We start from the raw sequence: 55,230 nt of genomic DNA, 5'->3' as shown, positions 1-55,230 counted from the left end.
ATATATTGATTGTATTTGAATTGTTGCGTTTAAAATAAAATTGCTATATTTAGTTGTTAATTAGAGCTAAAGATGTCAAATATCCATTTGAAAAAAGGTCATTTATTAATTGCAGAACCCTCTATTATTGGTGATCTGTCATTCAATAGGTCTATTATTATTATCGCAGACCATAATACCGAAGGCTCTATTGGATTTATTCTAAATAAGCCGCTGAGTTTCACGCTTCAAGACTTGATTCCTGAAATAGAAATTCCGTTCAAAGTTTACAATGGTGGCCCAGTTGAACAAGACAATCTTTATTACATCCATAAAATTCCAACGCTTATTCCGGACAGTATTGAAATTTCACAAGGATTGTACTGGGGTGGAAATTTTGAAAAAGTCACCGAATTGATTCAACAGAACAAATTAGATTCTAATGACATTCGATTTTTTCTTGGCTATTCGGGATGGGAAACCAATCAATTGACCTCTGAATTATTAGCACACACATGGATACTATCTGAAAACAAACACCCTAAAACAATTATTGAAAAGGTAAATACGAGTTTTTGGAAAGAGAAAATGCTGGAACTCGGTGGCGATTATAGCATCTGGTCCAATGCACCCGAAAACCCCTCGTATAACTAAGACAGTCTTACGGTCATGTTTAGCTTCGCTAAAATACTTTGACTCACTGCTGTGGTAAAATTCTTTTTTCTAAACGCTGTAATTGGCTGAATCCCTTGGATCACATTGGTCACAAACAACTCGTCTGCTTTTTGCAATTCAAATGGAGATATAGAGGCTTCAACACATTCAAAATCAGGAATTTTTTTGATAATTTCTAAAACTTGCTTTCGCATGATGCCTTTCAAACAGCCATCTTCTAAAGGCGGTGTTTTAATAACATTGTCTTTTACTAAAAATAGATTCCCATTGAGGGCTTCCACAATACTTTTATTGGTGTTCAGCAGTAAGCAATTATCATATTGATTCTCTTTTGCATACACACTCCCTAAAACATTCAATACCTTATTATTGGTTTTTAGGGTAGATAAAAGCCCTGGTGCGACATAAAAATCCTTGAACAACTCTACTCTATAATCCGAAGTGTTTAGCAAGTATAAATCCGCCTCTAACGATTCTGCCGTTATAAAATAGGAAACGTCGTTGGTATGAGGGGTGTAAAATCCACCTTGGTTTCTAAAAACCGTGAATTTAACTCTAAAAGAATTTGAATTTGAATTGTAATGCGTTAACAATTCTAGAATTTGAGATTCTAAAGATTCTGGGGTAAATGCCATCGGAATTTCCATTCTAAGAATTCGCATGGAGGCCATCAATCGAAAGTAATGATCTTCCCAAAACAGGATTTTTCCATTTAAGGTTTTAATCGTTTCAAAAAGGGCATCTCCATATGCCAATCCTCGATTGAATACCGAAAGTTTTGCTTGCTGCTCCGAAAGTAATTCGCCGTTACTATTTATCATAAAAAAAGTCCTGATTTAATCAGGACAAATATAGTTTAAAAATAAAAAAATGTCTAGGAAGAACCTAAGATTTGCTTCAAATCCGATATTTGGTTGTCCCAAAGCATCTTTGTTTCTTCTACTTCGTCGTCTTCGGCAAAATCGGTGACCATTAACGACACATCTTTTGTGATTCCATCAACTTGAATTCTGATTTCAAAATAAGACTGATCTTCATTGCCGTCGAGCCATTTGAATTTGGCACGCTCGCCATTTTTTTTCGTTAACAATTTGGCTTCTTCTTCTGAATCATCCCATATAAAGGTAAACAATTCACCTCTTGAGTTCACATTGTCTGCAAACCATTCTGACAATCCAGAAGGCGTTGAGATGTATTGATACAACAATTGAGGGGACGCTTGTATTGGGTATTCTAACTCGAATTTAATTTTATTACTCATTGGGTGATTTGAAATTTAAAAAAATCCAATATATACAATAATTGGTTAGTTCTGTTAGGAATTTTAATTTTTTTTTAAAGGGGTATTTATTTGTGAGGCGATATATTGTTTTTATATTTGCAGCCATCTAAATTATGGCGAGGTAGCTCAGCTGGTTAGAGCGTCGGATTCATAACCCGGAGGTCGCGGGATCGTGCCCCGCTCTCGCTACTAGATAATCAAAGGACTTTCAAGAAATTGAGAGTCTTTTTTTTATGGCTAAAAACAAGTTTTCTTTTGTGCTGTTTATTCTGAAGTTTCACTGATGATCAGAGATTTCAGTAACAACAAAAACATCATCGATAAAGTGACCTATAGCCTAGTATTTTCGGGTGATTCGAAAATAATAAATTCCATCTGATTTTGGTTGTCTCAATTTAAAATCGACCATTTTGAATTGGTCTTTAGATAAATATGATTTTGCTTTAAAGTACGATGTTTCGAGTTGTCTTTTCTTTAAATAATCAATGGCTTTCTGTCTTTCTCTTACTTTCATCCCTAAAAATCATGCAAATCTTTTTTTCCCTTTTTCTTGGATTCTTCAATCAACTTTTGAGAGGCTGCTGGCAAGTCTTCTAGATCAATTTGATGTAATAACACAACTCCTTTGGAAGCGTAGTACTCCTCAATGAGATCTTCAAATGTTCAAAATACAGAACGGGATAAAGCGTTGCCTTCTTTTATGGTAATTGTGGTCATTTTTTTTATTATTTACAGTCCAAATATACGGAAAAGAGGTTTTTTGGGCAAATTTTTGTTTTACTGATGGTCGAAGATTTCAAAAACAAATAAAGTTTGTTCTTTTTTGATAGCAAAGGCACGGTATTTTTTATAAATTCTAAACTGGTAAATACCTTTTGATTTCGGTTTCCGCAGTTTTAATTGAACCTTATAATATTGGTCATCACGAATATAATCACAAGCTTTTTTGTATTGCTTGGTTAATTGAAATTTTTGTAAATCTTTTCGAGCATTTTCATTATCAAACACGAGCATTATAATGCCGGTTTAAAAGTTGAGTTTGGCGATGAAATTTCTTTCTTGGCTTTTGCTGCTTTCTTGATAGTTTTTTCTGACAAAGGTATTTCTTCTTGAAAATGATCAACAGCCCATTCTAGAAAATCTTTGATTGTTCCAAACTCAGTTTTTGGTAATTTTTGTCCGTCTTTGATAGTAATTGTCGTCATTTTTTTTATTATTAACAGTTAAATATATGGAAAAGAGGGTTTTTGTGCAAATTTTTGTTTGGGTGGGGGAATATCTCTTGAAGTTTTACTGATGGTCGGATATTTCAGTGACCAAAAAACCGTTTTCTTTGTAAAAACCACGAGCACGATATTTATCGTTTATCCTAAATTGGTATTCTTTATTTTTCTTAGGTTGTAATAGTTTTAGCTTAACCATTCGAGTATGTCCTTGCTCAAAGTATTGTTTGGCTTTGAGATACGGTTTAATGAGTTCTCTCTTTTTTAAATAGGCAACTGCTGTGTCAGTTTCATAAACTTTCATCAGTCAGGTAGTTGAAAGCTGATAATGGTTTCTCTTTTAGATTTTCGGGTATGGTAGAAGATTCTTTAGTTTGCTTAAACTGAAGCGCCATAAAATTCAATATATTTCGCAGTTCTTCCCAATTGCTAAATGTTTTTTGGGGAAGATCTTTGCCGTTTTCAATCGTAATTGTGGTCATTTTTTTAATGTTTATAATCCAAATATAAGAAAAGGAGGTGTTTTTTGCAAAAATATTAAGAAACGATTTTCATAAGTTCCTCTAAAGCAACCAATTGCTGCTCCCCAGAATTCATGTCTTTTAACAAGTATTTATTCTGTTCTATTTCCGATTCTCCAACCATAACTACATAAGGTATTTCGCGCTTGTTGCAGTACATCATTTGCTTTTTTAGCTTCGCAGCATCCGGATATAATTCAGTGGCAATGGATTTTGATCTCAAGGCTGTAATCGCTTTTAAGCTGTACAAACTTTCTGAAGTTCCAAAATTGATAAAAAGTACTTTGGTGGATAGTGTTTTATCTGTTGGAAATAAGTTTAATTCTTCCAAGACCAAATAAATTCGGTCCAATCCAAAACTAATCCCTACCCCACTCACATCTTTGAGTCCAAATATGCCGGTCAAATCATCGTAACGACCACCGCCGCCAATGGAACCCATTTGTACAGATTCTGGTGCAGCCACTTCAAAAATAGCACCTGTGTAGTAATTAAGACCCCGTGCTAGGGTGACATCCATTTGTAGTTTGGCAGTTTTAAGCCCTAATGCAGCCACAGAAGACGCAATAAACTCTAGTTCTTCTACGCCTTTTATGCCTTCCGTAGAAGTGCTTAAAATTGATTTTAAAGATTGTAATTGATCTGAGAAATCACCTGTCAAATTAAAAAGAGGTTCGAGTTTAGAAATGCCTTCAGAAGTGATGCCTTTTTTAAGCATTTCTTCTTTAACTTTTTCCGCTCCTATTTTATCAAGCTTATCCAAAGCGACCGTAAAATCGATGAGCTTGTCTTGAGCACCAATCAATTCGGCGATGCCTGCTAATATTTTTCTGTTGTTTATTTTTATGGTAACGCCCTTTAGGTTTAAATCTGAAAAAACGGCGTCATACAATTGAATGAATTCAATTTCTTGCCATAAGGATTTGGAGCCGACCACATCCGCATCACACTGATAAAATTCTTGAAACCGTCCTTTTTGAGGACGATCGGCCCGCCAAACGGGTTGAATTTGATAGCGTTTGAATGGGAATACAATATCGTTTTGGTATTGTGCTACATAACGTGCAAAAGGCACAGTCAGATCGTAGCGCAAAGCTTTCTCTGTGAGTGAATTTGAAAAGCGTGCTAAGTTGCCATCTTCAAGGGCTTGCAAATCTGCTTTTTTGACTTTATCGCCAGAGTTTAAAATCTTAAAAATGAGGCGATCTCCTTCTTCTCCATATTTCCCCAATAAGGTTTCCGCCAATTCAAAACTCGGTGTTTCAATGGGCTGGAATCCAAATTTTTTAAAATTTGATTTTATGGTACTAAAAATGTAGTCGCGATTTGCCAACTGCTTTGGAGAAAAATCTCGCGTTCCTTTAGATATGCGTGGTTTAGATACCATGGTTTTGCTTTAATTAACAAATATCTCTCTTTTTATGAACCTATCCAATTAGATCTTCTAAATACTTATAAAGATCGCCTTTTGTGATGTTAGACCCTTGCACGATAAGTTCAAATATTTTTGTGTTTTTATCGGCTTCAAGCGTTTTATCGGCATTGAACAATTCGACCTCGTCGGACATCAAATTTTCTCTTAACCACCCAAACCCTTCTTTGGTGGTCAAATCAATGTCCTCTTTTTTTATTTTGAGTCCAATCAATCGCAACTGCGATGCATCCACTTTAAACAGATACATGTGCTGCGGCGCTATATTTTCTAGATACTCCACTTTTGACAACACGCCTTCCCAAACCAAGTCGCTAAAAATATCCAATTCCTCTTCTGCCACTTCGGGCTTCTGTTCCTTGATCTCTTTCCATTCATCTGCCGTGATGGATTGCGTTGCTAAAAAATTAATAAACTCTTGGTTTAATTCCTCCAACTGTTCTTTGGTAAGTCTTGTGTATTTCATCCTTGATTATAGTTAAAAAAAATGTGTCCTATTTGCAGTGTGCAAATTTATAAAATAAGATTGAATTAATGCTAGAAGATAGACCGTAATCCAAATTGCAAAAATTCAAGTTTTAAGTGAACCATGCGACTGTAAATTAATAAAATTGATTTATTTACAGCTGTTTACATAAATTAATGGATACTTTTTTTTAAAGTTTATAAACTATTTCATAAGTTTGATAGATTTTAGACCCCAAATCTAAATCTTCATAAGCAGCTTAACCCGTTGTAAGCGATTGTTTTATTTGAATTATAGATGCGGGGGCAAGCAAGATGCTTGTACATTTGATTTTGGATAAAGAAACCAAAAGTTCCTATTATCCGGAAATAGAGACGTATAAACAGGAGGTTTGTTCTCCATATAACCAGTTGGCAATAATATCAACGGAACGTAAAAAAATGAACAATTTGATTAATGAAATATAGCATTCCAGATAAAAGAGCATTGACAAAATCCGAAATTGAATTTCTGACTTATCTGTTTGGAAAAGAAAAATCGGAGTGGACTAATTTAATCGGAAATCTGAAAGTTATTGCGAGATGTGGTTGCGGAAAATGTCCGACTATAATATTTGGAAAAACATTTGACTCGGAAATTCAAAAAGGGAATTTAATAATAGATTACGATGGAAAAGGTAAAAACGGAGAATTAATTGGAATATCTGTATTCGGAACTGACCAAATGCCGACTGAATTGGAATTTTACTCAATAGATGGAGAATCTGAAATTACAGAAATGCCGAAAATTGAAACTCTGAAATCTATAACGGAAAATCTAACTGAATAAAAAATACTATTGCCAACACTGGTAACCGTTGCACAAGCCCTCTAAAAAAGTAAAAAACCTTCCTTTTTAAGCCGATTTACAGGATGTATTATTAAAAAATGAGTGTGCTATTTTGTTTTTTTGAGGGGCTTACACAAGACCAAAACACCTTTATAAAGAGGGTTATTTCTAAAAAAACAACCCCAAGTGATTTCGCCTCACTTCTTGCCAGTTTCTGAGTGAATTTTAGATACTTTTTCAGGTTGTAAGCCATCGCAGATAAGTGCATGACTTTGTTGGCTTGTTGTATGCCAAGGGTGTTGATCTTTCTCAGGCCCATAAACTGAGTGAGTGTTCCAAAAACAGGTTCTACGGTGCTTTGACGTTTGCGTTTCATAAAGCGTCCTTGTTTGCTGTGCACTCGGGCATTGTTTCGCTCATATTCCTCTCGGTAATAGGTCACTGAAAACTTCTTTTCTTTGGCTGTTTTCCCCAAGCATTGGAGTGCTATTGGACAGCCTTTGCATTGTTTGGTCGAACCGCGGTATTCTTTCTTTCTCGTGTGGGTTCTATAATCGTTAAATACTTTTTTGAAGGGAATCACTTCCCCTTGTGGACATACGTAATGATCCTCTTTTTTATGGTAAACAAATCCCTCGGGACCACCTTTGTAGGTGCCATGCGGAGGAATGAAACTTTGTTTGTTGACGCCTTCTAAAAAGGCATAGTTCTCGCCACTGCTATATCCTGTGTCGGCGACACAGTTTTGCCATAGTAATCCTTGTTTCCATAAACGCTTGTCTAATCGTTTTACGATATCTTGCAAGTATTGATTGTCTTTCTTATCGGCATGGTAGGCTTGGATGTCGGTGATGACATGATGGGCGGTGTCCACACTAAGTTGACTCATATAATTGAGCTTTCTGGCTTTGCCTGGTTTTACACTGATTCGGGCATCGGGGTCGGTGGGACTGTAATGGGTCTTATTACTGGTGTATTTACTGCCTTTGTTCCCTGCACCGGGTCGCTGGTCTTGGTCGTTTGACCATTTCTTGTTGCGACTCTTTATTGCGCCTAGTTCTTGCTTATTGGCACTAAGGGTTTGTTGGGTTTTAGGGGCTTTATTGTCTTTGGCTTGACGATGGGGCTTATCCATTCGGCTGATATGACGGAGCTGATGCAAGTGTGTTTCTAAGTCTTCTTTGGGAACTTTGAGCTCTAAACTGTCCATGGATGCATTGGCTTTTACTGGGGCTGAGTCGATGGTTTGGGTGTGACCGCTGACCATGCCTTTGGAAATACATAATTCTAACACTTTGGTAAAGGCCTCTTCAAACAGGCTTTCGGGAAACAACTGACGTGTACGACTGATCGTTGAATGCCATGGAAGTTCATCATCGATGTCATAGCCGAGGAAATACAAAATATCCATACGCATACTGCAATGGGATATCAATTTGCGATCGCTAATGATGTTTTCTAAATATCCGACCAAACACAGTTTGAAAAAAACTACGGGATCTACGCTTTTTTGTCCACTTGTCCCATAATAAGAACGCGTCAAGCGATACAAATATTCTAATTCTAAAACGTTTCCTAACTGGCGATAAAAATTATCTTTTGGTATCCGTTCGCTCAAACTAAAGCAAGCAAACAGCTTTTCTTGGTAGGTCTTTTTTCCTTGCATCCATAAATTTAAGAATTTTTATGAAAATTTAAAACTTATTTTGTAGTTTTATCATAAATAGTTGTGCAACAGGCACACTGTATATAAAAAATTGCTGGTTTTGGCTTAAACAAAGGTCGTTGCACGTTTGCTACGTCTGATTTTCCTACGGAAAATCCTCGCACGCAAACACGCAACTTTCCATATACAAACACGTTGTGTTTCATACCGAAAAAAGCCAGCCGCACATTAAGCACATTTGGTTTTTGCCTACACAAAAGCCAACACATAAAAACCAAAAGAGCTTAATCTTCCCCACGCTAACAGAATTCTAATAATTGGCAGTAAATTAATTTTGTTGCCGATTTATAGTTTTGTACATTTGCTGAGTTAAAAAGAAATACTATCGCTAAAGACAAGTTACATATTGAAAAATTAACAATGTTTTTCAAAAATCGAAAAAGCTTTGAAACAACTGACATTGCTAATTTCTTTAAAGGGTTTGAACCCAATATTAGTCAAACGACTATCAATTGGCGAGTATTTACTTTGATAAAACAAGGTGTTCTTAAACGAATTGGAAAAGGAATATTTACTCTTGGAGCAATGAATTATTTTATTCCTGAGATTTCTTCAAAAGAAAAAATTCTAAGTAAAAAAATAAAAAAACATTTTCCATATTTAGAATCTTGCATCTGGAATTCTTCTATTCTTAATGAATTTACCCTGCATCAAGCCAATCAATTCTATTTATTAATTGAAGTTGAGAAAGAAGCAACACAAGCCATATTTCTTTATTTAAAAGAAAACAAATACTCAGTCTTTTTAGAACCTTCAAAAGATGTTTTTGAAAAATACATAACAGAGAACAATAATTTAATAATTGTTAAAACACTAATAACTGAAGCTCCTACACAAAACATAGATGGAATAAACACTTCTTCTTTAGAAAAAATATTAGTAGATGTTTTTTGTGATGAAATCATCTTTTCGGCATATCAAGGTAATGAAATGAGAACTATTTATAATGAAGCTTTTTCAAAATACTCAATCAATAAAAGTAAGTTGTTACGTTATGCCAACAGGAGAGGAAAAAAAGAAGAACTTAAAACATATATTAATTCTAATTTACGGCAACAAAATTAATTTACTGCCAATTTATAGTTTATGATAAATCAAAAAGAAATATCAATAAAATGGATTAATCAGGTTTCAAAAGCAAATAAAAATGCTGATAAAATTCTTGTCGAAAAGGTTATTCGAGCATTGATTCTATTAGAAGGTCTTGTGAAACAAAAATTGGACTTTGTATTCAAAGGAGGAACTGCTTTAATGTTACATTTCAATTCTACTAAAAGACTTTCTATTGACATTGATATTATTTTGCCTAAAGAGGATATTGGGCTAAACGACATATTAGATTCTTTGGCAACCGAGCAAGGTTTTTTACGAAAAGAATTACAACACCGAAACACAAATTCAAAAATCACAAAAGCACATTTTAAATTCTACTACACTCCATTTCATAAATCAAACAAAACAGAAGATTATATTTTACTTGATATATTATTTGAAAAGGCGGATTACAAAAAAATAATCCAACTGCCTATAGAATCTAATTTTGTACCGATTATTAACAAACCATTACTTGTAAACCTTCCCTGTTTGGAAGATATTTTGGGAGACAAGCTCACTGCCTTTGCTCCCAATACCACAGGAATACCATACTTTAAAAGTGAAAACAGTATGAGTATGGAAATCATAAAGCAATTATATGATGTAGGGAATTTATTTGATAAAGTAATTGACTTAAATATTATAAAAAACACATTTTACCAATTTGCAAAAACTGAATTGTCATACAGAAATATTAATGATTGTAATGAACAAGATGTAATTGAAGATATTTACCAAACTTCCCTTTGTATTGCAAGTAGAGGAATAGATGGAATAGGGAATTTCGAAGAATTACAGTTGGGAATACAAAGAATACGAGCTTATATTTTTTCTGAAAGTTATCATATTGAAAAAGCAATTACTCAAGCATCTAAAACAGCTTATCTCATCACATTAATAAAATATGAGAAAACAGAAATTGAAAAGTATGACACCCAAATACAAATGAAAGAATGGCAAATAAACGAACCAATGAACAACAAACTAAACAAACTTAAAAAATCTAATCCTGAAGCATTTTTTTATTGGTTCAAGATTTACGAAATAAAAACAGCATAAATGGCAAAGAATAAATACGATAATTATAGTAAAGAACAACTCATTGCCAAATTACAGCAATTAGAGAAAAAACGGTACGGTTTAGTTTGGGAAGACAAACCTGAAGAAATTGCTGAGCAATGCGAAAGAGAATTACCAGTGTTGGTTGAAGATAAAAGTAAAGAAATAATAAGCGATCCCCGCTACCGCACGAATCCTTTCGTGTGGTGGTAACAAAGAACTGAGCTAAAAAAGACACTTTTACAAAACTAGTTTTAGTTTAAAACTTAGTTTGTATTTACTAAATTAGGTGCTTATACAACATAACAAATCACTACACAATGCAAAAAAAATGCGCCCTAATTAGGACGCATTTATATAAAATAAGATTGAATTAATGCTAGAAGATAGACCGTAATCCAAATTGCAAAAATTCAAGTTTTAAGTGAACCATGCGACTGTAAATTAATAAAATTGATTTATTTACAGCTGTTTACATAAATTAATGGATACTTTTTTTTAAAGTTTATAAACTATTTCATAAGTTTGATAGATTTTAGACCCCAAATCTAAATCTTCATAAGCAGCTTGACCCGTTGTAAGCGATTGTTTTATTTGAATTATAGATGCGGGGGCAAGCAAGATGCTTGTACTAAAATCAGTTACGAATAATAACAACTAAAACATTGTGTTATCCCGGAATATATAACCGTTAACACACCCTTTTGTTGACATATAACGAGTTAGTGGTAATAAAAACAAACTATGAAAATATTTTTAGCATTCAGGTATAATTCAAGCTATCAAGACGTTTTAAGCAAAGTAAACAATGTCGTTGTAGCAGCGGGTCATACACTGAGCACCCATGAAGACCTTTTAAACGCAGGTGAAACTGAAGAATTAGTCAGAGAAGAAATAAAAAATTCAGACTTAGTGATAGTTGATGTGTCTGAGAATGAAGGAAATTTAACTAGCGAATTTGCAATTGCAAGAGCTTTTGAAAAACCAATTATTCTTATAACATCAGAAAGCAGTTCATTTCTAGAAAAATATTTCTCCATTTATTACGATAGACTTAGGTTAGATGAAACATTAATTATTCCATTAGATAATTATCTGAAGAAAAATAAAACTTCAGCAGCTGTAAAAAAATTCATTAAGAAAGAAAAGAATATAACTAAAAGTGTTTTTATAAGTTACAGTCATAAGGACTCAAACACAATTGATAGACTAACCGTACATCTTAAACCTTTTATTAAAAGTGGTCAAATTGATCTTTGGATTGATACCAAAATAAATGCTGGAGATCAATGGAAAATGGAGATAGACAAGGCTTTAGATAAAGCATCTATAGCTATTCTGCTTATAAGCGCAGATTTTCTGGCTTCGGACTTTATTGTTGACAATGAATTACCTCCTTTATTAAAAGCAGCAGAGGAGAAAGGAAAAAGAATTATTCCAATTATTGTTAAACCTTGTAGATTTACTTCTACTCCAACTTTAAGCAAATTTCAATCCCTAAATGACCCAAAGAACCCGTTAAGCAAGTTAAATGAAAATGATCGAGAAGAAATATACGTTAAACTTGCAGACCTGGTTGATGATAATTTAAAATAAAAACATAATTAAAATTTTAAGGAATTTATTAACATTGAACATACGAATTGAAGAAAGTTTTAATGAAGCAACCCGAAATTAATACTACCACTAACAACGTGTATAATTAATTGCTGATTCTGTGTGTACTCGGAAAATCCTAGCGGATTTCCCTCTGGTTCGTTTTCTTTTACTAATTTAGTTGCTAGCCAACGCAACTAACCATACACGAACACGTTGGCATTTATTAAAAAACTGAAACCTGAATTCAAGAACTAAAAGAAATATTTATGAAAAAATATGAAATAATTAAAATTAGTGAGATGTGGTCAACAAATACATTAAGGAGAAATGTTGAAATTTTAATTAACAAAAAATCAAATGACGGATATGAAATAATAACTGTTGCGTTTGGTGTAAATCTATGGTGGATGCCAACAGCATATATTACAATTTGTAAATAATCGCGTTTTTAAGAAAGAAAAACTGATGTTTAAATTCTCGCACAGTTGTGCGAGAATTTGTATTTATGATTTCTCTCACAAGTGTGCGAGAGATAATAAACAAACTGAATGAGTGAATTAACAGCATATAATAATTTTTTTAAAGCAGTAATTGATACAATCAATTCTGCAAAATATAATGCATATAAATCACTCAACAAATACCATATTGGACAAAATTTCGAACTTGGTAAATTAATTGATGCTTTTTTTTAAAGTTTATAAACTATTTCATAAATCTGATAGATTTTAGACCCTAAATCTTCATAAGCGGCTTGACCCGTTGTAAGCGATTGTTTTATTTGAATTATAGATGCGGGGGCAAGCAAGATGCTTGTACTAAAATCAGTTACCCCGCTACCGCACGAATCCTTTCCCCCGCTACCGCACGAATCCTTTCGTGTGGTGGTAACAAAGAACTGAGCTAAAAAAGACACTTTTACAAAACTAGTTTTAGTTTAAAACTTAGTTTGTATTTACTAAATTAGTTGCTTATACAACATAACAAATCACTACACTATGCAAAAAAAATGCGCCCTAATTAGGACGCATTTATATAAAATAAGATTGAATTAATACTAGAAGATATAGCGCAATCCAAATTGCATTTGCCATCTTGATGCTAAACTAGAATCGTATCCAAATGTTTCGGTTTGGTTCGGATTGAATGTATAAGTTGGTACCAAAGTTGCTGGATCAACACTCACTCCTACTGGAGACGTGTTGTTTGGCTGTTGTACTAAGCCCCATTCTGATCTAATTAAGTTTCCAAAGTTTAAAACATCGACACTGAACTGGATGGTGTTGGTTTTGTTTTCAGAAATTTTGATTTTATAATCTTGTAAAAATTTCACATCCCAACGGCCTCTCCATGGTGCTTGTGCGCCGTAACGCTCTGCATATTGCCCTCTACGACCACTTAAATAATCGTCTTGTGCGATGTAATTGTCAAAAGCTGCTGCTTGCCCAGGATCTCCCGTAGGGTCAAACTGCATTTGCTGAATCTCTGCAGATGTTGGCACATATAAAAGGTCATTATTTTGAAACGATGTATCGCCGTTAATGTTTCCTGCATAGGTATAGCTAAAACGACCTCCACGAGAATATTCAAAGAAAGTAGAAAGCGTAGTTCCCCATTTTTTGTTGGTACCGTAGTTCCATTTTTTACTAACAACACCAATCAAACGGTGCGTATCTCCATATCTAGAGTACGATAATTCATCTGAATTTACATCTCCAACAACGGGGTTGAAATCAAATGCATCTCCTGTAATTTCAGCTTCAATGGAGTTGACATCTTTTGAATCTAAATAGCTATAAGCTAACATGGTATATAAACCATTGTCAAACGTTTTTTGTGCTTTGAATGATGCATTCCAAATACGTCCTTTATCAGAATTTGTAAATACATAAGCGTTGTTAATTTTGTCAGCGTCTGTGTAATAAGGTCTGTTATCCACACCTGCTAAAGTCCCTGATGGCGTTGTAAGTCCCCAGTTTTGTACTTGTGCACCATTCATATCTTTCGTGTAAGATACATCTGCCGTAAGAATCAATCCATTGTCATATTTGTGATCCAATCCTAAATTCGTTCTCCAAACTTGTGGGAACTTATAATCAGGATCTACCATTTGGTAGAAATATGAATTAGGGTTTCCGATTTGGTTTCCTAACCATACAAAAGGAAAACGTCCTGTAAATAAACCAGACCCTCCTCTTAATTGGATCGTACTATCTCCTTTTACATCATAGTTAAATCCAACACGTGGAGAGACTAACCAATCGTTTGATGGCATTTGTGTGCTGTCCAATAATTGAACTTCTCCTGTATTAGGATTTACGTAAGGAATTTCTGGTTGGTAAAAAGAGACATCAATCACTTCTTGTGCTTTTTGAGCAGAATCAAAAAACAAAGGCTTATCAAAACGCAAGCCGTAAGTTAATTTGAAGTTGTCATTTACATCCCATTCATCTTGAAGGTAAAATGCCAATTGTCCAACATTTGTTTCAGCTAAAGCCCATGAATCAGCATTTTTAACAGTTTGTGCATTTGCTAAAGCTTCAGATAACAATCCGTTTGTAGAAGCTGCTAAGAAATCTCCCATAGATCCAAAAGCACCAAAAGCACCTACATATCCATCATCATTTCCATAGCCATAAGCTCCTAGGTTAAATGAGTTGTCAAATTCAAATTTCTCAAAAGAGAACCCAACTGTATAGGTATGGTTTGCTTTAGAAATTGTCATATTATTAGAAAACTGAAACACTTTTTGATTCAATACGTTGTTGACTGAAAATGGCTCATGACCAGCAATAATGTAATTTTGTCCAGCACCATTTTGAATTGTAATTGCAGGCGCTGCAGAAGACATTGGGTTTCTGAAATCATCAAAATTTGTATAGCCAACTTGAAGTTTGTTAGACACTTCATCCGATAATCTAGAATTCAATTCCAATTGAACCGATTGCAATTTATTGTTAATCTGGTATCCTGAGTTTTGAAACTGAAGCGTTGTCGCGCTCGGCCCTCTTACTCCAAGTGCAGATGGATGTGCAGGTTTTTCTTGTGAAGCATCTAACCAGTTGTATATGATTGCTAATTGGTTGTTGTCATTCACATTCCAATCTAGTTTAAAAATTCCTTTGCTAGATGCAGATTCGTGCGTAAAGCCTTGGTAAGTGCCTGTATCATACCCTAAAGTTGATAACGCATTTTGTACAGCTATCAAGTCAGATTCTAAAACAACAGATTCGTTGACCGCTCCAGATCCAGTGTTTGGTAACCATGCCTGTCCTAAATCTGATCGTTCATCTTGCTCGTAATTGGCAAAGAAAAATAATTTGTTTTTCACGATCGGTCCACCAATACTAAAGCCTGTTTGCTGTTGCGTAAGACTTGGAACAAAAATTTCTTGTCCTTTGATCTTAGAACCCGTCATGTCTTCATTTCTATAGAAGCCATAAACAGTTCCTTTAAATTCATTCGATCCACTCTTCGTCACTGCATTTACTGCAGCTCCAGTAAATCCAGATTGCGTTACATCGTAAGGTGCAGTTGATACTTGTATTTGATCGATGGCATCTAAAGATACGGGTTGTGAATTTGTTTGCCCTCCAGGAGTTGCTGCATCCAATCCAAAAGGATTGTTGAAAATTGCACCATCTAAAGAGAAGTTATTAAACTGATCGTTACGTCCTCCAAAAGAACCGTTACTTGCCGTTGGCTCTAAACGTGTAAAATCAGATGCAGATCTAGAAATTGTAGGAAGTGTTGTCAATTCTCTACGGCCTACATTGGTTTCAGCACCTGTACGGTCGCTTCCAAAAACACCTTTAGAAGTGTTTGCGGTAATCACCACAGCATCCAATTGTCCAGCATCAAGTGTTAATGCTAATGTTAAATTTTCTGTTTTTCCTAAGGTCAAGAATACATCTGTAAACGATTGGTCTTTGTAACCTACATAACTAACCGTAATTGTGTACGGTCCGCCAACTCTAAGGTTGACAAGGTTAAATCGCCCGTCAATGTTGGTGGCGGCTCCGTAAGTGGTCCCTGTTGGCGTGTGCACTGCAACAACGTTTGCACCTGGCAAACCGGTATTGGTCTCATCGGAAATAGCTCCCTTAATACTTGAAGTTGTCACCTGAGAAAAGGACAGTGAACAAGTGAAAATGAACATTAAAAGTGTAGAAATTTGTTTCATTTTATTAAAGTTTGTTTATGATTAAGCTGCTAAATTACAACAAAAAAAGCCTACACTTACGTGTAGGCTTTAAATAAAAATTCAATTTATTAACTTTTTATTAACAATATATAATTGTTATTTAGCTGCAATAATTTCAAAAGGAAAATCAACTGCTACATCTCTGTGAAGACGAATGATTGCATTGTATTTACCAAGACGTTTTACATTACCACCGGTAACATTGATAAATTTTTTGTCAATTGAATGGCCTGCTTTTTCAATAGCTGCTGCTAAATCAATATTGTTAACAGATCCAAATAATTTATCTCCACTACCAACTTTCGCTGCTATTTTGATTTCTAAAGCTTTTAAAGCTTCAGCAATTGCTTCGGCTTCATCTACTATTTTCTTTTCTTTGAATGCGCGTTGTTTTAAGTTTTCTGCTAATACTTTTCTAGCAGATACCGTAGCAAGAATGGCTTTACCACCCGGAATTAAAGAATTTCTACCATAACCGTTTTTCACTGTTACAACATCGTCTTTAAACCCCAATCCTTCTACGTCATGTTTTAATATAAGTTCCATAGTTATAATAGTTTTATTTCATTAAATCGGCTACATAAGGCATCAAGGCTAAATGTCTTGCTCTTTTGACAGCAACAGACACTTTTCTTTGAAACTTTAAAGAGGTTCCAGTTAAACGTCTTGGTAATAACTTACCTTGTTCGTTTACAAATTTTATTAAAAAATCTGGATCTTTATAATCGATATACTTGATACCTGATTTTTTGAAACGACAGTATTTTTTAGCTTTGTTGGTGTCAATATTTAAAGGCGTTAAATATCTGATTTCACCATCTTTTTTTCCTTTGGCTTGTTGTTCTATAGACATAATTACGCTTTTTCTTTAAGTTTAACTCTTCTTCTTTCAGCCCATGAGATTGCATGTTTATCTAAACTAACAGTTAGATAACGCATAAAACGCTCGTCACGTCTAAATTCTACTTCTAAAGGGCCAATAGCCTCTCCAGGTGCTGTAAATTCAAATAAGTGGTAAAAGCCACTTTTTTTGTTTTGGATTGGATACGCTAATTTCTTTAGCCCCCAATCTTCTTTCGATACCATCTTTGCTCCTTTAGAAACGAGTAAGTCCTCGTATTTCTTTACTGTTTCCTTTATCTGTGTGTCAGATAAAACGGGATTCAAGATGAAAACAGTTTCGTAATGATTCATAAATTTTATTATTATTTGATTTTTAATGGCTGCAAAAGTAAGTATTAATTGTTGTCTGAACAACATTATATAACATTATTTAAACGAAATTAATTTTACTCGTTAATCGGTATTTTAAGAGTTTAATCGATTTATTTTTTGTATAATTGTAATTGATAACGACTGATAACACAACCCCGATGACTTTAAACTGTATAATTGTTGACGATAATTCTACACAACGATTAGCCACATTAAGACTAATTAACAACCACCCTTCTCTTAATTTGATGGGGAAATTCACATCTGTAGTTGAAGCTAAAAAATTCCTTCTCACAACCCCTATAGACCTTATTATAATGGAGGTCAACCTTTCTGTTTCTGATGGATTTGATCTCTTAGACAGTTACATCGACACTCCCGAACTCAAGACTCCTTACGTTATCATAATAAGTGAAGATGCATCTCATGCCTTTAAAGCATTCGAATACAATGCAATCGATTACTTAGCAAAACCAGCCTCTAAAAAACGTTTTAACGAAGCCATTGCTAAAACTGTATTGCAAGCAAAAATGAAAGAAAATTTCCAAGATTATGATGGAGAGCATATTTTTGTAAAGAGCAATCTTAAAAAACGTAAAATATACATCAACGAGATCAAATGGATTGAAGCTCTCGGTGACTACGTGAAATTAATAACTAATAACAAAAGCTTCGTTATTCTTTCGACCATGAAAGCCTTTGAAAACGAACTCCCAAAAGGACTGTTCTTAAGAATCCATAAATCCTATATTGTCAATTTGAAAAAAGTGGAACGTTACGATAGCAGACATGTAGAGATTGAAAAAATGAAACTTCCCTTAAGCAGAACTCGAAAGGCACAATTGACACAAGCTTTGGATGTGATTGTGGATTAGTAATTATCTACATTAATAAGCAAGCGAACCGCTCTGAAATCTCTCGTACTAGAAAAACTCATTTTAATTTTCTGAAGCACTGACTTCGTTTTTACCAGCGATTGATTTTGAGGTATTTTAAGTAAAATGTTTTTATGATATTGATTCCGTATTCTTGAAACTACAGGGAATTCAGGTCCTAAGACATTGTCTTTAAACACATGCCTTAAACTGATTGCCAACCATTCAGCACCCTCGTTTACTTTATTATAGTCCTTATGTTTAAGAGTCAATTTAATGATGCGGCAATAAGGAGGATACTTATAAATACGACGGTCTTCTAGCTGCTCTACAAACATGGAATCATAATCGTTTATAGATACTTGTTGCAAGATGGTATGATGCGGATTGTAGGTTTGAATGATCACTTTGCCCCTTTCATCGGTTCTGCCTGCACGCCCTGCAACTTGTTGCAACAGCTGAAAACTCCGTTCATGCGCTCTAAAGTCAGGAAAATTAATCAATTGATCGGCATTCAAAACACCTACTAATTTTACATGTCTAAAATCAAGCCCTTTGGTAACCATTTGCGTTCCCACTAAAATATCAACCTCTTTATTTTCAAAGCTGGCTATAATGCGATCGTAACTGTATTTTCCTCGGGTGGTATCCAAATCCATCCGAGCCACTTTAGCCTCTGGAAATAACACCTCTATTTCTTCTTGAATTTGTTCCGTCCCAAAGCCTTTACTGTCAATTTCAACCCCTCCACAGGCGCCACAAAATTGTTGCATTGCCATGGTATGGCTGCAATAATGGCATCGGAGTTGATTTCTATATTGATGAAAGGTCAAACTCACATCACAATTTGGACATTCTGGGGTGTGTCCGCAAGTATTACAGGATACTACGGGAGAATATCCACGCCTGTTTTGAAACAAAATGACTTGAGATTCCGCCTCTAAAGTCTCTTTTATCTCTGCAATCAATCGGTCACTAAAATGACCTTTCATGCGTTTTCGCTTGTATTTATCTGTCAAATCTACCAGTTCAATTTCTGGCATTAAGACATTGTTAAAACGTTTAGTGATCGCTACGTACCCAAATTTATGTTCTTTGGTGGCATTGTAAAAACTTTCAAGACTCGGCGTGGCGGATCCCAAAAGTGTTTTTGCCTTAAATAGAGCCGCTAACACAATCGCTGTGTCTCTTGCATGGTAACGTGGCGAAGGATCAAATTGCTTATAGGATTGCTCGTGTTCTTCATCGACAATGACGAGTCCTAAATTACTAAAGGGAAGAAAAACAGAGGAGCGTGCACCAATGACAACACGTGCATTCTCGGACTGATTTAAGACATGATTCCAAACTTCAACACGTTCATTTTGTGAATAGCGCGAGTGATAAACCGCAATTTGATTCCCAAAGTATTTTTGCAAACGCTGCACCAACTGCGACGTCAACGCAATTTCAGGCACTAAATAGAGAGCCTGCTTTCCTTCGGCTAAAATCGATTCTATCATTTTGACATAAATCTCGGTTTTCCCCGAAGACGTTACCCCATGAAGTAATACAATATTTTGTGTTTCAAAAAGACCATCAATTTCTTCTAAAGCGGTTTCTTGATAGGTATTTAGTTCTGTTGAAGCACCATACTCTGAATCTTGAAACTGAATGCGATCGGTTTGGTAATGATACTCTTCAAAAACGCCTTTATCTATTAATGTTTTAATTTGAGTAGAAGTCGCTTTGCTTTTGGTCTTAAGATCCGCTACTTTGATTTGTTTGGTAGCGTTCGCTAAATTAAAATAACTTAAAACAATCTCCCGTTGTTTGGACGCACTTTTCAGCGTCTCCACAAGTTCTTGCAAGGCGTTTTCATGCTGATAATTGGGATGTAAACGTACGCAACGAATTAATTTAGGCTTGTATTTTTCAGATAATTCCTGTTCTAAAGCAATCACTTTTTGATCGAGAAGACGTTTTAAAACTGGGAACGAATTTTTTCTGTCAATAATCGCATTGATTTCATCGACCTTTAAACTGGATTGTTGTTGCAGTGCTTCACACACCAAATACTCATCGTCCTTTAAGCTGTTTACTTCAAACTCTGTGGATGGGTTTAATGAGATAATCGTTTCACTTTCCAACAAAAAAGCATTGGGCATTGCGGCACGCATGATTTCTCCCATGCTACACAAATAATAACTTGACATCCACTCCCACAATTTAAATTGAAACTGGTTGACCACAGGACTTTCATCTAATATACTGTGAATCGACTTCGCTTCATAAGCTGTAGGCGCAATGTGATGTATGTTATAGACGATGCCTGTATAGACTTTGTTTTTTCCAAAAGGGACCGCAACTCTGACCCCTCTTTTAATAAAGTCTGCTTCCGCTTTGGTGATGGCGTAGGTGAAATTCCGCTCTAAGGAAAGCGGTAAAATAACATCGATAAAAAAGACTTCTATGGCGTGCATTTTTTCTTTAGAAGTTGAAGAGACGAATTCAATTCATGACCTAGAAGGATAATGTTTGCATTCAACCAAAAGTAGAATAGGAGAATTAATAAACCCCCAATGGAACCATATAATTCATTATAGGTAGAGAAATTATTAATATAAAGACCAAATAAATAAGAGCTCACAAGTATTAAAAAGGTGGTAAACAGGGCTCCTACAGATAAGAAACTAGACAACTTTCCGTCTTTAGTTCCGAAGTAATATAAGCTGGCCATACTGAGATAAATCATAATTACAAAAAAGAAATACTTTGCTTTTGTAATCCAAAAAAGCTCGTTGCTCGCATCGCCAGAACCGAACCTTTCGACTATGGGATGAATTAAATAAATTTGAGCATATCCAAATCCAATAACCGTCAGGATTAAAAGAATGACAAGAATGATGGCAACTCCAAAAGCATAAAAATATTGTTTAATAAAATTGCGATTGAGTTGTTGGTGGTAGGAATTTTCGAATCCTGAAAACACGGCATTTACGCCGTTAGCCATCAAAAACATAGAGACAAGAAAGACGGTTGAAAGCAAACCTCCTGTACTCCTATCATTGATGTTTTCAAAAATATTTTGATTGAAAAAATCGGATGTTTGAGGCGGTAAAATAGAATCTAAAAACTCTAAAAAATCCACTTTAAAATTATCAAAAGGAATGTAGGGTATCAGAATAATAATGAACAACAAAAAAGGAAATATGGCTGTAAAAAAACTAAATGCAATGGCACTCGCGCGTGTTGTAAGTGCTCCTTTAAAAATACCAATCACATACATTTCTAACAAATCATAGAAAGAAAAACCTTGAGATCCAGGAAGCTGAATTCGCTTTAGGAGTTTTGCGATCCAATTTAGAATTGGAATTTTATCTAGTTTATCTTCTGTAGTTTTACTCATTAAATTGCTTTGAGGCTTAAATCCATATTTGAAACAGAGTGGGTCAAAGAACCACAGGAAATGTAATTCACGCCACATTCTGCATAAAACCGAAGGGTGACTTCATCAATGCCTCCTGAGGATTCCGTCTGGCATTTGTCTCCAATCAGTTTGATTGCTTTTTGTGTATCGGTATAATTGAAGTTGTCAATTAAAATTCGATGAACGCCTTTATTCTCTAAAATCTCTTCGATTTCTTCTAAATCACGGGCTTCCACCACAATTTGAAGGTCCAATTGGTGTTTCTTTAAATACTCTTTGGTTGTTGAAATTGCTTTGGTAATTCCGCCTGCAAAATCAATATGGTTGTCTTTCAGCATAATCATGTCATACAATGCAAACCGATGGTTGACACCTCCACCAATGGCGACAGCCCATTTTTCTAAGGCTCTAAATCCTGGAGTTGTTTTACGTGTATCTAAAATTTTGGTGTTGGTTCCTTTTAGAATTTCAACATAGGAATGTGTTTTTGTAGCTACCGCACTCATGCGCTGCATTGCATTGAGAACAATACGTTCGGCTTTGAGGATGGATTGTTTAGATCCTTCCACATAAAAAGCGATATCCCCAAACTTAACTTGTTCCCCATCGTTGATAAGCGTTTCTACACGCAGGTTCGGATCGACATACTGAAAGACTTGCTTGGCAAAATTGACGCCCGCAATCACGCCATTATCTTTTATTAAAAGCTTTGCTTTGCCAACAGCATCCGAAGGAATACATGCTAGAGAACTGTAATCTCCATCCCCTACATCTTCTCGGACTGCATTGGCTATTATTAATTGTACTTCGTTTTTAAATTGTTCGTTGGTGATCATGTTTGTAACTTTGAAGCTAAAATATGAATTGTAACGCAAATACATTCATAATTCTAAAACCTTATTTAAAAAAAAATTAACTTTGGGACATGCAAATTAAACTCATTGCCATAGGGAAAACAGATTTAACTGAACTGAACCACCTTATTTCCGTCTATCAAAACCGATTGTCGCATTATGTGCGATTTTCGTTTGAAATTATTCCAGACCTGAAAAACAGTAAAAATTTATCTAAAAAACTTCAAAAAGAAGAAGAGGGTAAATTAATTCTCAGCAAAATTTATGCCACAGACCGATTGATATTATTGGATGAGAATGGCAAAGAAATGAACTCTGTTGGATTTTCTTCCTTTCTTCAAAAACAGATGAATTCAGGAATCAAACAATTGGTGCTAGTGATTGGAGGGCCTTATGGGTTTTCGGAAGCCGTCTATCAAAAAGCATCTGGAACCTTGGCACTTTCAAAAATGACGTTTTCACATCAAATGGTTCGACTCTTTGTTATTGAGCAACTCTACAGAGGGTTTACGATTCTCAAAAATGAACCTTATCACCACCGTTAATTTAACACCACTACATATGAATATTGTATTCGCTACCAATAACCCCAATAAAATCAAAGAGGTTCAAGCCTTGATCCCCTCCCACATAAAACTGGTAAGTCTGGAAGAAATTGGCTGTACGGAAGACATTCCCGAAACTCAAAATACTATTGAGGGCAATGCCATTCAAAAAGCAGATTATATTAAAGAACATTATGGTCTTGATTGTTTTGCCGATGACACAGGATTGGAAGTGCTTGCTTTGGATGGCGCACCAGGAGTTTTTTCTGCACGCTATGCTGGCCCTCAACGCAATGCAGAGGACAATATGAATCTGTTATTATCAGAATTAGATTCAAAAGACAATCGCTCTGCACGGTTCAAAACCGTGATTGCAATACATTTTCAAGGAAAACTGATAAGTTTTGAAGGGATTTGTGAAGGAGAAATTACCCATAAAAAAATAGGAACGGACGGTTTTGGCTATGACCCCATCTTTAAACCTACAGATTACAAACAGACCTTTGCTGAACTTTCTTTGGCTGAGAAAAATCGGATTGGACACCGAGGAAAAGCCGTTTCAAAATTGGTAAACTATTTAAATATGCATTAAATTAATTAGTATTACCTTTGCAACTTGAAATTCCTCAGGGTGAGGATGTGTTACAAGGAACTTGGTTTAGGTATGTTCGATACCCCTTCTAAGTAACACTTAGAAATTTATCGAATACTAAATTAAAAAAATGAATGCATTCAAAGAACTTGGACTAGAAGATCATTTAGTTCAAGCCATTACAGACTTAGGTTTTGAAACGCCGAGTGAAGTACAAGAAAAAACAATCCCATTATTATTAGACGAAGACAGAGATCTCGTTGCTTTGGCACAAACAGGAACTGGTAAAACAGCTGCTTTTGGATTTCCAATGCTACAGAAAATCGACATCAACAGTCGTACGACTCAAGGTCTTATTTTATCTCCAACAAGAGAGCTTTGTTTACAGATTACCAACGAGATGAAATTGTATGGTAAGCACTGTAAAGGACTTAACGTGACTGCAATTTATGGTGGTGCTAGCATTACAGACCAAGCCAATCAAGTAAAAAGAGGAGCGCAAATTATTGTAGCAACTCCAGGGAGAATGAAAGATATGATTAGCCGACGATTGGTTGATATCTCCAAAATTGAATATGCAGTTTTGGATGAGGCTGATGAGATGCTGAACATGGGCTTCTTTGAAGATATTACAGAAATTTTATCTTACACACCAGAAGAAAAAAGCACATGGCTCTTTTCGGCAACCATGCCAAAAGAAGTGTCTTTAATTGCTAAAAAATTCATGGACAGCCCGACAGAAGTCACAGTTGGTCACAAAAACATGGGAAGTAAAAATGTTTCTCACGAATATTTCGTAGTTGGAGCAAGAGATCGTTACCAAGCGTTGAAGCGTTTAGCCGATGCCAATCCAGAAATATTTTCAGTTATATTCTGTAGAACCAAAAGAGATACTCAAAAAGTAGCGGAACAACTTATTGAAGATGGTTACAATGCTGGTGCCTTACATGGTGATTTAAGTCAAAACCAGCGTGACGTGGTCATGAAGTCATTCAGAGCTAAGCAAATTCAAATGCTTGTTGCAACCGATGTTGCAGCACGTGGAATTGATGTGGACGATATTACACACGTTATTAATTATCAATTGCCAGATGAAATAGAAATTTATACCCACCGAAGCGGTCGAACAGGTCGTGCCGGAAAAACGGGAATTTCTATGGTGATTGCTTCTAAGAGTGAAGTTCGAAAAATTAAAAGTATCGAACGGATCATCCAAAAAGAATTTATCAAAAAAGAAGTGCCTAATGGTATGGAAATTTGTGAAGTTCAATTGAAAGCTCTTGCTAGTAAAATTCACGATACAGAAATCAATCAAGAAATTGAGCCGTATTTGAATGACATCAATAGTTTATTTGAAGATGTTACTAAAGATGAATTGATCAAGAAATTCTTTTCTGCTGAATTTACACGTTTCTTTAATTATTATAAAAAATCTAAAGATTTAAAATCACAATCTGGAAGTACTTCCGATGATAATTACCGTTCTGATAACAATTCGGCGCGTTTCTTTATCAACATAGGAAGCAAAGATGGATACGATTGGATGAAGTTAAAAGATTTCTTAAGAGATACCTTACAACTGAATCAAGACGATCTTTATAAAGTAGATGTTAAAGACAGTTTTGCGTTTTTTAACACGGATGCTGCTCATAAAGATAAAGTCTTAGAATTCTTTACAGACTTCAAACAAGACGGACGCTTTATCAACGTTGAAGTCACAGAAAAAAAGAGTCGCGATCGCAATCGTGGTGGCGGTGGCGGTGGTCGTCGTTCTGGTGGTGAAGGCGGCTACGGAGGTGGCCGCGGAAGAGGTCGTAATGACCGTTCTAAAGGTTCTTCTTCTGGGTTCAAATCTGAAAGTAGAGGACGCAGAAGTGATAGTGATTCGTCTAGCAGCAGATCTCCACGACGTTCATCAGACTTTAAACCAAGTGGTGGTGGCGATTTTTCAAGAGCAAGAAAAAGCCGTAGATAATAAACCAATGTGTTAATTATTAGTCAAAGTTGAGATTGACAATATTAGTGTAGTATTTGTTTACTACTTTTATATCCTTAATCGAAAAAATGAAATCATATTTCACACTTTTATTACTCCTAGTGCTTCCCTTTTTTGGGACAGCTCAAATTTACAATACTGTCAAAGGGAAGATTGTAAATGCTGAAAATTTAGGGGCCATGGAAAGTGTGAATATTGTCAACCTGAATCAGGTGATTGGAACAACTACCAATACTGAGGGGCAATTTGAGATTCGCGCGAAAGCCAATGACACCTTGCACCTCTCCTATTTAGGCTATAAATCGATCAAAGTAAAAGTCAGTAATGACTGGGTCAAATATGGTACTTCTACAACCATTGAACTTACAGAATTGGCATTTGCTCTTGAAGAAGTGAATGTCAATAAACTAAAACTTACCGGATATCTTGAAGTCGATATCAAGCAAGTCCCAATTCAACAAAATGTGCGTTACAGTATTTCAGGGCTTAATAGTGGGTATGAATCTACTTCCCGCTCCCCAAGTATGGTGACCAAAGTTTTAGGGGCTATTTTTAATCCTGCTGATTTCTTACACAATATATTTGGTAAAAAGCCTCGCGAAATGCGAAAACTGAGAGAAATGAAAAAGCAAGATGAGATTAGAAACTTACTCGCTTCTCGTTTTGACAGAGAAATGCTGATTGCTTTATTACAGGTTGATAAAATTGATTTAGACCTTCTAATCAGTGAATGTAACTACTCTGCCGACTTCATAAGAACTGCTAATGACCTGCAAATATTAGATGCGATTAGCGAATGCTACGAAGAATATAAAATTCTGAGTCGCAATAGAAAAAGGTAGGGGGTCGCAAAACCAAAACAACCAGACTTGTCACCCTGAACGTGTTTCAGGGTCGCAAAACCAAAACAACCAGACTTGTCACCCTGAACTTGTTTCAGGGTCGCAAAACCAAAACAACCAGACTTGTCACCCTGAACGTGTTTCAGGGTCGCAAAACCAAAACAACCAGACTTGTCACCCTGAACGTGTTTCAGGGTCCCCTAATGGCTTCCATAAATTATCCCAATTCGGATTACTCTCTTCAATTAAATTAATCTTCCATTCTCTATGCCAATTTTTTAATTGTTTTTCTCAAGCAATTGCATCCCATACATATTGAAATTCTTCAAAGTACACCAATTGTTTTACATTATACTTTGCAGTAAATTTACTGCCTTCATTTCTCATGTGACGTTCCATACGATCGTCTATTCCACCAGTGAATCCGATGTATAAAATGCCGCGGGGTTTGCTGGCGAGGATGTATACCCAGTAGTTGTGATAGAAGCGTTTTGGCATGGTTGGAGTTGAGTTTGGGGCTAGGTGTAAATATAAGGGTTTTTTGGATATGAAATGATCCTGAAACGATCCTGAAACAAGTTCAGGATGACAAAACATAAGGGAGAGGTTTCAGGTATTTAAGGCGTCGAATTCTTCGCTTCAATCCAGCGCGCCATATACTTTGTGCTTTGCATTTGGTGGTGGCTGAGCATTTGTCCGATGAAATTTTGAGCACGGTGGGTATTGAGATTACTCTGAAGTGCTTTCACTCGATTCAAAAATCGTGTTTGATGTTCAGCTTTTTCAAATCTGTTTTTAAGAACGGAAAACCCCTGTTGTTGAAAGCCCTCCCATTCAGTGGCATTGGAATACGTCGCCACGGTGCGCGCTATAAACGCATCGGCAGTATCTTCTATAACACCATTGGGTTTCATGCTGCCAAACATGCCCTCCGCCGCCACAGACGACATGGCACAAGGCGTCCCCGTTTGCATGGCCTGAGTCAGCTTTCCCTTCAGTCCCGCCCCAAAACGAAGCGGTGCCAATAAAACTTTAGCAGAATTTAAAACCTCAAACGCATTCTCTACAAATCCATGTAACAAAAACCCTTCTTTTTCATTGTGCATCTCTTTGATGTTTGGAGTGTCGTAAGCGCCATAAATATGGAGTTTTGCTACTGGGAGTTCTTTTTTAATTTTGGGCCAAATGTCTTTTTTTAAATACCGTACGACATCTAAGTTTGGGGGATGTAAAAAATTCCCCAACGAAACAAAATCACGTCTCTCAGAATAGGGCTTACAATCCGAACGAGGAATACAATTTTCAGAGGGAATCATAAAAGGGAGGTAGCACAAAATAGCAGGATCGATTTTAAAGGTATCTGTTAAAATCCCCATTTCAGTTTCGGAAATCACTAGCGACAGATCACTTCTATAAATACTGGCAATTTCGCGCTTGGCAGTATCGTTAGTGAAAAATGTAGCATCCATTTTTTGATTTGAATTGAACGCCTTTTGACGTCCTTTTCTAAGAAAATGCAAATCTTCTGTATCTAAAATCTTTAAAGCATCGGGGCACTGTTCACTCACGCGCCAGCCAAATTGTTCTTCTGTCATAAACCGATCAAACAGAACTATCGCGGGATTCAACTCTTTTATAAATACATCAAAACTCGAATGGTTGAGTTCAATTTCAACAACGGTCACCCCTATGGATTCTAAATCAAACGCATTGTCTGACTTTTTGCAAGTGGTAGCAAACGTAATTTGATAGTCTTGCGATTGAAAGGCTTCTATCAATTGAAGCATCCGCGTGCCCGCTGCCGAGGAGTTGGGTTCTGGATACACAAATCCGATTACAAGTACGGTGGACTGCATAGGGCTCAAAATTAGTCGTGGTCGTTGTGAAGACTGTAATTGGACCGAACGCTGCTGGCCCAATCCATAAGAATTTGCACTTGAGCTTCTGTCAATTGCGCTTCCGAATGTGTCCAAGTATAAGACGCCAACGGCATCTCACCTTCATCAAGTTCCTCTATTAATTCTTCGAGTTTATGGTCTTTTTTCTTGGTTGAATAACTGGCCCATTTGGAAACATTAAAATGTTTTTGACCTTCTTTAATATGGCTGTTTAACCAGTAATTTACGGGGGTGATCGAATTGTACCATGGATAATTTGTAGAACTGCTATGACAATCAAAACAGGCTTGTTGTAAAATTTGTTTCACTTCTTTAGGAGCTTGTGTTTCCACTAAAAAAAGATCAATGGACTCCAGATTTCCTTGGTTTTTGTTCGGTTGAAAAAATTGTGCGATTACAAACACAATCACTACACCAACTATTATTTTTTTCTTACGAGTCATTACAATTTGATTAAAGTATAAAGTTATTAAAATTTAGTTTAACTAGCGTTAGTTTTGAGAGTTTAAAACCCAGTGGGCGTTTTGGGGACGGTTTTGAGTTGAATTAAATTTTGTTTACTTTTAAGGCTTATTGTGTTGAAGTCAACACCCTTTTAAAATTAAGTTATGACCTACGAAAACTTAGTAAAGGAACTTTCATACGTGAATCACAGTCGCGAAAACAGGGCGAAATACGCTCAAATGGTGATTGAAAATCAAAAATTAATTCCAGTTCTTTTAAAAATTCTGTTTGAAGTTGATTCAAAAATATCTTGTCGAGCTGCATGGGTTTTGGAGTTTGTTACCAAAAAAAATCCTTCCATCATACTTCCGTATATCGATGTGTTTACATCGAAAATGGGAGACGTATATTTAGATTCAGCTGTGCGTCCCATCGCTAAAATCTGTGAGTACCTCATTGAATATTATCTAGATAAAAAAATTAAACCCCTAAAACAACGCTTAAAACCAGTTCACTTAGAACGTATTATTGCAGTGAACTTTGACTATCTGATAGGAGACCATAAAATAGCGCCAAAAGCCTATGCGATGCAAAGTTTATATTGGCTAGGGTTTCAATTTACTTGGATCCACCCCGAATTAAAAATTATTTTAGAGCGGGATTATCATACTGGAAGTTCAGGATACAAGGCACGTGCTCGAAAAATTCTGAATCAAATTAAATTGAGTACCCATGAATTTCTTATATAATTGACACTTAAAAGTTCCTAAAAACTTAAAAGCAAGTCGAATTACTTCGATTGAAAAGCCCTATATTTGTAGCTTCAAAAAAATACAACAACTATGTCTATATCCATGCTAAATGCTATTTCTCCAATTGACGGTCGCTACAGATCAAAAACTGATGCATTGGCAGGGTTTTTCTCTGAAGAATCCCTCATCAAATACCGAGTTTTAGTTGAGATAGAATATTTTATTGCGCTTTGTGAAATTCCTTTACCGCAATTAAAAAATTTCAATTCGGATCATTTTAAAGATTTAAGAGCCATTTACACGGAGTTTTCATCCAAAGATGCACAAGCAATTAAGGACATTGAAAGCATTACAAACCACGATGTGAAAGCAGTTGAATATTTTATAAAAGACAAATTTGATGCCCTTCAAATTTCTGAATATAAAGAGTTTATTCACTTCGGATTGACTTCTCAAGATATAAACAATACCGCCATTCCTTTAAGCATCAAAGACGCGATTGAAGCGGTCTATATCCCAGAATACAACACCTTAACAAATTGCTTAAAAGAATTGGTCAACGATTGGAAAGAAATTCCGTTATTGGCACGCACGCACGGGCAACCCGCCTCACCTACCCGCCTAGGAAAAGAAATTCAAGTGTTTGTAACCCGTTTAGAGGCGCAATTTGAATCTTTAAAATCGATTCCGAATGCTGCGAAATTTGGGGGTGCCACAGGAAATTTTAATGCACATAAAGTGGCTTACCCAAACATTGATTGGCAAGCATTTGCAAACAACTTTTTAAAAGACAAACTAGGACTTCACCACTCCTTCCCAACCACACAAATTGAACATTACGACCACATGGCTGCGTCGTTTGATGCCTTAAAACGCATCAACACCATTATCATCGATTTGGATCGTGATTTCTGGACCTATGTGTCTATGGATTATTTCAAACAAAAAATTAAAGAAGGGGAAGTCGGCAGTTCGGCGATGCCCCATAAAGTCAATCCCATTGATTTTGAAAACAGCGAAGGGAATTTAGGAATTGCCAATGCGATTTTTGAGCATTTATCAGCCAAGCTTCCTGTGTCTAGATTGCAACGCGATTTAACGGATAGTACGGTTTTAAGAAATGTGGGAGTGCCGTTTGCACATACCATCATCGCCTTCAAATCGACCTTAAAAGGATTGCAGAAATTATTATTAAACCCTTCTAAAATTGCAGAAGATTTAGAAAAAAATTGGGCGGTTGTGGCAGAAGCGATTCAAACCATTTTAAGACGTGAAGGATTTCCAAATCCTTATGAAGCACTGAAAGGATTGACACGCACCAACGAAGCTATTTCCAAAACTTCGATCTCTAATTTTATTGATACCCTTGAAGTTAGTGACTCCATTAAAACAGAGTTAAAAGCCATTACACCGTCTAACTACACAGGGATATAAGGGAGTTAAAAACTCTAAAAGAGGCTGTCTAAAAAGTAGAACATCTGTCATTCTGAACCTGCCTGACGGTAGGCAGGTTTATTTCAGAATCTGAAACAAGTTCAGATTGACAAAGTAAAGTCTTTTTAGATAGCCTCCTAGATTAAATTAAAGTTGTATCCTACAGTAAGAATTTCATAAAATCTTCGACATTTGCGTTTTCAGTATCAAACTGATCCACAACTGTCTCGAGTTTCAAAATTTTAGAGAGCTCCATATTGTCCCCTAAAACTCTGATGATGGCAAATCCATTGTCTTGAGAAAAGCCAAACACAATGAGTTCGTCTATTTCGGAATCTTCTCCTATATACTTAATGTAGAGTTTCCCGTCTGTAGAATTGCCACCACGCATCAGATCGTTGTATTTTTCTGCTTTTAAAATGGTTTTGACTTTAGCCAATTCAGCATTAAATTCTTCCTCAGTTCCATCACTCAAACTATAGGCAAGCATATTGAGTTTGTCGATGGAATCAATCGCCTCTTCTTGAACGTCTGAAAGCTCAATTTTATCGGGATTTAGAAAGGACATCGGAATGTCCACAGACATAAAACCAGAGGCCTCTTGGTGCTCTACAAAATAGGTTTGTAGTGTTAATTCAGGTGAACATCCTAAAACAAGGAATACACCAAAAATTGTTGAAAATTTAAGGAGCGTCTTCATTTATTTTTTAGTTGCTTTTTTAAGTTGCTCTCCACCGGGGACATTCAACTGATTTGTGAGTTTTGAAACTTGACGTAAATCAATATCTCCAGTGAGAGATAACAGAACCGTTTCAATCACACGTTGTTTCCCATTAATAGAGATGTTTTCATTTTTGGTGAGATCTCCCAAGCCATTCACAAACATGAGGAGTTCTTTTACATGGTTATCGTCTTTACCTTCTAAAACAAAGAAATTAACGGTTTGATCGCCATCTTTGATTCGCATGAGCTCCTCGAGCTTGGAACTTTTGATGTATTTCTCAACATCTTTTTTCATGGAATTTGAAACATCCATATTATCGGTTGTAAAAACAGTTAAATTATCCAGCATTTTGACTTGGTTTATAAAAGCATCAGAATCGGGATCATTGGTTTGAATATCAATATTGGCCAACATTTTAAACATCTTTTGGTTCACAACCACAGAAGTCACATGTTCTTGATCTTCATATTTTTCAAATATGCTTTGCGCTGAGATGGCTATCGGAGCCATAAGCAAACTAAGAATTACTACAATTTTTTTCATTTTTTTAAATTTAGATTTAATTATTTAATGTTAAATATTTTGTTGGTCGAGTTATTAAATTCTTCTAAAAAAACAACATTTTGTTGCCCTTGTTCAAAAGAAGTAGAAATCATGTTTAAAGCATTTAAGGGTGCTGCTCCTTTATGCATCTGATTCGAAATTAAATCAAAGGCTTTCAAGGTTTCATTATAAGCAAATTGTTCTTCATTAGAGAGCTTGATAAATTCATCCTTTGAGGTGAGCGTCATAAAAGCAGTAAACATAATGGTGACGACAGCAGCCGATGCAAACCAACGGTATTTGTTGGAGTTGCGGCGTGTCGCGGGTAAAGGTCTTTGATAGGAAAGCTGCTTATCCGATACAAAATAAGTGAATAGTGAGCGGTAAACTTCCAAGTGAGGCGCCACAGTTTCAGTTGTAAAATAGTGTTTTAACTGTGCTTCTTCTTGTAAGCTTGTCTGCCCTTCTTCGTACTTTTCTAAAAGACTTTCAATGTTTTTTAATTCCATAATTATGGGTCTTTGTTAATTTTTCTCTTATTGATTTTCTTGCTCTCGACAGTGAAACTCTGATGGTGGCTTCGGACATGTCTAGTATTTTTGCTATTTCATTAAACTCATACTGTTCAATATCTCTGAGTTGTAATATTAATTTTTGTTTTTCGGGCAACGCTTCCATGTGTTTCTCTACCCAGCGAAGACTGTCATTAACCTCTATTGATTTTTGTAAGGATTGTGAATGGTCTTCATAATTGTTATGTACTATTTTTAAATTTTGTGCTTGTTTTGATTTTAATCGATCAAAGCACCAATTTTTTGTCATTGTCATTGCAAATGCTTCAGGACTGTTATAGTCCTTAAATTTTTGCCGATGGTTCCATAATTTCAAAAGAACTTCTTGTGTCGCATCCTCTGCTTCCTCAACCGATACCAACAAACGTCTCGCCACTCGGAAAATTTTATCCTTAAAAGGAGTGACAATTTTTAAATATTCTCTTTCGTTCATCGTAGGTTGGGAGCTTATAAATTAAAGACGACTCATGTTTTTTTTTGTTACAAGAATGTGAAATAATTTTTGTTTTCTAATAATTAGTTTAATTTAGACGTCTAAGATTCAAAGCTATAAAAAAAAGGCTTCAAATCACCCATTTTAAAAGCAATAATAAAAGTTACTTTGATAAGTAACCAAACAATTTAAACCTTATTTATGAACTCCATTTTTAAATTCGCACTTCTTTCCCTTGTTTTTAGTCTTACTTTCAGTTGTTTTGAAGATAATGATGATACCGCTTCAGGAAACTCAGATATCAAAAATTTTGTTTGGAAAGCAATGAATTTTGCCTATCTCTACAAAGATGACAGTCCAAACTTGGCCAACGATCGTTTTGGGTCAGACAGTGACTATCAAAGTTTTTTAAACGGCTATGAAAGCCCTGAAGGTTTGTTTGAAAGTTTAATTTATAACCGAGAAACGGTCGATCGTTTTAGTTGGATTACAAATGATTATATTGCTCTTGAACAACAATTTAGTGGGGTTACTAAAACCAATGGCGCTGAATTTAATTTCTATTATGCACCAGGGAGTTCTAGCGATGCGTTTGGAATTGTGCGTTTGGTACAACCAAATAGCAACGCGAGTGCAACCACTTTGACCCGAGGGCACGTTTTTAATAAAATTGATGGTGTCACCCTAACAGAAGATAATCTTCGTACGCTTTTAAGCAGTGAAACTTATACCATTCATTTAGCAACATACAATACAAACGGAACAGATGTTCCAGAAGATGACAGTCTTACAGACGGAACAGAAACAATCACACTTACCAAAACCGTTTATTCTGAAAACCCAATTTTCAAATCAGAAGTAATCACTGTAAACAATGAAAACATAGGCTATTTAATGTACAACGGGTTTGTGGCCGATTATGACGCACAACTGAATACCGCTTTTGGAGAATTTCAAGCACAAAACATTCAAAAATTGATATTGGACTTGCGCTACAATCCCGGAGGGAGTGTAAATTCTGCGACCGCTTTAGGGAGTATGATTACAGGTCTTTCTAATGGAATTTTCGCGAAACTACAGTACAATAGCGACTTACAGAGTAACAATACCAATTACGATTTCACAAGCACGCTATCAGAAGGAGACGCCATTAACTCGGTGGGTCTAGACAAAGTATATGTCATCACCACAGGAAGTTCGGCATCCGCAAGTGAAATGATTGTGAACAGCCTAAGATCCTATATCGATGTGGTGCAAATTGGTACTAAAACTGTTGGGAAATCGCAAGCATCTATAACGCTTTATGATTCTCCAGATTTTCAAAGACAAGGCGCTAATTCGGGTCATTTATATGCGCTACAACCGTTGGTCGCCATCACCGTAAACAAAGACGACCAAGCAGTTCCGTCCACGGGATTGACACCAACTATTGAAGTGAAAGAAACCGTTTCAAATTATGGTGTTTTAGGAGATGTCAATGAACCTTTGCTCGCCGCTGCGCTTGCTGCAATTCAGGCAGGGAGATTTGCAATTGATGTAAATGGCATCACTCCCATCCTAGATTCAAATTCATTTAAACCACATTCTCAAGAGATGTATCTTGATTAGCTGTTGATTATTAAAGGGTAAGATTAAACCCTAATCTCACATTTCGCCCTTTGGTTGCATAGCCAGGAATGTCTTCGTAAGCTTCGTTTAAAAGATTATCAAGACCGGCAAAAAATGTCACTTTATTTTTTAAGGCACTATGACTGATATAGAAATTCAATACGCTAAAACTCTCTAAATTCGGTACGAAACTATTTTCAAATCTATCGTCTGTATATTGGTAAGACAAAGATGCAAAGGTGGTTTTTGAAACTTCGTAACCCAATTGAACATTCGCTTTGTGTTTAGGGATTCTACGTGCCAACGCTTCTTTATATTCAACAAAGGTATAGTTGGTTTCAATAGATAGTTTTTCTAAAAGTGTTGCTTTCAATTCAATCTCAACGCCTTTTGCGTGTAATAAATCCGCCGCATTCAGATATCCGCCATCAATCCATAAAACCGTGTTTTTTTCTTCCCTATTAAAGAACAACCCAGAAATTCTGAAGTTGTCATTCAATTTAAAAGCTATCCCCGCTTCTATGGTTAAATTTTCTTCTGGTTCTAAGTTAGGGTTTGCTCCAAAATTTCCATACAAATGAGATAAGGAAGGCGTGATAAAAGAAGTACTGTAAGACCCGAAAAATTTTGTATATCCCTTATTCGATTTAAGCGTGAAGGATGGATTAAAATTATATATAAAATGAGATCCGTATGCGTTGTGATTGTTCAAACGCACCCCTGCATTCATGTGAAAACCAAAGTCTGAAACATACACAAAATTAGCATAAGGATCTGTAATATCAAAGGTTTCATCAGTTGTGAAGGTGGCATTATTTTCAATAACATTCAGTCCAATAATCGTAAAAAATGCATCGTCAAACACATATTTATTATACACATCTAACACAAGGTTTTTGGATTTATAGAGCGATGGAAACGTAGAAACAAATTCTCTATCATATTCACTAAAGGCTGCATTCAAATTAAGACTTCCCTTATTGTATTTGAATTGAGATGACAATCCTACACGCGCTTGTTTGCTGTTAAATTCATCGTTGGTATCCACAAAATTAAAACTCGCATCATAGCCATCAATATCTGATTTTGTATCTGTTAAATTTCCATACACATTTAAAGAAAAAGCAGTACTGAATTGATAGCCAAGGTTGGCGTCTAGACCATATTTAGAATACGCATCTTTCTCATTGGTATCGCTAATTGCAGCAGAAAGACCATCCGAAAATTGATTGTTAAAAGCAGCTCGGTACGTGAATTTATTAACTGTGCCACTAAAAGCGACGCTGTTATTAAAATCTGCTATGTTATAGTTTTGATCGGATTCCGTTTGATTTGTTCCTATACTCGAGGAAATAAAAGCACTTATTTTTTTTGCATTGGCAGCTTTGGTTGTAATATTGACAACGGCGGCGGCGGCACCACTGCCGTACAGTGTACTTGCAGCTCCTTTGATAATTTCAATGGATTCGATTTGATTAAGATTAAGCAATCTAAAATCATAACCTCCAGAGATTTGAGACGGATCACTCACTTGAATGCCATCAATTAAAACCAACACTTGACGGTTTCGTCCACCACGAATATAGACTCCTAAATTTTGCCCGGCATTGCTTCGACTGCCATTAATTTCGATTCCACTTTTAGTATTAATTAATTCTGAAATGGTTCGCCCTTGGTTGTTTTCTATTTCTTGTTGAGAAATTTTAATCACTGTTTTACCAGAATTTTCACGTTTTAATTTAAAACGAGAATCGGTGACGACCACTTCATCAAGAGATTCTTCAGAAACGGTTTGAGCACTGATTTGAGTTTGAGCACATAGAAATAGTGGGATTAATACGTAGGATTTGTAGGTCATTTAAATTTAATTACTCGAGATAATAAGGCATACTTTTTAGTATGAAAACTTCTATCCCGAAAGTTTAACATTGTTTTTTGAATAAGGCAGGTCTCCTGGCTTACGTCTTTTGATGAGTCTTCCCAGAAATTTCCAGTGACAAAGAATAGTATCAAAAGCATTTTGCAAACGCAAAACTAAGTATACAGTTGCGGGAACAGCTCTGGATTTTAACCAGATTCCCTTTTAATTGAATATTCATAAAGCAAATATCCAAACCAAAATTCGGGTCAAATGTAAAAAATTCTAATACATATAGATGGAATTAATCGAATTATTATTATTTTTGTAGAAAATAATTCCTATGTCAAATACCTACTTGTCTAAAAAACAAATCGTTATAATAGCATTTATGCTTGTTGCTATTTTATTTAGACTGATGCCCCACCTCCCAAATTTCACTCCTATTACCGCAATTGCTCTTTTTGGTGGTCTTTATTTTACCAATAAATCTATGGCGTATTTAGTGCCAATTTTTATCATGATATTATCGGATTTGTTTCTAGGGTTTCATTCCATTTCAATCTTTGTATATGCTGCCTTTTTAGGGGTCAGTTTTATTGGAACCCAAACCAAAAAACCGAGTGTCTTTACAATTCTCTTAGGCAGTGTTAGTTTTTTCGTCATTACTAATTTTGGCGTATGGCTTCTGTCTTATCCAAAAAACTTAACAGGTTTCATCGAATGCTACACCCTTGCAATTCCATTTTTTAGAAATTCACTTTTAGGAGATTTCTTTTATTCTGGTGTGATGATTCTTGGGTTTAATTTTGTTCAGAAAAAATATCTTAATTTAGCCTAAGAGATTCATCTCTTTTGATTTTCTTTTAACCAAACACCTTTTTAAAAGGTTTAACTTATCTATTATGGAATTTATCATTCTGGCTTGTATTGTGATTGGCTTTGTTTTACTGGCTTTATATTTAAAACGACCCAATACCAGTATTGAGCTGCAATTGGAACAACAATTAGAACAGAAAGATTCTAGAATCTCACAGTTAGAAAAAGAAGGCATTGAAAAAGAAACAAATCTTTCCAATTTAAATAAACAGTTAGAAATTGCTTCTGCAAAAACAGAAGCCTTTGAACAACTTAAAATTGAAAAAGCAAAATTAGAAGAAGGTATAAAACGACTCGAAATTGAGCGAAATAATTTGAAAGGGGAAACGATTTCATTACAAAAAGCAGAAGAAGGCAGACAACTTGAATCGAATAAAAACATTGCTGCTACTGTGACCCTTCAGCACTCTTTAGAAAAAGAGAAAGCCCGTTTAAACGATGAACGTGTTAAAGAAAAGGAAGTTTTTTTAGAGAAGATGAAACACAAATGGTCTGAACACGAAAAAGATGTTCAAAACCATATTCAACAAATATGTAGAAATAACATTATTACTTACATCAGTCAAGAAGACTTTCCGCATCCCAGAAACAAACCTGATAATTCTATTGAAATCATGGATCAGTTGGTTGTGTTTGATGCTAAAAGTCCCGCAAATGACGATTTGACAAACTTCCCAAAATATATCAAGCTACAAACTGAAAGTTTGAAAAAATATGCTAAGCATGATAATGTGAAAAATGATTTGTTTTTAGTAATCCCTTCTAACACCTTAGATGTCATTGATCAGTTTCATTACAATATTGGCGATTATAACGTGTTTATTATTACCAAAGATGCTCTAGAACCTATTATTTTAAGTTTAAAGAAAATTGAAGAGTATGAGTTTGCTGACAAGCTAAGCCCTGAAGATCGCGATAATGTTTGTAGAATCATTGGTAAATTTGCACACACTACCAAAAGGCGTATTCAAATTGATGAGTTTTTTGCACGTGAATTTTTAGACACTTTAAGCAAGGCTGGCACACAACTCCCAAGAGATATTTTAGAAAATGTTATTAAGTTTGAAAATGCTGAAAAGCTAAATCCTCCTATGGAAAAGCGAAATAAACAGATCTTAACCAAAGATTTAAAAGACCAAGTTGATAAGCTCGAAAATGAAATGCAACTTCGTGAAATCCCAAAAATTGTGACTAAAATAGACTTTGAAAACTAACTGTTATGGGACACTATTTAAAACGAGCGTGCTAGATTAAATCCAAAATACACATCGCCTTCGCCCCAATCACCCGTACTGGTTCCAAAAACGCCGTTGGTATTCATGGATTGAGAATTGGTGAAATGTAGTTGGAAAATGTGCCCTCCAGTTTCTAAATCGACTCCAATAGAAAACGGGTTGTTGTATAATGAAGTAGCGCTTCGGTTCAAATGCATGCCATATTCCATATTCACCGACCAACGTTTTCCTAACTTATAACGGCTTCCAAATGCCACTGCATACTGAGAGTTTTCTTGTAAATCATCAATCACGTAGTTGTCATGAAAAAATGTAGGAGCCACTAAAAGAGAGAGTTCTTTTGTTATTTTACGAGAAATCAATAATTGTCCCACATAACTCAAACGGTGCTCAAAAATCAACTTAGGCAAGTTGTCCGTATCCAGTGCCGTGTTTACTAAAATGGAGGCGTATCCTACGATTGTAAATGGCATTTTACCTTCTTGCTGTTTAAGCAATCCAAACTTAGTACCAACTTCATAGATCTTTTGATTAGAGCTTCTAGAAGCACTGACATTAAAGTTGTCTGAAATTCCATACACAAAGTTCAAATGCGTCACGGCTTCGTCCAATCCAAAAAGATTTTCAAAACCATTTTTGACCGTTCCAAATCGGTGCGATACAATAAAGTTAAACCCTTTTTTGGCTACTAACTTTGTGGACTCAAAATTAATCACCTTCAACCCTTTGAATACTGCCGAAGCATATACAGGAGCTTGGTCATCTGTATCAATTTCACTCAATAAATCTTCTTGAGAAAAAAGAATCACACTAAAAAGTAAAAACAGGGAAGTAAGAGATTTTTTCATTGGTTAAAGTTAAAAAAAACCATTAGAAATACATCTAATGGTTTTTAAAATTATAATATATCGTTGTTATTTTTTAATAATACGCTTTGTTTGAGAAAAATCAGGGGTGCTAATGTTCATAATAAAAACTCCTGCACTCCACTCAGACGTATTGATTTTTGAATTCCACTGGTCCATTTCAGCTTGAAAAACCAAGCTTCCTAAAACACTGTACACCGCAACGGTTGCTTTTTGTATGCTCGCTGGAAACTCTACATTCAGTTCTAAATCTGCTGGATTTGGATACACATCAAATTCTGGCATTACAGCAATTGTTTCAGTACCCAATGTGGAAGCAGCAGAGCCTTTATTTGCAGCATGGTAACCAAAAGTGCCAGCACCTTTAGCCCAGAGTAATGCGAGGGCTATATTGTTTGTGGTCGTAAACACATAATCTTTAGCATCGCCTGTATTTAAATCTCTAGTCGCTACAACCGTACGTACCCCACTAGTTACTGTATTGCTTGATTGTGTCCAATCTTGATTGCCAGTGCCATCAGTTGGAGGTGTAACTTGTCCATTCAAATATCGATCTTGAAGACCAGAGCTATCATATACGATAACATCTTTATTTGTGCTTCCCATGCCTGTTGCATCCAATGCAACCGCTAACCAATCATTCTCAGGTAGAACCATTGTCATGGTAACTTCACTAGAGGTAACATCAAACTGCACAGTACATCCAGTGGTAAGTGCGACTTGACCTGTGGAAACGTTTTGCGCGAATCCGTAAGAGGAGATTAATAATGTTAAAATAAAAGTAATTTTTTTCATAGTATTTGTATTAAGGATTATTTATTTAAAATTGTGTTTAAGGTTTTATCGTTGTGCATTTTTGCAAAATCTAAAGGGGATTGGCCGACATTGTTTTTCATAAAAGCGCTGGCGTCTGCGTCCATTAATAGGGTGGCGAGCTCTTGATTGTTAAACATCACCGCATAGTGCAAAGCAGTAGCACCGTTGGCATCGGTAAGGTTGGGATCTGCTCCGGCATCTATCAAGGCTTTGGCAATTTCTACATGTCCTTTGACCACAGCAGCCATTAAAGGCGTACCATCTTTACTATTTCCGTTGATGTTGTCAACTTTATTTATTAAGTAGTTGGCAACTTCAAGGTTGTTATAATAAGCCGCTAAGGTGAGTGGCGAACTTCCTCTGTTGTTTAGTGAATCTACTATTTTTGGATTTGTAGTGTAAAAGACGTCCATTTCTTCAGCTGTTCCTGTACGTGCACAGTCAAACACATCAGTTTGTGCCAATGAAAAATTGAAAGCTAAAATAAGTAACAGGTACTTCATATATTATTTTATAATACTACATTGATCGAGTTTAATCTCTTCTAATAAATCATCATATCCGATGCAACGGCCTTTAACTGCAATCGAATCGTTTACTTTTAAATCACTATTTAGAGTCTCAAATTGACCATAAATTTTATTACTAATTGTAACGCTATTTGCGTTTATAGAGGTTATAACCCCTGAAACTATAATCGTTTGATCTAAATATTTTAATTCTGCTTGTTGAGAATCCTCTGTAAATTCATTAAAAAGAGATTCTGCATCTAACGTATAACTAACCGTTTCTTCACTAATGGATCGGTGGTCTGGATACATATAATTGTATGCAATTATTATACCAAATACTATAATTATACTAAATATTATTTTGTTTCTCATAAACACCAATATAGTTAAACAAAAATAAAGATTAATATTGAATTATATATTGACTAAACAAAAAAAGAATTAAATTTGAATTTACAAATTTATCCATCCCTATGAAAATTACATCATTTATTGTTACAATTACGTTTGCCTTTTTGATGCTCTCTTGTACAAATGCGAGTGAAAGTGATCTGATAGAGCAAGTAGATCCAGAAATAGTGATTACGTACACAGAACACATTAAGACTGTATTTGACTCCAACTGTATTGCTTGTCATTCCAATCCACCAATCAATGGTGCTGGAGTGCCTTTAACAACACTTGGCGAAGTTCAAAGTTCTATTGAAAACACAAATCTTATAGATCGTATCAACAAGCAATCTGGTGAAGGCGGCTTTATGCCCCTCGGCGGATCGCGAATGCCACAAGCATCTATTGATTTAATTATACAGTGGCAAACAGAAGGATTTGCTGAATAACTTAAAAAATAAGAAGATGAAACATATATACCTACTATTCGCCTTTGCTTCTGTTATTGGGTTTTCTCAAGAGAAATACCTCACCAAATCAGGGCTGCTCAATTTTGAAGCTAGTGTTGAAGCCTTTGAAGAAATAAAGGCCACCAATACTAATGTGACCGCAATTTTAAATACAGCCAATGGGCAATTTGCAGCCCTCGCCCTCGTCAAAGGATTCCGTTTTAAAAATGCGCTTATGGAAGAGCATTTTAATGAAAATTATGCGGAATCAGATGAATTCCCCAAAGCTATTTTTAAAGGAGAGCTCACTGATTTTTCTATAGAAAACCTTCAAACCACCTATAGTATCAACGGGACGTTGAGTTTTCATGGGGTTACAAAACCACTTGAAAATGTTTCTGTGGAAATCATACCTTCTAAAAATTCGTTCAACTTTAAAGGATCGTTTGAAATAACTCCAAATGATTTTGATATTGAAATTCCAAGTATTGTCAGTTCAAAAATTGCGGACAGCGTTACTGTTGTTTTTGACTTTGAGCTGGTAAAAAAATAATCATTAAGGTAGCCATAAAAAAAGCTCAGATTTGTCAATCTGAATTTATTTCAGATTCTAAAACAAAATGAATTTCAGTTAATTGAGATTCTGAAATAAATTCAGAATGACAGAAATTCTAATTTTAAACAACCTCTTCTTTTCAATACATGTCATAGAAATCAGAATGAAAAATTTATTTACTCAAGTACATTTTTCTTCTAGAATATAGATTATAAAATTCATCGTCCTTAAGGCTGTCTATAAAGAGGATACTTTCTCCTGTACTTTTCATTTCAGGACCCAGTTGTTTGTTGACATTTGGAAACTTGTTAAACGAGAATACAGGTTGTTTGATGGCATAGCCTTCCAAATGTGGTTTGAAATCAAAATCTGTGACTTTCTTCTCACCTAACATCACTTTAGTCGCATAATTTACATAGGGTTCGCCATAGGCTTTCGCTATAAATGGAACCGTACGAGACGCTCTTGGATTCGCTTCAATGATATAAACCATATCATCTTTCACCGCAAACTGTATATTAATCAGACCGACCGTATTCAGCGCTAAGGCGATTTTTTTGGTATGGTCCTTTATTTGTTGCATTACTAAATTGCCTAAATTAAACGGTGGCAAGGTTGCATTACTATCGCCTGAGTGAATTCCACAAGGTTCAATATGCTCCATGATTCCAATGATATACACATTTTCACCATCGCAAATCGCATCGGCTTCAGCTTCAATTGCGCCATCCAAATAATGATCTAATAACAACTGATTGCCTGGCATTCTGCTTTGTAATTCAACAACGTGTTTTTCTAACTCTTCCTTGTTAATTACAATTTTCATTCCCTGTCCTCCAAGTACATAAGACGGACGCACTAAGATTGGAAAATCCAATATATCAGCAATCGCAGCTGCCTCATCGGCCGTGGTGGCAATGTCAAATTCTGGATACGGAATGTTATTGTCTTTCAAAAGATTGGAAAACAAGCCTCTGTCTTCCGCTAAATCCAAAGATTCAAAACTGGTTCCTAATATTTTTACGCCGTATTTTGTTAATTTTTCAGCAAGTTTCAAAGCCGTTTGACCTCCCAACTGAACAATCACCCCTTCCGGTTTTTCATGTTTGATGATGTCGTAAATATGTTCCCAAAATACAGGTTCAAAATATAATTTATCAGCCGTATCAAAATCAGTCGAAACCGTTTCTGGGTTACAGTTGATCATAATGGTTTCATAGCCACACTCTGCAGCCGCTAACACTCCGTGTACACAACAGTAATCAAATTCAATTCCTTGACCAATTCGGTTAGGACCCGAACCTAATACAATTACTTTTTTCTTATCGGAAACAACACTTTCATTATCCGAATAACGTTTGCCATCAGCCGTTTCCATATCACTTTCAAAGGTTGAATAGTAATAAGGGGTTTTGGCTTCAAACTCAGCAGCACAAGTGTCCACTAATTTATAAACCCGATTGACGCCTAATTCTTCTCGTTTGTTATACACTTGACTTTCCAAACAACCCAACATGTGGGCTATCTGACGATCGCCATACCCTTTTTGTTTCGCTTCAAGCAATAACGGTTTTTCTATGGTATCAATTTTAAACGTAGAAATTTCATTTTTAAGCAAATGTAATTCCTCATACTGTTTCAAAAACCACATGTCAATTTTAGTGATCTCATGAATACGACTCAGTGGAATTCCCATCTGAATGGCATCATAAATAATGAACACACGGTCCCATGAAGCGTATGTTAGTTTTTCAATAATTTGATTGTAATCTTTATTTTCTTTGCCGTCGGCACCTAAACCATTTCGTTTGATTTCGAGCGATTGAGTTGCTTTGTGAAGTGCTTCTTGGAACGAGCGTCCAATCCCCATGACTTCTCCAACAGATTTCATTTGCAATCCTAAGGTACGATCGGAGCCTTCAAATTTATCAAAGTTCCATCGTGGAATTTTAACAATCACATAATCCAAGGTCGGTTCAAATAATGCCGAAGTTGATTTTGTAATTTGATTTTTTAATTCATCTAAATGATACCCTAAAGCTAATTTAGCTGCAATTTTTGCAATGGGATAGCCCGTTGCTTTACTGGCTAATGCCGAAGAACGCGATACTCGTGGATTGATTTCGATGGCAATAATATCTTCTTTCTCATCTGGAGACACTGCAAACTGAACGTTACATCCGCCTGCAAAATCGCCAATACTGCGCATCATGTGGATGGCCATATCACGCATACGCTGATAGGTACGATCACTTAATGTCATCGCGGGAGCCACTGTGATAGAGTCCCCTGTATGAATCCCCATAGGATCCATATTTTCAATCGAACAAATAATGACGACATTGTCATTAGAATCTCTTAGCAATTCTAATTCATATTCTTTCCAACCTAATAAAGCCTTGTCAATCATCACTTCATGAATGGGAGAAACTTCCAATCCACGGGTTAGTAATTCATCAAAATCTTCTTCTTTATGTACAATGGCAGCACCATCACCTCCTAAAGTGAAAGAAGCTCTAATGACGAGTGGAAAACCAAATTCTTGTGCAATTTCTTTTCCTTTTAAGAAAGAAGTTGCTGTCGCTTGTGGCGCCATTGGAATCCCAATCTTAAGCATCAACTCACGGAACTTCTCTCTGTCTTCTGTAATATTAATAGCATCAATATCGACCCCTATAATATCCACATCGAAATCGGCCCAAATTCCTTTTTCGTCCGCTTCAATACAAAGGTTTAAAGCCGTCTGTCCTCCCATGGTCGGTAATACCGCATCAATTTGAGGATGGTCTTTTAAAATTTTGATAATTGACTTGGTGGTTAATGGTAGTAGATACACATGATCGGCCATCGCTGGATCCGTCATGATGGTTGCTGGATTTGAATTGATCAGAATGGTTTCAATCCCATCTTCTCTAAGCGAGCGCAATGCTTGTGTTCCGGAATAGTCAAATTCACAAGCCTGTCCGATGACGATGGGTCCCGAACCTATAATTAAAATGGATTTAAGATCTTTATTTTTAGGCATTTTTTAATGTAATTGATTGTAGTATAATAAGATACAAAATTAAGTAACGTTTGGATATAAAAAAAGGCATTGCGACTAGCAATACCTTTAATATGTTAACAATTGTTAATCATTATTTTTTATGACGAAGTTCAGAAGATACACTGATTTTTTTTCTTCCCTTTGCACGTCTTCTAGCAAGAACTTTTCTCCCATTGGCAGAAGCCATTCTTTCTCTAAAACCATGTTTATTTTTTCTTTTCCTTTTCGATGGTTGAAACGTTCTTTTCATTTTAGTATATTTTTAAAACTTTTTGTAGTGTTGTTATCTTTAAAAAATGCGCTCAAGTCCTTACTTAAAGCGCGGTGCAAATATACAAAGAGTTTTTACTTTGACAAACCTAATTTTAAAATAATTTTGATTTGTTTTTACTACCTTTGTACTCGCTAAATAAATAAACTTAGATATGTTCAACAAAAATATAAAATTATTCCTTGCCGCTGCTATCATTACCTATGGCGTTTATCAAATTATAGAAACCTATGTTGGAAATGGCATCATGCTCATTCTCCTAGCTTTGGTCTTTGTGTTTTTCTATTTTAAAAATGAGATGATTCTTTTGGCATTTCTAAAACTTAGAAAACAAGATTTTCCAGGGACAGAGCGCTTACTCAACAAAATTAAGAATCCAAAATCAGCATTGACGAAAAAGCAACAAGGCTATTATAACTTCCTAAAAGGGATTATGGTGTCTCAAACAAATATGAACGATGCTGAGAAATACTTTAAAAACGCGATCAGCCTCGGTTTATCGATGGATCATGATTTAGCAATGGCTAAATTAAATCTAGCAGGAATTGCTTTTACGAAGCGCCGGAAGTTAGAAGCTCAAAACTTATTGCAGGAAGCACAAAAATTAGACAAGAGAGATATGTTGTCTGAACAAATCAAAATGATGAAGCAACAGATGAAAAAAGCTTCGATGCCCAATCAACATTTTGGTGGACAACAACGTGGTGGGAAGCGACGTTAAGTTTTAGTTTGTATAATACCCTTTTTCAGGAATCTCTAAAGTATATACCTTTCTGGATTTATTATTTAAAAACCCTTCCCTCAACCAAGGATTGTGAAGTTTTAGCTGTTTGTAGTTGAGTCCCAATTTATTTGCAAACTGCACAAAGTTCGTTACGGCTGTGTCTAATTGGATCGTGGAGGTTGGAATGGGTGCATACAAATCACTCTCTGAGAAATTATAACCGTATTTTTTGGGGTGTTCTATAATTTCTTTTAGTGCAACTGCTCGAAACACGTACCGACCCGTCTCCTCCCCTAACAACAAATCATAATACCCTGAAACCTGTTGCTTTTCAAGTTGATTTGCGATTCCGCGAATACCAGCGTTGTAAGCCGCCGCCGCTAGGGTCCAATTTCCAAATTTCTCTTTGGCTTTCAAAAAGTAGTTACAAGCCACGTGTGTCGATAATTCTAAATGGTAACGTTCATCAACGTTGTCATTGATTTCCAAACCATATTCTTTACCCGTTGGTTCCATGATTTGCCAAAACCCCTTCGCCCCCGCAGGAGACGTTACATTTTGTAATCCACTTTCTATAAGTGCTAAATATTTGAAATCATCTGGAATTCCGTAGGATTTTAAAATCGGCTCAATCACAGGAAAATAGCGGTGAGAGCGTTTAAATAATAACAATCCATTGGACTGCCAATAGGTGTTTACAAGCAGCTCACGGTCTATACGCTCCCGAATATCAGGCGTATGAATAGGCAAGGCTTCCCCAGAAAAATCAAGAGCTTCTGGAATTTCTAGTGCATAAACGTTATAATCGTTTTCCAAAGTATCGTGACCATCTTCAAGAACAGGTTGGCTTGTAAAAGCCAAAACCAAAAATCCAATCAAAGACAGTGTTCCAATAGTAAAAAAAATATTTTTAAGGTAGTACATAACAGTATGGGTTTAATGGTTTAAAAATACAAAAAAAAGTGAAGCCAATATCAACCAAGAATCAAATTGGGTAAATTTTCGTTCAACCATTTAAATTTATTTAAAATCATAATATGTGTTCCGCCCTCGATAACAATACAATTTTCGATATTATCAATCGGGAAAATAATGTCCTTATTTCCATGGATGTGAACTAAATTGGGGTCACTCTTTTCTTGATTCCAAGATACCACCTGTTTGATCGCCCAATCTAAATAACGTTTATCTGTAATGGATAAGTATTGTTTGTATAAATCCAAGCGCTTTACTATCGGTTTTCCGAATGCATATTTAGATAATAAATCAATATTTTGAGCAAAAAGACTCGTGGGTACTAATTTATAAACTTTTGTTTTGCCTGCCAATTGAAGGTGAAGCGGCAGTTCTTTTCGGGTTTTAACACTTGAAATGATAATTATTTTTCTAAAGTTATGCACTAAATTCATTTCTTGCGCTATGATGCCACCAAAAGAGACGCCTACCAAAACAGCATTTGCATGAATAACTTTAGAACAGAAACGCAAAGCATATTCTGAAATAGTCTCCTCATGATAAGGGATCATCCATTCTAAAAGATGAATTTCAAACCTATCAGGATCTAATTGAATATTTTTAAAAATACTAGGATTCGCTGCTAAACCAGGTAAAAAATAGACGGGTATTTTATTTTCATTTTGATGCACTTAGCGAATATATTAACTAGTTAGAATATTTTTTGTAAATTTGCATTCTAGAATTATCATAAACCTACTGAAAAACACTTTATTATGGTTGACGCTTCTAATTTAATAGACAATGCTTTTTTACGCCAATATGAATTAAATGTTGGTGGGGAAATGGCTACCCTAGAATATTCTCAACAAGAACGAAAAATTTTCTTAACAAAACTAAACATTCCTGAAGTTTTAAAGTCTGATGAATTTCTTGAAAGCTTTTTAAAGGTCGTTTTAGAGAATATTAGTGAAAAAAATATCAGTGTAGTTCCTACAAGCCCCCCTGTAGCAAAATTTATTCGTGGAAACCGTCGTTACAGAAAAATGCTTCCTGTAGGAATTCGCATCTAAGTAGTTGCAAACACTTGTTCAAATTCAAACCTTAGCAATCCATCTGAATCAATTTCAGTCAGCGTAATCTTGTGCAACGTATTGACGAATTCTGGATTCCATGGAGCTTTTACTTTGACATAATTCTCGGTAAACCCATGAATATACCCTTCTTTATTTTCCCCTTCAAATAACACGGTCCGCTTACTCCCGATCTGACTTTCATAAAAAGCTCGTCGTTTTTTGGCAGACAAGCCTCTGAGCATTTTACTGCGTTTCGATCGTACCGCTTTTGGCACGACATCGGGCAGCGTCGCCGCATGGGTATTTGGCCGTTCGGAATACGTAAATACGTGTAGATATGAAATGTCTAAGGCATTTAAAAAGTTGTAAGTCTCTAAAAATAGTTCATCTGTTTCGCCAGGAAATCCAACAATCACATCCACCCCAATACAAGCATCTGGCATCACAGTTTTGATATGTCCTACCCGATCTTGATAGAGTTCTTTCATATAACGTCTTCGCATTGCTTTGAGCATTACATTGCTTCCACTCTGTAAAGGAATGTGAAAATGAGGCACAAATGAATTGCTTTGCGCAACAAAATCAATGGTCTCATCTTTTAATAAATTCGGTTCAATAGATGAAATTCGCAAGCGATGAATGCCTTCAATAGTATCCAATTCCTGAACCAATTCAAAAAAGGTATGTTCGTGTTTTTTATTTCCAAATTCGCCTTTGCCGTAATCTCCAATATTGACACCAGTTAAGACAATTTCCTTAATCCCTTGATCTGCTATTTTTTTGGCATTGTCCAATACATTTTGAAGCGTATCCGATCGAGAAATCCCACGCGCCAACGGAATGGTGCAATAGGTGCATTTATAATCACAGCCATCTTGAACTTTTAAAAAGGCGCGCGTGCGATCGCCAACAGAATAACTACTCACATAAAAATCGGCATCTTCAATATCACACGAGTGAATCGCACCCGTCTCATTTTTAGTCAGTTCGTTTAAATAATCGGTTATTTTAAATTTTTCGGTGGCACCTAATACCAAATCAACGCCATTGACTGCCGCCAATTCTTCGGGTTGTAATTGTGCATAGCACCCCACGGCGACTATAAATGCTTCTGGATTTGAACGCTGTGCCTGCTTCACAATCGTTTTAAAACGCTTGTCAGCATTCTCGGTTACAGAGCAGGTATTGATGACATAAATATCCGCATATTCAGAAAACTCAACACGATCAAAACCTTCGTCTTGAAAGTTCCGTGCAATCGTTGCAGTTTCGGAAAAATTTAATTTACACCCTAAAGTGTAAAAAGCGACTTTTTTTCTATCAATCATTCTTGTACTTTTACCAAGTGGACAAATTTACAATTAACATCTATAATGACAAAGCAAGCATCTAATTACTTCTGGCTTCGAATCGGAAGTGTTCTTTTTTTTAGCTCCTTATTTTTAGGGTGCAACACTAGCGATATTGACGCTAAAACCAAACAGGTTTTTAGATACAATGAACATAAAAACATTGGCTCTTTAGACCCTGCGTTTGCAAAAGACAACGCCGATATTTCTGCGATCAATCAATTGTTTAACGGCTTAGTTCAAATGGATTCTTTAATGGATGTGGTGCCAGCCATCGCGAGTTCGTGGGAGATTTCAGAAAATGCAAAAGTATATACTTTCAATCTTAGAGAAGATGTCTATTTTCATACACATAGCTTGTTTGGAACTGACAAAACACGCACAGTAACTGCCAACGATTTTGTCTATAGCTTTGATCGCTTGAGAGACCCTAAATTGGCTTCGCCTGGAGGTTGGGTGCTTCAAAATGTGGAGTCTTATACAGCATTGAACACCCACCGTTTTCAGATCACTTTAAAATCACCGTTCCCTGCGTTTTTAGGACTCATAACGATGAAGTATTGCAGTGTTGTGCCCAAAGAGGTTGTGGAGCATTACGGGGCGGATTTCAGGTCGAATCCCATTGGAACCGGTCCTTATAAATTTAAACGATGGGAAGAAAATATTAAATTAATTTTCAGGAAAAACAACCGCTATTTTGAAACCAATCAAGCAGGTGAAAAATTGCCGTATTTAGAAGCGGTATCTATTACGTTTTTAGCAGACAAGCAAAGTGAATTTCTACAATTTATTCAAGGAAATATTGACTACATAACAGGCTTAGATGCTTCTTATAAAGATGACATTCTTCGTGCCGATGGCGTCTTAAAACCGAGCTACGCATCAAGCGTGAAAATGCTCAGAGCACCCTATTTAAATACAGAATATTTTGGGTTTTATATGGATTCCGAAGTTTCTGAATATCAAAGTGAATTGATTCGACAAGCTGTGAATTACGGATTTGATCGCACCAAAATGATGAGGTACCTTAGAAACGGCATTGGGATCCCTGGAATGGGCGGATTTATTCCAAAAGGACTTCCAGGGCATAATGAAAATGTAGGCTATGACTATCAACCCGAAAAAGCAAAGCAGCTACTAGAAACTTATCGAAATGAATCTGGCAATCCGCAACCTGAAATTACGTTGACCACCATTTCTAATTATTTAAGTTTTAGTGAATTTATTCAACGAGAATTACAATCCATTGGTTTAACCATTCGTATTGATGTGATGCCGCCATCGTCTTTGAAATCTGCTAAATCAAACGGGAAAATAGATTTATTTAGAGCGAGTTGGGTCGCCGATTATCCAGATGCTCAGAATTATTTATCTTTATTTTACAGTGGTAATTTCGCGCCCAACGGCCCTAATTACACCCACTTTAAAGATGCACAGTTTGACAGATGGTATGAGGAAGCACTGCTAGAAATAGATCAGGAGAAGCGCCTCCATCTGTATCAAAAAATGGATGCATTAGTGATCAAAAAAGCGCCGGTAGTCGTATTGTTTTATGATGAAGTCATTCGGTTTACATCTATCGATGTGAGAGGGCTAGGAATTAATCCCACCAATTTATTAGAACTAAAAAACGTTCAGAAAAACTAATCGGTTCTATAGGTTGCAGACAGTTCAAACACGTGTTCTAAAATAGCGGATTCTTGTGCCGAGAATTCCAATCCACGGCGTTTCATCACCTCTGTAGCGACTTCAAAAGCTTTGGACGTTAGATAGGTTGCAAAACCTTTAGCCCCGCCCCAACTGAAACTTGGAATGAAGTTTCGAGGAAAACCACTTCCAAAAATATTAGCACTCACACCCACAACAGTTCCGGTATTAAACATGGTATTAATCCCACATTTACTATGGTCGCCCATCATCAAACCACAAAACTGAAGTCCTGTTTTGGCGAAATTTTCAGTCTCGTAACTCCACAAGCGTACCTCAGCATAGTTGTTTTTTAGATTGGAATTATTAGTATCCGCTCCTAAATTACACCATTCTCCAATAACAGAATTTCCTAAAAACCCATCATGTCCTTTATTAGAGTAACCAAAGAACACCGAATTATTAATCTCACCGCCTACTTTAGAATAGGGTCCAACAGTGGTGGGTCCATAAATTTTAGTTCCCATTTTAAGAGTCGATCCTTCACAAAGTGCAAAAGGCCCTCTTACCATACTGCCTTCCATAATTTCGGTGTTTTTACCGATATAGATAGGGCCATCTGTCGCATTGAGCACACAAAGGGGTAGCTTGGCTCCTTCTTCAATAAAAATAGCCTCTGGTTTAAAAGCCACCGTTTTTTCAGGAATTGGTTCGGATGTTCTGTCGGCTGTTAACAGCTTATAATCCGCTTGTATTGCAGCCCCATTTTTGGAGAAAATATCCCAAGTCGTTTCAATTTTTAAAAGCTCTCCTTTAGATTGAAATACCTCTAGGGAATCAATATCTATTTCTTGATCTTCCAAACTGAAAAAAGCGACCATCGTGTCGCCATCATAAACAGCTTGATTTTCTTTTAAATTTTTAATTTGATGGACTAAAGCTTCGTTGGGTGTGTAGGACGCATTGATCATTATGTTCTGCTCCATTTCAACCATTGGATATTTATCAGAAAGATAATCCTCCGTCACTGTGGTGGTGGTGGCTCCTAAAAATAATTCCCATTTTTCACGAATCGTCAAAATCCCAATACGGATATCGGCTACAGGACGTGTATAGGTAAATGGCAATAAGGCCTCTCTATTTTCACCGTCAAAAAGTATATAATTCATACGAAAGCTTTGTGTAAAAATAAGAAAAGCCTTTCAATTGTTGAAAGGCTTTTATAGTATAATTAAAAGAAATGTAATTATTTCTTGAATTTTGCGTATTTAGTTTTGAACTTATCAATACGTCCTGCAGTATCAATTAATTTAGATTTACCAGTGTAAAACGGGTGAGATGTTCTAGAGATTTCCATTTTTATTAATGGGTATTCTACACCGTCCACTTCTAAAGTTTCACTTGTGTCTGCAGTTGACTTTGTTAAAAATACATCTTCATTTGACATATCTTTAAATGCTACTACTCTGTAATTATCTGGGTGTATATCTTTTTTCATCGCGTAAACTATTAAATTCGATTTTTCGAGTTGCAAATTTATATATTTTTTACAAAACTACAACAGTTTATTAATTTTATTTTTTTAATTAAAAATGTAACTTATCTTTGAAGCCTGAGTCTTATTAATATAACTTAACAAAAATCAACAAAAATTATGGAAACAACAACAAAATCATCTGCTACTAACAATGGTCTTTACTTAGGAGGAATTTTATCACTAATTACCGTCTTACTTTACGCTGTCAACCTTGATCTATTTACTGAATGGTGGCTTGGAATTATTTTATTTGTAGTCGTCGTCGCTTTCGGCGTTATTTCAGCTATAAAATCTAGAACATTATTAAATGGTTTTATTAGTTTTAAAGACGCTTTTACTTCTTATTTTATTACCGTCTTAATCGGATCAATTATTTCTACAGTCTTAGGAATTGTTATTTTTACGTTTATCGATCCGGAAGCAGCCACCTATATAAATGAGCAAATATTAGTTGTCACCAAGCAGACCATGGAACGTTTTGGAATGCCTCAAGAAGCAATGCAAGTTGCCTTAGAAGAAGCTGCTAAAAATGACAACTTTTCATTAGGTATGCAATTCAAGAATTTTGTTTTTGGACTGGCATTTTATTCATTAATTGGACTGATCGTCGCATTAATCGTTAAGAAAACTGACAATAAAGAGGCTTAAATTCTTTACTTTTGACTTTCAAAAGTAATTAGAATGAATATATCAGTAGTTATACCACTACTTAACGAACAAGATTCTTTAGAAGAACTCCATGATTGGATTGTGTCTGTGATGCAATCCAATCATTTTTCTTATGAAATTCTTTTTATAGACGATGGTAGTTCCGACAATTCTTGGGAGGTGATCCAAAAACTACGCAGCAAAAACACAGCAGTTTTAGGACTTAAATTTTCTAAAAACTTCGGAAAATCTCAAGCCTTGCACGCCGGGTTTGCAAAAGCCAAAGGGGAAGTTGTCATCACTATGGATGCGGATTTACAAGACAGTCCAGATGAAATCCCAGAACTCTTTCAACTTATAAAAGACCACGATCACGACATCGTTTGTGGTTGGAAAAAGAAACGCTACGATTCTTTTTTCGCTAAAAATCTGCCTTCAAAATTATTTAATTGGGCGGCCAGAAAAATATCTGGATTGTCCCTTCACGACTTTAACTGTGGCCTAAAAGCCTACCGTAAGGACGTTGTAAAAACTATTGATGTCTATGGAGAAATGCACCGCTATATCCCCGTATTGGCGGTCAATGCAGGGTTTACCAACATCGTAGAAAAAGTAGTCATTCATCAAGCAAGAAAATACGGAAAAACAAAATTTGGTATGGAACGATTTATAAATGGATTTTTAGATTTGATTACCATCTGGTTTATTTCCAAGTTTGGAAGACGCCCTATGCACTTTTTTGGACTCTTAGGAGTCATCATGTTTATCATTGGATTGGGATTTGCAACCTATCTAGGAATTGATAAATTATTCTTAAATCCTTCTGGACGCTTGATTGCCAACAGACCCGAGTTTTTCATCGCCTTGACAACCATGGTGATTGGAACACAGTTTTTTGTAGCAGGATTTTTAGGCGAAATAGTCCTCCAATCCCGACAAAACAAAGAACGTTATCTTGTATCTGAAGCTACAGATGCTTAAAATATCCTTAAAAAGCGCTTAAAACAATTCATAAATGTTCGCAAATATTTACATTTGCAAAAATATTTTTTTACATGTCTAAAACAGATTTACAAGTTCAAGAAAATTTAGCCACTTGGTTATCCCCTTTTTTTGATGATGCTACAAAGAAAACAATTCAGCAACTTCAAACGAGTAACCCAGAAGAACTCAACGATAGTTTCTATAAAAATCTAGAATTTGGAACCGGTGGTATGCGCGGCGTGATGGGCGTTGGCACCAACCGAATTAATAAATATACCCTCGGAAAAAACACCCAAGGACTCAGTGATTATTTACATCAAACCTATCCCAATCAACCCATAAAAGTGGTGATTGCGTTTGATTGTAGGCACAACAGTCAGTCCTTTGCTAAAATTGTAGCCGATGTGTTTTCTGCGAATAATATCGAAGTGTTTTTGTTTGAAGACCTTCGTGCCACACCAGAATTATCTTTTGCTCTTAAATATTTAGGATGTCAATGTGGAATCGTTTTAACGGCTTCTCACAATCCTCCAGAATACAATGGTTATAAAGTGTATTGGGAAGATGGCGGGCAACTGGTACCTCCGTTTGATGGCGAAATCATCAAC

Annotated in this window: 62 protein-coding genes, 1 tRNA gene and 1 riboswitch (1 of these 64 cut by a window edge); of the genes, 27 read left to right on the top strand and 36 right to left on the bottom strand. The window is 35.8% G+C overall.

The window, feature by feature from the left end:
• Nucleotides 1-72: 72 nt before the first annotated feature.
• On the top strand, nt 73-633 hold the full coding sequence (locus FORMB_RS11625; protein ID WP_069677621.1) for a YqgE/AlgH family protein: 561 nt from the start codon (nt 73-75) through the stop codon (nt 631-633).
• On the opposite strand, the gene FORMB_RS11620 is transcribed toward FORMB_RS11625, so the two are convergent.
• Nucleotides 630-1,475 (bottom strand): aminotransferase class IV, encoded by an 846-nt coding sequence (locus tag FORMB_RS11620; RefSeq protein WP_069677620.1) that lies wholly within the window; start codon nt 1,473-1,475, stop codon nt 630-632. The two genes, FORMB_RS11625 and FORMB_RS11620, sit on opposite strands and share 4 nt — an antisense overlap.
• A gap of 53 nt (nt 1,476-1,528) precedes the next feature.
• Nucleotides 1,529-1,915, bottom strand: a complete 387-nt coding sequence (locus tag FORMB_RS11615) for an START-like domain-containing protein (RefSeq protein ID WP_069677619.1) — start codon at nt 1,913-1,915, stop codon at nt 1,529-1,531.
• Nucleotides 1,916-2,051: 136 nt separating this feature from the next.
• Between FORMB_RS11615 and FORMB_RS11610 the strand changes: the two genes are divergently transcribed.
• Nucleotides 2,052-2,125: transfer RNA gene (locus FORMB_RS11610), tRNA-Met, on the top strand.
• 148 nt (nt 2,126-2,273) lie between these two features.
• On the opposite strand, the gene FORMB_RS13065 is transcribed toward FORMB_RS11610, so the two are convergent.
• The 7 genes from FORMB_RS13065 to FORMB_RS11580 form a co-directional block, all read right to left on the bottom strand.
• A complete protein-coding gene (locus FORMB_RS13065; RefSeq protein WP_157498172.1) occupies nt 2,274-2,450 on the bottom strand; it encodes a hypothetical protein in 177 nt (58 codons plus the stop codon).
• 263 nt (nt 2,451-2,713) lie between these two features.
• A complete protein-coding gene (locus tag FORMB_RS11605) occupies nt 2,714-2,950 on the bottom strand; it encodes a hypothetical protein (RefSeq protein WP_069677618.1) in 237 nt (78 codons plus the stop codon).
• A complete protein-coding gene (locus tag FORMB_RS11600) occupies nt 2,950-3,141 on the bottom strand; it encodes a hypothetical protein (RefSeq protein ID WP_069677617.1) in 192 nt (63 codons plus the stop codon). The genes FORMB_RS11605 and FORMB_RS11600 overlap by 1 nt, the downstream gene beginning before the upstream one ends.
• A gap of 85 nt (nt 3,142-3,226) precedes the next feature.
• Complete coding sequence (locus FORMB_RS11595) at nt 3,227-3,463, bottom strand: hypothetical protein (RefSeq protein ID WP_069677616.1); 237 nt, start codon at nt 3,461-3,463, stop codon at nt 3,227-3,229.
• Nucleotides 3,450-3,641, bottom strand: coding sequence for a hypothetical protein (locus FORMB_RS11590; protein WP_069677615.1), 192 nt, complete (start codon nt 3,639-3,641; stop codon nt 3,450-3,452). Before FORMB_RS11590 ends, FORMB_RS11595 begins: the two co-directional genes overlap by 14 nt.
• A 55-nt stretch (nt 3,642-3,696) precedes the next feature.
• Entirely contained in the window at nt 3,697-5,067 is a 1,371-nt protein-coding gene (gene hisS, locus FORMB_RS11585; RefSeq protein WP_069677614.1) for a histidine--tRNA ligase, read from the bottom strand.
• Between the two features lie 40 nt (nt 5,068-5,107).
• A complete protein-coding gene (locus FORMB_RS11580) occupies nt 5,108-5,578 on the bottom strand; it encodes a DUF6495 family protein (RefSeq protein ID WP_069677613.1) in 471 nt (156 codons plus the stop codon).
• A gap of 456 nt (nt 5,579-6,034) precedes the next feature.
• Here FORMB_RS11580 and FORMB_RS11575 point away from each other — a divergent pair, with 456 nt between their 5' ends.
• Nucleotides 6,035-6,406: a hypothetical protein gene (locus FORMB_RS11575; RefSeq protein WP_069677612.1), complete on the top strand. Its 372-nt coding sequence runs from the start codon at nt 6,035-6,037 to the stop codon at nt 6,404-6,406.
• A gap of 91 nt (nt 6,407-6,497) precedes the next feature.
• Here FORMB_RS11575 and FORMB_RS11570 read toward each other — a convergent pair whose 3' ends face one another.
• Nucleotides 6,498-8,072: an IS1182 family transposase gene (locus tag FORMB_RS11570; protein WP_069677611.1), complete on the bottom strand. Its 1,575-nt coding sequence runs from the start codon at nt 8,070-8,072 to the stop codon at nt 6,498-6,500.
• Nucleotides 8,073-8,492: 420 nt separating this feature from the next.
• On the opposite strand from FORMB_RS11570, the gene FORMB_RS11565 reads away from it, so the two are divergent.
• From FORMB_RS11565 to FORMB_RS13055, 6 genes are all read left to right on the top strand, one after another.
• On the top strand, nt 8,493-9,197 hold the full coding sequence (locus FORMB_RS11565; protein ID WP_083243957.1) for a DUF6577 family protein: 705 nt from the start codon (nt 8,493-8,495) through the stop codon (nt 9,195-9,197).
• Nucleotides 9,198-9,218: 21 nt separating this feature from the next.
• Entirely contained in the window at nt 9,219-10,286 is a 1,068-nt protein-coding gene (locus FORMB_RS11560) for a nucleotidyl transferase AbiEii/AbiGii toxin family protein (protein ID WP_069677610.1), read from the top strand.
• A complete protein-coding gene (locus FORMB_RS11555) occupies nt 10,287-10,499 on the top strand; it encodes a hypothetical protein (protein WP_069677609.1) in 213 nt (70 codons plus the stop codon). It begins immediately after the preceding gene.
• Between the two features lie 531 nt (nt 10,500-11,030).
• On the top strand, nt 11,031-11,882 hold the full coding sequence (locus FORMB_RS11550) for a toll/interleukin-1 receptor domain-containing protein (protein ID WP_069677608.1): 852 nt from the start codon (nt 11,031-11,033) through the stop codon (nt 11,880-11,882).
• Between the two features lie 269 nt (nt 11,883-12,151).
• The gene (locus tag FORMB_RS13060; RefSeq protein ID WP_157498170.1) at nt 12,152-12,325 is read left to right on the top strand and encodes a hypothetical protein; all 174 of its coding nucleotides are present in this window, start codon (nt 12,152-12,154) and stop codon (nt 12,323-12,325) included.
• Between the two features lie 108 nt (nt 12,326-12,433).
• Nucleotides 12,434-12,580, top strand: coding sequence for a hypothetical protein (locus FORMB_RS13055; protein ID WP_157498168.1), 147 nt, complete (start codon nt 12,434-12,436; stop codon nt 12,578-12,580).
• A 362-nt stretch (nt 12,581-12,942) separates the two neighbouring features.
• Here FORMB_RS13055 and FORMB_RS11540 read toward each other — a convergent pair whose 3' ends face one another.
• From FORMB_RS11540 to rpsF, 4 genes are all read right to left on the bottom strand, one after another.
• A complete protein-coding gene (locus FORMB_RS11540) occupies nt 12,943-16,068 on the bottom strand; it encodes a TonB-dependent receptor (RefSeq protein WP_069677606.1) in 3,126 nt (1,041 codons plus the stop codon).
• 117 nt (nt 16,069-16,185) lie between these two features.
• Nucleotides 16,186-16,635 carry a 50S ribosomal protein L9 gene (gene rplI, locus FORMB_RS11535; protein ID WP_069677605.1) on the bottom strand — a complete coding sequence of 150 codons (450 nt, stop codon included), beginning with the start codon at nt 16,633-16,635 and terminating at the stop codon, nt 16,186-16,188.
• A gap of 13 nt (nt 16,636-16,648) precedes the next feature.
• The gene (gene rpsR / locus FORMB_RS11530) at nt 16,649-16,942 is read right to left on the bottom strand and encodes a 30S ribosomal protein S18 (protein ID WP_197493474.1); all 294 of its coding nucleotides are present in this window, start codon (nt 16,940-16,942) and stop codon (nt 16,649-16,651) included.
• A gap of 2 nt (nt 16,943-16,944) precedes the next feature.
• Nucleotides 16,945-17,283, bottom strand: coding sequence for a 30S ribosomal protein S6 (gene rpsF, locus FORMB_RS11525; RefSeq protein WP_069677968.1), 339 nt, complete (start codon nt 17,281-17,283; stop codon nt 16,945-16,947).
• A 179-nt stretch (nt 17,284-17,462) separates the two neighbouring features.
• On the opposite strand from rpsF, the gene FORMB_RS11520 reads away from it, so the two are divergent.
• Complete coding sequence (locus FORMB_RS11520) at nt 17,463-18,179, top strand: LytR/AlgR family response regulator transcription factor (RefSeq protein ID WP_069677603.1); 717 nt, start codon at nt 17,463-17,465, stop codon at nt 18,177-18,179.
• On the opposite strand, the gene priA is transcribed toward FORMB_RS11520, so the two are convergent.
• The 3 genes from priA to nadC are packed head-to-tail and all read right to left on the bottom strand — an operon-like array spanning nt 18,176 to nt 22,424.
• A complete protein-coding gene (gene priA, locus FORMB_RS11515; RefSeq protein WP_069677602.1) occupies nt 18,176-20,641 on the bottom strand; it encodes a replication restart helicase PriA in 2,466 nt (821 codons plus the stop codon). The two genes, FORMB_RS11520 and priA, sit on opposite strands and share 4 nt — an antisense overlap.
• Nucleotides 20,629-21,567 (bottom strand): YihY/virulence factor BrkB family protein, encoded by a 939-nt coding sequence (locus tag FORMB_RS11510; RefSeq protein ID WP_069677601.1) that lies wholly within the window; start codon nt 21,565-21,567, stop codon nt 20,629-20,631. Before FORMB_RS11510 ends, priA begins: the two co-directional genes overlap by 13 nt.
• The gene (gene nadC / locus FORMB_RS11505; RefSeq protein ID WP_069677600.1) at nt 21,567-22,424 is read right to left on the bottom strand and encodes a carboxylating nicotinate-nucleotide diphosphorylase; all 858 of its coding nucleotides are present in this window, start codon (nt 22,422-22,424) and stop codon (nt 21,567-21,569) included. Before nadC ends, FORMB_RS11510 begins: the two co-directional genes overlap by 1 nt.
• Before the next feature lie 89 nt (nt 22,425-22,513).
• Between nadC and rlmH the strand changes: the two genes are divergently transcribed.
• From rlmH to FORMB_RS11485, 4 genes are all read left to right on the top strand, one after another.
• Nucleotides 22,514-22,987 carry a 23S rRNA (pseudouridine(1915)-N(3))-methyltransferase RlmH gene (gene rlmH / locus FORMB_RS11500; protein WP_069677599.1) on the top strand — a complete coding sequence of 158 codons (474 nt, stop codon included), beginning with the start codon at nt 22,514-22,516 and terminating at the stop codon, nt 22,985-22,987.
• A gap of 16 nt (nt 22,988-23,003) precedes the next feature.
• Nucleotides 23,004-23,579, top strand: coding sequence for a non-canonical purine NTP diphosphatase (locus FORMB_RS11495; RefSeq protein WP_069677967.1), 576 nt, complete (start codon nt 23,004-23,006; stop codon nt 23,577-23,579).
• 130 nt (nt 23,580-23,709) lie between these two features.
• Nucleotides 23,710-25,554, top strand: coding sequence for a DEAD/DEAH box helicase (locus FORMB_RS11490; RefSeq protein WP_069677598.1), 1,845 nt, complete (start codon nt 23,710-23,712; stop codon nt 25,552-25,554).
• An 89-nt stretch (nt 25,555-25,643) separates the two neighbouring features.
• Nucleotides 25,644-26,417 carry a carboxypeptidase-like regulatory domain-containing protein gene (locus FORMB_RS11485; RefSeq protein ID WP_069677597.1) on the top strand — a complete coding sequence of 258 codons (774 nt, stop codon included), beginning with the start codon at nt 25,644-25,646 and terminating at the stop codon, nt 26,415-26,417.
• Between the two features lie 291 nt (nt 26,418-26,708).
• Here the strand turns inward: FORMB_RS11485 and FORMB_RS13300 are convergent, their stop codons facing one another.
• The 3 genes from FORMB_RS13300 to FORMB_RS11470 are packed head-to-tail and all read right to left on the bottom strand — an operon-like array spanning nt 26,709 to nt 28,758.
• Nucleotides 26,709-27,014, bottom strand: coding sequence for a GIY-YIG nuclease family protein (locus FORMB_RS13300; RefSeq protein ID WP_335583323.1), 306 nt, complete (start codon nt 27,012-27,014; stop codon nt 26,709-26,711).
• 20 nt (nt 27,015-27,034) lie between these two features.
• A complete protein-coding gene (locus FORMB_RS11475) occupies nt 27,035-28,273 on the bottom strand; it encodes a glycosyltransferase (protein ID WP_069677596.1) in 1,239 nt (412 codons plus the stop codon).
• Between the two features lie 11 nt (nt 28,274-28,284).
• Complete coding sequence (locus tag FORMB_RS11470) at nt 28,285-28,758, bottom strand: heme-binding domain-containing protein (RefSeq protein ID WP_069677595.1); 474 nt, start codon at nt 28,756-28,758, stop codon at nt 28,285-28,287.
• Between the two features lie 165 nt (nt 28,759-28,923).
• Here FORMB_RS11470 and FORMB_RS11465 point away from each other — a divergent pair, with 165 nt between their 5' ends.
• Nucleotides 28,924-29,508 (top strand): adenylosuccinate lyase, encoded by a 585-nt coding sequence (locus FORMB_RS11465; RefSeq protein WP_069677594.1) that lies wholly within the window; start codon nt 28,924-28,926, stop codon nt 29,506-29,508.
• A 93-nt stretch (nt 29,509-29,601) separates the two neighbouring features.
• The gene (gene purB / locus FORMB_RS11460) at nt 29,602-30,945 is read left to right on the top strand and encodes an adenylosuccinate lyase (RefSeq protein WP_069677593.1); all 1,344 of its coding nucleotides are present in this window, start codon (nt 29,602-29,604) and stop codon (nt 30,943-30,945) included.
• A gap of 160 nt (nt 30,946-31,105) precedes the next feature.
• On the opposite strand, the gene FORMB_RS11455 is transcribed toward purB, so the two are convergent.
• From FORMB_RS11455 to FORMB_RS11440, 4 genes are read right to left on the bottom strand one after another with little or no spacing between them, the layout of a single operon-like run.
• Nucleotides 31,106-31,645 (bottom strand): DUF4252 domain-containing protein, encoded by a 540-nt coding sequence (locus FORMB_RS11455; RefSeq protein WP_069677592.1) that lies wholly within the window; start codon nt 31,643-31,645, stop codon nt 31,106-31,108.
• The gene (locus tag FORMB_RS11450; protein ID WP_069677591.1) at nt 31,646-32,212 is read right to left on the bottom strand and encodes a DUF4252 domain-containing protein; all 567 of its coding nucleotides are present in this window, start codon (nt 32,210-32,212) and stop codon (nt 31,646-31,648) included.
• 20 nt (nt 32,213-32,232) lie between these two features.
• The gene (locus tag FORMB_RS11445) at nt 32,233-32,721 is read right to left on the bottom strand and encodes a hypothetical protein (protein WP_069677590.1); all 489 of its coding nucleotides are present in this window, start codon (nt 32,719-32,721) and stop codon (nt 32,233-32,235) included.
• Entirely contained in the window at nt 32,702-33,217 is a 516-nt protein-coding gene (locus FORMB_RS11440) for an RNA polymerase sigma factor (protein ID WP_069677589.1), read from the bottom strand. Before FORMB_RS11440 ends, FORMB_RS11445 begins: the two co-directional genes overlap by 20 nt.
• A gap of 201 nt (nt 33,218-33,418) precedes the next feature.
• On the opposite strand from FORMB_RS11440, the gene FORMB_RS11435 reads away from it, so the two are divergent.
• Nucleotides 33,419-34,825: a S41 family peptidase gene (locus tag FORMB_RS11435; protein ID WP_069677588.1), complete on the top strand. Its 1,407-nt coding sequence runs from the start codon at nt 33,419-33,421 to the stop codon at nt 34,823-34,825.
• 10 nt (nt 34,826-34,835) lie between these two features.
• Here the strand turns inward: FORMB_RS11435 and FORMB_RS11430 are convergent, their stop codons facing one another.
• Nucleotides 34,836-36,683, bottom strand: coding sequence for a TonB-dependent receptor plug domain-containing protein (locus FORMB_RS11430; RefSeq protein ID WP_069677587.1), 1,848 nt, complete (start codon nt 36,681-36,683; stop codon nt 34,836-34,838).
• A 68-nt stretch (nt 36,684-36,751) separates the two neighbouring features.
• Nucleotides 36,752-36,960, bottom strand: a riboswitch (cobalamin riboswitch).
• A 66-nt stretch (nt 36,961-37,026) separates the two neighbouring features.
• Here FORMB_RS11430 and FORMB_RS11425 point away from each other — a divergent pair.
• Nucleotides 37,027-37,524, top strand: a complete 498-nt coding sequence (locus FORMB_RS11425; protein WP_069677586.1) for a DUF6580 family putative transport protein — start codon at nt 37,027-37,029, stop codon at nt 37,522-37,524.
• Between the two features lie 64 nt (nt 37,525-37,588).
• Nucleotides 37,589-38,776 (top strand): hypothetical protein, encoded by a 1,188-nt coding sequence (locus FORMB_RS11420; RefSeq protein ID WP_069677585.1) that lies wholly within the window; start codon nt 37,589-37,591, stop codon nt 38,774-38,776.
• 17 nt (nt 38,777-38,793) lie between these two features.
• On the opposite strand, the gene FORMB_RS11415 is transcribed toward FORMB_RS11420, so the two are convergent.
• The 4 genes from FORMB_RS11415 to FORMB_RS11400 form a co-directional block, all read right to left on the bottom strand.
• On the bottom strand, nt 38,794-39,645 hold the full coding sequence (locus FORMB_RS11415) for a DUF5777 family beta-barrel protein (RefSeq protein WP_069677584.1): 852 nt from the start codon (nt 39,643-39,645) through the stop codon (nt 38,794-38,796).
• Between the two features lie 66 nt (nt 39,646-39,711).
• Nucleotides 39,712-40,458 carry a T9SS type A sorting domain-containing protein gene (locus FORMB_RS11410; protein ID WP_069677583.1) on the bottom strand — a complete coding sequence of 249 codons (747 nt, stop codon included), beginning with the start codon at nt 40,456-40,458 and terminating at the stop codon, nt 39,712-39,714.
• Between the two features lie 17 nt (nt 40,459-40,475).
• Nucleotides 40,476-40,982 carry an ankyrin repeat domain-containing protein gene (locus FORMB_RS11405; RefSeq protein ID WP_069677582.1) on the bottom strand — a complete coding sequence of 169 codons (507 nt, stop codon included), beginning with the start codon at nt 40,980-40,982 and terminating at the stop codon, nt 40,476-40,478.
• Nucleotides 40,983-40,985: 3 nt separating this feature from the next.
• Nucleotides 40,986-41,363, bottom strand: a complete 378-nt coding sequence (locus tag FORMB_RS11400) for an OB-fold protein (protein ID WP_069677581.1) — start codon at nt 41,361-41,363, stop codon at nt 40,986-40,988.
• 101 nt (nt 41,364-41,464) lie between these two features.
• On the opposite strand from FORMB_RS11400, the gene FORMB_RS11395 reads away from it, so the two are divergent.
• Entirely contained in the window at nt 41,465-41,830 is a 366-nt protein-coding gene (locus FORMB_RS11395; protein ID WP_069677580.1) for a c-type cytochrome, read from the top strand.
• Between the two features lie 16 nt (nt 41,831-41,846).
• Nucleotides 41,847-42,383, top strand: a complete 537-nt coding sequence (locus FORMB_RS11390; RefSeq protein ID WP_069677579.1) for a YceI family protein — start codon at nt 41,847-41,849, stop codon at nt 42,381-42,383.
• A gap of 175 nt (nt 42,384-42,558) precedes the next feature.
• On the opposite strand, the gene carB is transcribed toward FORMB_RS11390, so the two are convergent.
• Nucleotides 42,559-45,411 carry a carbamoyl-phosphate synthase large subunit gene (carB, locus tag FORMB_RS11385; RefSeq protein WP_069677578.1) on the bottom strand — a complete coding sequence of 951 codons (2,853 nt, stop codon included), beginning with the start codon at nt 45,409-45,411 and terminating at the stop codon, nt 42,559-42,561.
• Between the two features lie 112 nt (nt 45,412-45,523).
• Complete coding sequence (gene rpmH, locus FORMB_RS11380; protein WP_069677577.1) at nt 45,524-45,682, bottom strand: 50S ribosomal protein L34; 159 nt, start codon at nt 45,680-45,682, stop codon at nt 45,524-45,526.
• 175 nt (nt 45,683-45,857) lie between these two features.
• On the opposite strand from rpmH, the gene FORMB_RS11375 reads away from it, so the two are divergent.
• A complete protein-coding gene (locus FORMB_RS11375; protein ID WP_069677576.1) occupies nt 45,858-46,424 on the top strand; it encodes a hypothetical protein in 567 nt (188 codons plus the stop codon).
• Nucleotides 46,425-46,427: 3 nt separating this feature from the next.
• On the opposite strand, the gene FORMB_RS11370 is transcribed toward FORMB_RS11375, so the two are convergent.
• A complete protein-coding gene (locus FORMB_RS11370) occupies nt 46,428-47,351 on the bottom strand; it encodes a lytic transglycosylase domain-containing protein (protein WP_069677575.1) in 924 nt (307 codons plus the stop codon).
• 50 nt (nt 47,352-47,401) lie between these two features.
• Nucleotides 47,402-48,073, bottom strand: coding sequence for an alpha/beta hydrolase (locus FORMB_RS11365; RefSeq protein WP_069677574.1), 672 nt, complete (start codon nt 48,071-48,073; stop codon nt 47,402-47,404).
• Between the two features lie 84 nt (nt 48,074-48,157).
• Between FORMB_RS11365 and FORMB_RS11360 the strand changes: the two genes are divergently transcribed.
• Nucleotides 48,158-48,454, top strand: coding sequence for an N-acetyltransferase (locus FORMB_RS11360; RefSeq protein WP_069677573.1), 297 nt, complete (start codon nt 48,158-48,160; stop codon nt 48,452-48,454).
• Here the strand turns inward: FORMB_RS11360 and mtaB are convergent.
• On the bottom strand, nt 48,451-49,785 hold the full coding sequence (gene mtaB, locus FORMB_RS11355) for a tRNA (N(6)-L-threonylcarbamoyladenosine(37)-C(2))-methylthiotransferase MtaB (protein ID WP_069677572.1): 1,335 nt from the start codon (nt 49,783-49,785) through the stop codon (nt 48,451-48,453). The genes FORMB_RS11360 and mtaB overlap by 4 nt on opposite strands.
• A gap of 45 nt (nt 49,786-49,830) precedes the next feature.
• Here mtaB and FORMB_RS11350 point away from each other — a divergent pair, with 45 nt between their 5' ends.
• Entirely contained in the window at nt 49,831-51,453 is a 1,623-nt protein-coding gene (locus FORMB_RS11350) for an ABC transporter substrate-binding protein (RefSeq protein ID WP_069677571.1), read from the top strand.
• On the opposite strand, the gene FORMB_RS11345 is transcribed toward FORMB_RS11350, so the two are convergent.
• Together FORMB_RS11345 and FORMB_RS11340 are read right to left on the bottom strand one after the other, a co-directional pair.
• The gene (locus tag FORMB_RS11345; RefSeq protein WP_069677570.1) at nt 51,450-52,622 is read right to left on the bottom strand and encodes a GlmU family protein; all 1,173 of its coding nucleotides are present in this window, start codon (nt 52,620-52,622) and stop codon (nt 51,450-51,452) included. The two genes, FORMB_RS11350 and FORMB_RS11345, sit on opposite strands and share 4 nt — an antisense overlap.
• Nucleotides 52,623-52,699: 77 nt before the next feature.
• Nucleotides 52,700-52,951 carry a type B 50S ribosomal protein L31 gene (locus FORMB_RS11340; RefSeq protein ID WP_069677569.1) on the bottom strand — a complete coding sequence of 84 codons (252 nt, stop codon included), beginning with the start codon at nt 52,949-52,951 and terminating at the stop codon, nt 52,700-52,702.
• Between the two features lie 156 nt (nt 52,952-53,107).
• Between FORMB_RS11340 and FORMB_RS11335 the strand changes: the two genes are divergently transcribed.
• The 3 genes from FORMB_RS11335 to FORMB_RS11325 all read left to right on the top strand — a co-directional run.
• Nucleotides 53,108-53,638, top strand: coding sequence for a DUF4199 domain-containing protein (locus FORMB_RS11335; protein ID WP_069677568.1), 531 nt, complete (start codon nt 53,108-53,110; stop codon nt 53,636-53,638).
• 33 nt (nt 53,639-53,671) lie between these two features.
• Complete coding sequence (locus tag FORMB_RS11330) at nt 53,672-54,619, top strand: glycosyltransferase family 2 protein (protein ID WP_069677567.1); 948 nt, start codon at nt 53,672-53,674, stop codon at nt 54,617-54,619.
• A gap of 74 nt (nt 54,620-54,693) precedes the next feature.
• Nucleotides 54,694-55,230: the 5' end (the start) of a phospho-sugar mutase gene (locus tag FORMB_RS11325; protein WP_069677566.1), read on the top strand. The gene runs 1,197 nt beyond the window's last position; the window shows 537 of its 1,734 coding nt (coding positions 1-537); its start codon is at nt 54,694-54,696; the stop codon falls past the right edge of the window.

It is taken from the genome of Formosa sp. Hel1_33_131, from assembly GCF_001735745.1.
GTDB lineage: Bacteria > Bacteroidota > Bacteroidia > Flavobacteriales > Flavobacteriaceae > Hel1-33-131.
Note: the sequence above shows the minus strand (reverse complement) of the source record. Positions and strands in the feature narration are given on the sequence as shown.

What these genes read in the sequence shown, in the direction of transcription:
- FORMB_RS11625 (WP_069677621.1), top strand. Translation starts at nt 73, where the DNA reads ATGTCAAATATCCATTTGAAAAAAGGTCATTTATTAATTGCAGAACCC.
- FORMB_RS11620 (WP_069677620.1), bottom strand. Translation starts at nt 1,475, where the DNA reads ATGATAAATAGTAACGGCGAATTACTTTCGGAGCAGCAAGCAAAACTT.
- FORMB_RS11615 (WP_069677619.1), bottom strand. Translation starts at nt 1,915, where the DNA reads ATGAGTAATAAAATTAAATTCGAGTTAGAATACCCAATACAAGCGTCC.
- FORMB_RS13065 (WP_157498172.1), bottom strand. Translation starts at nt 2,450, where the DNA reads ATGAAAGTAAGAGAAAGACAGAAAGCCATTGATTATTTAAAGAAAAGA.
- FORMB_RS11605 (WP_069677618.1), bottom strand. Translation starts at nt 2,950, where the DNA reads ATGCTCGTGTTTGATAATGAAAATGCTCGAAAAGATTTACAAAAATTT.
- FORMB_RS11600 (WP_069677617.1), bottom strand. Translation starts at nt 3,141, where the DNA reads ATGACGACAATTACTATCAAAGACGGACAAAAATTACCAAAAACTGAG.
- FORMB_RS11595 (WP_069677616.1), bottom strand. Translation starts at nt 3,463, where the DNA reads ATGAAAGTTTATGAAACTGACACAGCAGTTGCCTATTTAAAAAAGAGA.
- FORMB_RS11590 (WP_069677615.1), bottom strand. Translation starts at nt 3,641, where the DNA reads ATGACCACAATTACGATTGAAAACGGCAAAGATCTTCCCCAAAAAACA.
- hisS (WP_069677614.1), bottom strand. Translation starts at nt 5,067, where the DNA reads ATGGTATCTAAACCACGCATATCTAAAGGAACGCGAGATTTTTCTCCA.
- FORMB_RS11580 (WP_069677613.1), bottom strand. Translation starts at nt 5,578, where the DNA reads ATGAAATACACAAGACTTACCAAAGAACAGTTGGAGGAATTAAACCAA.
- FORMB_RS11575 (WP_069677612.1), top strand. Translation starts at nt 6,035, where the DNA reads ATGAAATATAGCATTCCAGATAAAAGAGCATTGACAAAATCCGAAATT.
- FORMB_RS11570 (WP_069677611.1), bottom strand. Translation starts at nt 8,072, where the DNA reads ATGCAAGGAAAAAAGACCTACCAAGAAAAGCTGTTTGCTTGCTTTAGT.
- FORMB_RS11565 (WP_083243957.1), top strand. Translation starts at nt 8,493, where the DNA reads ATGTTTTTCAAAAATCGAAAAAGCTTTGAAACAACTGACATTGCTAAT.
- FORMB_RS11560 (WP_069677610.1), top strand. Translation starts at nt 9,219, where the DNA reads ATGATAAATCAAAAAGAAATATCAATAAAATGGATTAATCAGGTTTCA.
- FORMB_RS11555 (WP_069677609.1), top strand. Translation starts at nt 10,287, where the DNA reads ATGGCAAAGAATAAATACGATAATTATAGTAAAGAACAACTCATTGCC.
- FORMB_RS11550 (WP_069677608.1), top strand. Translation starts at nt 11,031, where the DNA reads ATGAAAATATTTTTAGCATTCAGGTATAATTCAAGCTATCAAGACGTT.
- FORMB_RS13060 (WP_157498170.1), top strand. Translation starts at nt 12,152, where the DNA reads ATGAAAAAATATGAAATAATTAAAATTAGTGAGATGTGGTCAACAAAT.
- FORMB_RS13055 (WP_157498168.1), top strand. Translation starts at nt 12,434, where the DNA reads ATGAGTGAATTAACAGCATATAATAATTTTTTTAAAGCAGTAATTGAT.
- FORMB_RS11540 (WP_069677606.1), bottom strand. Translation starts at nt 16,068, where the DNA reads ATGAAACAAATTTCTACACTTTTAATGTTCATTTTCACTTGTTCACTG.
- rplI (WP_069677605.1), bottom strand. Translation starts at nt 16,635, where the DNA reads ATGGAACTTATATTAAAACATGACGTAGAAGGATTGGGGTTTAAAGAC.
- rpsR (WP_197493474.1), bottom strand. Translation starts at nt 16,942, where the DNA reads ATGTCTATAGAACAACAAGCCAAAGGAAAAAAAGATGGTGAAATCAGA.
- rpsF (WP_069677968.1), bottom strand. Translation starts at nt 17,283, where the DNA reads ATGAATCATTACGAAACTGTTTTCATCTTGAATCCCGTTTTATCTGAC.
- FORMB_RS11520 (WP_069677603.1), top strand. Translation starts at nt 17,463, where the DNA reads ATGACTTTAAACTGTATAATTGTTGACGATAATTCTACACAACGATTA.
- priA (WP_069677602.1), bottom strand. Translation starts at nt 20,641, where the DNA reads ATGCACGCCATAGAAGTCTTTTTTATCGATGTTATTTTACCGCTTTCC.
- FORMB_RS11510 (WP_069677601.1), bottom strand. Translation starts at nt 21,567, where the DNA reads ATGAGTAAAACTACAGAAGATAAACTAGATAAAATTCCAATTCTAAAT.
- nadC (WP_069677600.1), bottom strand. Translation starts at nt 22,424, where the DNA reads ATGATCACCAACGAACAATTTAAAAACGAAGTACAATTAATAATAGCC.
- rlmH (WP_069677599.1), top strand. Translation starts at nt 22,514, where the DNA reads ATGCAAATTAAACTCATTGCCATAGGGAAAACAGATTTAACTGAACTG.
- FORMB_RS11495 (WP_069677967.1), top strand. Translation starts at nt 23,004, where the DNA reads ATGAATATTGTATTCGCTACCAATAACCCCAATAAAATCAAAGAGGTT.
- FORMB_RS11490 (WP_069677598.1), top strand. Translation starts at nt 23,710, where the DNA reads ATGAATGCATTCAAAGAACTTGGACTAGAAGATCATTTAGTTCAAGCC.
- FORMB_RS11485 (WP_069677597.1), top strand. Translation starts at nt 25,644, where the DNA reads ATGAAATCATATTTCACACTTTTATTACTCCTAGTGCTTCCCTTTTTT.
- FORMB_RS13300 (WP_335583323.1), bottom strand. Translation starts at nt 27,014, where the DNA reads ATGTTTTGTCATCCTGAACTTGTTTCAGGATCGTTTCAGGATCATTTC.
- FORMB_RS11475 (WP_069677596.1), bottom strand. Translation starts at nt 28,273, where the DNA reads ATGCAGTCCACCGTACTTGTAATCGGATTTGTGTATCCAGAACCCAAC.
- FORMB_RS11470 (WP_069677595.1), bottom strand. Translation starts at nt 28,758, where the DNA reads ATGACTCGTAAGAAAAAAATAATAGTTGGTGTAGTGATTGTGTTTGTA.
- FORMB_RS11465 (WP_069677594.1), top strand. Translation starts at nt 28,924, where the DNA reads ATGACCTACGAAAACTTAGTAAAGGAACTTTCATACGTGAATCACAGT.
- purB (WP_069677593.1), top strand. Translation starts at nt 29,602, where the DNA reads ATGTCTATATCCATGCTAAATGCTATTTCTCCAATTGACGGTCGCTAC.
- FORMB_RS11455 (WP_069677592.1), bottom strand. Translation starts at nt 31,645, where the DNA reads ATGAAGACGCTCCTTAAATTTTCAACAATTTTTGGTGTATTCCTTGTT.
- FORMB_RS11450 (WP_069677591.1), bottom strand. Translation starts at nt 32,212, where the DNA reads ATGAAAAAAATTGTAGTAATTCTTAGTTTGCTTATGGCTCCGATAGCC.
- FORMB_RS11445 (WP_069677590.1), bottom strand. Translation starts at nt 32,721, where the DNA reads ATGGAATTAAAAAACATTGAAAGTCTTTTAGAAAAGTACGAAGAAGGG.
- FORMB_RS11440 (WP_069677589.1), bottom strand. Translation starts at nt 33,217, where the DNA reads ATGAACGAAAGAGAATATTTAAAAATTGTCACTCCTTTTAAGGATAAA.
- FORMB_RS11435 (WP_069677588.1), top strand. Translation starts at nt 33,419, where the DNA reads ATGAACTCCATTTTTAAATTCGCACTTCTTTCCCTTGTTTTTAGTCTT.
- FORMB_RS11430 (WP_069677587.1), bottom strand. Translation starts at nt 36,683, where the DNA reads ATGACCTACAAATCCTACGTATTAATCCCACTATTTCTATGTGCTCAA.
- FORMB_RS11425 (WP_069677586.1), top strand. Translation starts at nt 37,027, where the DNA reads ATGTCAAATACCTACTTGTCTAAAAAACAAATCGTTATAATAGCATTT.
- FORMB_RS11420 (WP_069677585.1), top strand. Translation starts at nt 37,589, where the DNA reads ATGGAATTTATCATTCTGGCTTGTATTGTGATTGGCTTTGTTTTACTG.
- FORMB_RS11415 (WP_069677584.1), bottom strand. Translation starts at nt 39,645, where the DNA reads ATGAAAAAATCTCTTACTTCCCTGTTTTTACTTTTTAGTGTGATTCTT.
- FORMB_RS11410 (WP_069677583.1), bottom strand. Translation starts at nt 40,458, where the DNA reads ATGAAAAAAATTACTTTTATTTTAACATTATTAATCTCCTCTTACGGA.
- FORMB_RS11405 (WP_069677582.1), bottom strand. Translation starts at nt 40,982, where the DNA reads ATGAAGTACCTGTTACTTATTTTAGCTTTCAATTTTTCATTGGCACAA.
- FORMB_RS11400 (WP_069677581.1), bottom strand. Translation starts at nt 41,363, where the DNA reads ATGAGAAACAAAATAATATTTAGTATAATTATAGTATTTGGTATAATA.
- FORMB_RS11395 (WP_069677580.1), top strand. Translation starts at nt 41,465, where the DNA reads ATGAAAATTACATCATTTATTGTTACAATTACGTTTGCCTTTTTGATG.
- FORMB_RS11390 (WP_069677579.1), top strand. Translation starts at nt 41,847, where the DNA reads ATGAAACATATATACCTACTATTCGCCTTTGCTTCTGTTATTGGGTTT.
- carB (WP_069677578.1), bottom strand. Translation starts at nt 45,411, where the DNA reads ATGCCTAAAAATAAAGATCTTAAATCCATTTTAATTATAGGTTCGGGA.
- rpmH (WP_069677577.1), bottom strand. Translation starts at nt 45,682, where the DNA reads ATGAAAAGAACGTTTCAACCATCGAAAAGGAAAAGAAAAAATAAACAT.
- FORMB_RS11375 (WP_069677576.1), top strand. Translation starts at nt 45,858, where the DNA reads ATGTTCAACAAAAATATAAAATTATTCCTTGCCGCTGCTATCATTACC.
- FORMB_RS11370 (WP_069677575.1), bottom strand. Translation starts at nt 47,351, where the DNA reads ATGTACTACCTTAAAAATATTTTTTTTACTATTGGAACACTGTCTTTG.
- FORMB_RS11360 (WP_069677573.1), top strand. Translation starts at nt 48,158, where the DNA reads ATGGTTGACGCTTCTAATTTAATAGACAATGCTTTTTTACGCCAATAT.
- mtaB (WP_069677572.1), bottom strand. Translation starts at nt 49,785, where the DNA reads ATGATTGATAGAAAAAAAGTCGCTTTTTACACTTTAGGGTGTAAATTA.
- FORMB_RS11350 (WP_069677571.1), top strand. Translation starts at nt 49,831, where the DNA reads ATGACAAAGCAAGCATCTAATTACTTCTGGCTTCGAATCGGAAGTGTT.
- FORMB_RS11345 (WP_069677570.1), bottom strand. Translation starts at nt 52,622, where the DNA reads ATGAATTATATACTTTTTGACGGTGAAAATAGAGAGGCCTTATTGCCA.
- FORMB_RS11340 (WP_069677569.1), bottom strand. Translation starts at nt 52,951, where the DNA reads ATGAAAAAAGATATACACCCAGATAATTACAGAGTAGTAGCATTTAAA.
- FORMB_RS11335 (WP_069677568.1), top strand. Translation starts at nt 53,108, where the DNA reads ATGGAAACAACAACAAAATCATCTGCTACTAACAATGGTCTTTACTTA.
- FORMB_RS11330 (WP_069677567.1), top strand. Translation starts at nt 53,672, where the DNA reads ATGAATATATCAGTAGTTATACCACTACTTAACGAACAAGATTCTTTA.